Here is a 57,671-nt window from a genome sequence, read left to right as displayed (position 1 = left end):
ACTCCACGGCCGTTATTTAGCACATTTGCAGGTGCGAAGTGGCTATTTTGCTCAAATAAGGGCCTCTGAGTCCGTTACAGCAGAAAAACGTCTGATTTGGTCCAAATAACGTCTCCTCAGTCCGTTAGAAGCGGGCGGTCGCTCAATTGCGCCGAACGGACAAGACACGCCATTCGTCACAGCTCGGGGCGGAAGGCGCGCTTCCGATGGGCTGGATCAACCCTTGTTGGTTTTCTAACGGACCGCAGAGAAGCTTATAGCTACAAAGTTGCAAGGTTTCAAAATTCAAAGAAGGAGCCCTCAAGCTGACGCTTGGGGGCTCCTTCTTTTTGGATATGCATGTTATGCGCCACATGGCGGTTTAATGCTGAATCACGAAGCGGTCTACCGGCGCACCGTCGGCCGTAAAAGCTTCATAGGCCAATTTATCGCCTTGAATCGTAATTGCGGCGAACATCGGTTGGCCATTTTGCAAATGAACGGCGTGGTAAAACTTGTCTTCCTTCTTGTCGTTCAGCTTCACGCCTGAAGCGTTCGTCACGACATATACGGTCCCAGCATGGTTCGTAACGGGAGCATCGGCTTTGCCTGTAATCTGGCCGTCCCGCAGCGGGTAGGAACGTGAATATTCGTGATTATGGCCTTGCAGCACAAGATCGACTTTGTACGTATCGAATATTTCTGTCCATTCTTTCACTTTCTTGTACGTATTGCCGCCATACGGGCCGCGGTGAACGGCAACGATGAGCCACGGTTGGGCGGTTGCTGCTAAGTCTTCGCGAAGCCATTGCGCCTGTTCATCAATTGCGGTTTCCGTGTTTAAGACTGCGATATGAGCGGTGCCAATATCCAGCGAGTAGTTGGTTCCAGCAGGCGCATCGGCCGCTCCATTGTTCGGCAGGTTGAAGCGTGCGGTAATGGGCCAGAAGCTGGGCGCATCTTTACTCTCAATGACGTCATGATTGCCGGTCACCGGCAAAATCGGGACGCGAGTAATCGCTGGGACAGCTTGAGCGAACCATTGCGCCCATGCCTCCGCATCCTCGGGATTTTCGGTCAAATCGCCATTATGGACAATGAAGCGAGCGTTTGGATATTGCTTAAAAGCTTGATTTAACGTCTGTCCCCAAATTTTGAAATCAGCGCTCGTAACCCCTTGTGAATCCGTCACATTAATGAAGGTCATGGCGGTGTCCTCTTGTGGAAGGGGATCCGTTCTAAATGATAAAATGTCGCTCCACTCGCCCTCCAGGCCGCTGCCAACGCGGTAGGCGTATGTGGTATTCGGCGTTAAGCCTGACACTTCGGCCTTATGGACACCCTGCGTCAGGGCTCTCTTGCTTGTTGCTAGAGGCGAAGTCTGTCCTGTAAACGTTAGTTTCGCGGACGGCTCGAAGGAATCGGCTTGGCCAGCAACAGACAGCTCGATAACGGCTGGCGCATCTGGCTTATTATCACTCATCCAGGTGAAGGCTCGCGAGGTGGCTGCATCGCCGGTAAGCGTCATAACGATCGAATAGGGCTTATCGTGCTTCTTGTTATTCCGGGTACATCCAACGGCCAGGATGCCGAGCAGGAGGGCGGCTGCAACAATGATAAGGATCACCGTACTGTATTTGCTAATTACCATTTATGATGGCTCCTTTCTTCGATGCTCCGAATCGGCGCTAAAGTTCCTTATACTATCTCATTATTAAGGATCATGTGGCAAATGAATGGTTAAGATCGTGTAAATTTTTCAGCGTTTATTCAGCTAGCGGTAAGAGTACTTTCAAGATGGCCGCCTATAATGAGTCACATCAAGCGATTGAAACGAGGTGACAGAATGAAAGCAATGGAGCTAACTAATGAATTCCAGTCGGCCATCAATGGCCTTAAACTTGCGGACCCCACATCCCAAGCGGTGGTGCAGCCTATCGCAAGCGGTATCCCGAGCGCCCCTTTGAAATTCCGTCACGAGCTTAAATTTTACGTGAATTACCATCAATATTTTATTATTCGCCAGCGTTTGAAAAGCTTCATGCAGCGGGACAAGCATGCGGGTCCAACAGGAGAGTACCATATTCGCAGCTTATATTTTGACGATATGGAAAATAAAGCGTTGTCTGAGAAGCTCGGCGGGGTGCGTGAACGGAACAAGTACCGAATTCGCATTTATAACGTGGACGATAAAGCCATTCATTTTGAGAAAAAAATCAAACAGGATGAGTATATCGCCAAGGTGAAGGAGCCGCTCACACGCGAGGAGACTGATGCGATAATCGCAGGGAACTATAATTGTCTGCTCGCGCCGGAGCGGCCGTTCCGAATGGAGCTGTACAACGAGATGAAGCATCGGCTGCTGCGCCCGAAGGTAATCGTCGACTATGTACGCGAACCTTACATCAATGTGAATGGCAATGTGCGCATTACGTTCGACAAACAGTTAAAAACAGGGCTGTTCGCAACCGATTTGTTTAATCCGAATTTGAGCACGGTGAGTGCAATTGAAGACCAGATGATGATTATGGAAGTGAAATTCGATGAGTTTATTCCGTACCACATACGGGATGCGCTCCAGCTCGAAGGGCTTCAGCGGCAATCCGCTTCCAAATATGTAATGTGCCGAAAATATATCAAGATGAACGCGTGGGAGGACCAATAGGATGGAAACGAATACGAACCAGGCCGCAACGGCAGATACGAATACTTTTAGCGACATTATTAAAAATTCTGTCGTGAAAAATTTTGTTAATGACATCAGCTTATCAAAAATTGTAATTACGATGGCCATTGCTTTTCTGATCGGATTTTTTATCTACTTATTGTATAAACGCATATTCAGCGGCGTGCTGTATAGCAAAAGTTTTAATGTGTCGCTGATCGGCATGACGCTCATTACTTCGATGGTTATTATCGCAATTAACTCGAATCTTGTTCTCTCGCTCGGCATGGTCGGCGCGCTCAGCATCGTCCGGTTCCGTACGCCGATTAAGGACCCGACTGACCTCATCTTCTTGTTCTGGGCGGCGGCAGCGGGGATCGTAACGGGCGCAGGCTTCTTCTCGCTTGCGATTGCGGGTTCAGTTATCGTTGGTCTTGTTTTGTTCATTTTTATCAAAAAAGCTTCGTTCGAAACGCCATATCTGCTCGTCGTGAACTGTGAAGGCGATGAGAGCGAGCAACTGCTGATCGAGCAAGTGAATGCGAATGTGAAGCGTTATAACGTAAAACAAAAAACGGTGACGCAGGGCAACATCGAGCTGACGCTGGAAGTGCGTGTGAAGGATAAGGAAAGCGGATTCGTGAATGCGATTTCGGAGCTCCGTGGCGTGAAGAATGCCGTCCTAATCAGCTACAGCGGCGACTACGTGTCCTAATTAGGCGGCCAAAAATGAAATCCAAAACCGCCGTCCCCCTTCTCGTTGTAAGCATGATTGTTGCGCTCATCGCGGGCATTGTGCTTGACGGCTGGGCTGGGGGCACCGGGGATTCCGCGGTTTCGGGCGGCACCTCGGCTGCGGCCAATACCGAACAGTTGGACCAGGATGTGTTTGTGAAGGATAAGGTCGTTGATGTGAAAATTACGATCGACCCCGATGATTTTCAATCGATGCTGGATAACGCTTCTGCGGAGGAGTTCAAGTCGGCAACAGTGGAGTATAACGGCATTCAACTTGATAATGTAGGCGTTCGAACGAAGGGCAATCTTTCCTTGCGCTCGGTCGTCAGCATGCCTGATTCAGACCGATACAGCTTTAAGCTGTCATTTGACGAGTATATTTCGAATCAAACCTTGTTAGGGCTTGCCAAAATCAACTTGAACAACAATTACAGTGACGCAACGTATATGCGTGAGTTTCTGACCTATGAGCTTGCAGAGTCAATGGGTTTGCCGACGCCTAAGTATTCGTACGTCAATGTGTATGTCAACGGAGAGCTGAAAGGTTTCTATCTTGCTGTTGAGCAGATTGGCGATTCCTATCTGGAGCGGAATTTTGGCAACACCTATGGTGCTTTGTACAAAGGGATCATGGGTAACGGTAGCGATCTGCTGTATAAAGGTGACAGCGAGTCTGATTATCCGGGACTTTCGCGCAAGTCGGCAAAGTCCAATGATGATGTCCTGATCGACATGATTAAAGAGCTTAACGATGGCACCGACTACGAAAGCGTCCTTAACGTTGAGGATGCGCTCGGCTATATTGCTTTGAATGCAGTTACAACCAATACAGACAGTTATATCGGCAGCAATAAGCAGAATTACTATTTGTATGAGGACGATGGCGTCTTTTCGATTTTGCCTTGGGACTACAACATGGCATTCGGCGGCTTGGGCAGCAGCTCAACACTGATGATCGATGAACCGACGGATGGCGCTTTGTCCGAACGGCCACTCGTCGACAAGCTATTGAAGGTCGATGCGTACAAAACGCGTTATCACGAGATTATCGATAAAATGCTTAGTTCGTACTTGAAGGATGATGTATTCCAAGCACGGGTGAAGCAGCTATCTGAGTTGATCTCAGCGCATGTAAAAGCCGATCCAACAGCGTTCTATACGTATGATCAATATGAGCAAGGCATTCAACAACTGCTGTCGTTCACCTCGGTTCGTGTTGCCAATGTTGCTGAGCAGCTGGACGGCACGATCGCGTCTGCTGGCAACGGTTCCGGCAACGGCGGGGGCATGAGAGGCGGCGGCATGGGAAGAGGAGGCAGAAACAACGTGGCAGCGAATGGGCAAGTTGATGCAGCAGCAGCAGGCCAAGGCAATGCGGAAGCTGGGCAAAATGGGCAGGCGATGCAGCAGGGCGGCGATTTTGGTGGATTCGGCGGTGGCATGGGCGCACCACCTGATGGGTTTGACCGTGGTGGTGGCGGCTTCCCAGGTGGCGGCATGGGAGGCGGTCCAGGCGGATTTGGCGAGGCAACAGCGGCAGTGAATCAAGGAAGCTCGTCTGAAGCGTTAACGACAGGCGGTTTGCTCATTGTACTTATGCTAGCTTGCTTGTTCGTTGTGTATTTCCGCAGAAAACATTGATAGGTGCTGAAGAATAGGGCAAAAAACCCTGCCCTATTGGCGCGCAAACGAGCGAATGTGTGGAATAGGGCAGAAAAATCTGCCCTATTAACAAGCTACCGAACGTATAAATAGAACAAAAAAGCTCCCTTCGTAGGGAGCTGTTCGTTATAAAGGTGGTGCGGTCAAGAGGACTCGAACCTCCACGGTATTGCTACCACTGGCACCTGAAGCCAGCGCGTCTGCCAATTCCGCCATGACCGCATGTCAATGTCGACAAAAAAGATCATACCACTAGAACGTTGTTGATGTCAATGAATTATTTAATTTTATGATGCCGGTGCGGTTAATGCCTCAAGCTGAGCCAAAATACGAAATGCGTCTTCGTTCGTCTGGCCGCAGGTGTATTCCTCCGCAGTGAATCCACCGCATACGGCAGGGCGCTCCGGCTTGCCGAACAAACGGCAACGGTTATCTTGTGCCAGCTGTACGCAACGTACGCCAGCAGGCTTGCCTTCTGGCATGCCAGGAATAGGGGAAGTAATCGTAATGGCGATGCAGCAAGCTGCACAGCCGATTCGGCATTCCATGGTGAGGGCCTCCTTACAGCGTATCATGAGTGTCTTCCGCTAAATAACGAAAAAGATTCCAGCTCATGCGCTGGAATCTCTTATAGATGGTGCGGTCAAGAGGACTCGAACCTCCACGGTATTGCTACCACTGGCACCTGAAGCCAGCGCGTCTGCCAATTCCGCCATGACCGCACAATTACAACTTGCGAAAATTAATATATCATTTTCGTACCATTCAAGTCAATCCGATTTACAATGTTCGAATTTTCTGTAAATAATGCCGGATGGCTTGAATCGAAGGGGTACATAATTTTTGATATGGGCACAAACAATGAAAGTATGGAATGAGGAAGGTGGTGGCCCAAAGTTATGATGCATTCGCAGCAACCGCAACATCGTTCGACCCGTTTAAAATTTGGTCGTTGGCGCAATAAGCTGGCCTGCTTGTTTGTAGCCATGCTCCTCGCAGGCAATACGGTGCCAGCAACTATGGCTTCTGCATCAGCAGGGACGGATGGCCGAGCGGCAGAGACGAAACGGGTAGCGATCGTTATTGATGATTTTGGCAACGGGATGACGGGTACGGCAGAGATGATGAAGCTGCCGTTTCCATTCACAGTAGCAGTAATGCCGTTCATGCCGACGACACGTGCTGATGCGGAGACTGCGCATAAGCTCGGCCATGATGTCATTGTTCACATGCCGATGGAGCCGAATAAAGGCAAGCGGGAGTGGCTCGGTCCCGGCGCGTTAACGACAGACCTTAGTGACAGCGAAATCCGCAAACGGGTCGAAGCGGCTATCGATAATGTGCCGTTCGCTGTCGGAATGAATAACCATATGGGCTCCAAGGTAACGGCGGATGAGCGAGCGATGCGGATTGTGCTTGCCGTGTGCAAGGAGCGGGGGTTATTTTTCCTCGACAGCCGAACGACATTCAAAACGGTGGTGCCCAAAGTCGCCAATGAGCTCGGTGTTCCATTGCTCTCCAATCATGTGTTTCTAGACGATGTGTACTCGGTCCAGCATATTGCCAAGCAAATCGGAGTGCTGCGCAAATACTTAGAGGAGCATGAGAATTGTGTCGCGATTGGCCATGTCGGACCGCCAGGCAAGAAAACGGCAGCAGTTCTGCTCCAATCGACACCCGTACTTCGGGAAAATGCCGTAATCGTCAAGCTTTCTGATTTAGTCCAGCGAACCGACGAGCATCATATATTGCCGTAACCCATTTGCAATGGACGTAGCCAACCTCGTCTGCGATACGCGATTCGTGAGCATCTGCCGATCGCCAGCATGGGATAAGAAGCCCATCTCCACAATAACGGCTGGTTGTTTGACGGTTTTGAGCAAGTAATAAGGTTTGCCGAGCCTCGGCAGCTCACTGGTTTTCTGAAACTGGTTTAAAGCGTCCTGAATGCAAGTTGCAAGCAGGGCGCTTTTTCCATTGTCCTGATGCAACACTAGCGGCCCATGCTTGACGGCATTCTTGGCCCAGTTAACATGCAGGCTGACGAATAACGCGATATCGATCTCATCGGTAAGCTGCCGGCGCTGCGATAGGTCACGCCGATGGCGTGAAGAGGTCTGATGCCATCGATTATCGTCGCTTAACGCATAATCGCCAGTTCGATTCAGCACGGCGTTAATGCCTTGGCTGCGAAGCAACAAGTACAGCTTTTGGGCAACAGCCAGATTGATATGCTTCTCTAGTGTGTCGCCGAACACGGTTCCGCCATCAACGCCTCCGTGACCGGCATCGATTAGAATGGCTGCAGAGGGGAGCGCTCGCTTGTAATGTGGCGGTTCGCTATGGTCGGCAGCAGCGGCAGCGTGATGGCTAACAGAGACCGGGCTCCACAGTAGTGCTGAAATCGCAATTGGAATGATAAGCTTGCGTTTGTTCCAGTTGTTCATGAAGCTTTTGCGCCTAATCGATAATTGGTCTTCTTGTTTCTGGTCTTGGTGATTCATCCGGTTATCCTCCTATAGGCCAAACAGCACTGGTCTGCTCTTAGCGTGGCTTGAAGGATGGCAATTCATGCATGTTTATTGTTTGTGAATGGAGGGAATGCTGTAGAGGCGGAAACGAATAAGATAGCGGCCAATTGGAGTAGGGGAGTGAACAATAATGGCAGATAAAAGAGATGAACTCATTAAATATATGGCAGGGCAATTCGTCCATTACATCGATACGCCTGTCGAGGAGCGCGAGCAGCGCCGCCGCAATAAGCAAGCAGCCAAGTCGGCCAGGGAGCCATGGGTGACTCGCTGGTTCGGCTTGGCGCCAGTCACGCTATTCACTGCGTTATTCACTTGGATGAGGGGCATGCGAGGGACGGCGCCATCAACTGTAAAAGCGGCCGAAGGCCGAGAGCAAGGATAACCCGATATATCGGCTATATTGTGGCCCGTTCCCTTCTGGATCGGGCTCTTCGAGTTGTAAATAGACCGCATGGTTCGACCATTGCTGGAAGCCGGTAATGCCCCATATGAACGTAGCCGACTGGTCAAATAGCTCCGTAACGTAACGAATCGGGCGGTCCGATTCAATCGGCTTGAGCAGCTGCTCTGCTTGTTTTAGTTTTACCGATGGCGAGGTCAGCCATGGCAAATCGGCATAAATGTCGAATGAGCTGCCGCGATATGCGCGATAGACATGAGATTTTACGCCGGCGGATACGGGGAAAGAATCGGATTGCTGCACATGAGCGGCGGCTAGCTTCCATAAGCGGTCATCAGTAGGCAAAATATCGCCAGTAGCTGCATCTGCATACAGCACCTCGCGATCAGCTGTCACGATGCGCCAAGCGGCAACTAGCCCGTTCGCATATAGCCGCTCTGCTTGGAAAGCGGGCTGCCCAGCTTTGGGCGACGTGGATGAAGCAGTACGGCTTGGAATGACGCCTTGCCGCTCTAATGACAAGCGCAGCGTTTGCATATCGAATAACGGCCGCTGCCCAACTCCGTATTCCCCTAATTCAAAACCGCCATTTGCCGTTGCATTCACGATCATATAACCAACGGTTTTTCCGCTTATTGAGATAATCACATACCAAGCATGGGTACCTGGGCCAAGCGGTTCAATGGTGTATTCAGCACCAGTCCAAGAGGCAAAAGAAGGCTGCTTCGCAAGCTCGTCCATCCAAGAACGGACTTGGTTTTCGAGCTTCTGTGCGTCTGGCTTGGGCGACGGATTGATTTGGATGGCCGTGGCCTGCACGGTTGCCGAAGTAGCCGCTGCGCTGGCAGCTGCAATCGGTTGCAGCATGGCTGCTCCAAGTACGGCTAAAAGGATAAGTTTGCCCATATAGGGATGGCGCATCGTGATCTCCGCCTTTCGCGCGGCATGAAGCCGCTTACGTTCCTCTTCATTGTACGGACAAGCTCCCAAGAACGCTGTTGGAAGCTGTCGCGCAGACGCGTACGGCATCGGTTCTAATTTTGTAGCCCACTGTCAATCGATACCCGAAAGATGAAAAATGCCGCAGTTGATGGCAGACGCTGTAACGCGGGGTTCATACTGCCAACGAATTTCGGCTTGCCGTTTCTCATATTGCTCCGAGATGGCACCTTTGTTTTCCTCGATAGCTGTATCGATGAGCGGCTCATAATAATGCTTGATGCGCCCAAGCTCCTCATCCAGCCGTTCGCTTGCGGAAGCAGCCCAGCTATAATCCTGCTGTTTTAGCTTACGTTCGATCATTTGCTCGATTGTCGCCATCGCTTTGTGAAGCGAAATGCCATTTTTCGTAATATGCACATTAGGCGGCAGCTTTGGCGTTAATTTGAGCTCGAGCAGCCGGTCATGGAATCGCTCGACGCATTGGCCGGAAGCAAGGGAGACGCCGATGGAATGAAACTCTTCGCGTTTGCGGTCACAGGCGAATTCAACCTTCAAGTTTACGCCAAGCCACGCGGTGTATGGCGTCGAGTCGTAAGGAAGGGCGTGCTTTCGCTCAGGCTCCTGAAATAGGTAGACATAGCTGCCGCCCGCACTGCTGGCATCGAACAGTTGGTCAAGCTTGCGCGAGCCAAAATGCAAATCCTCCCGCGGCATGCGTACCGTATTCATCGCGCCATGGACAAACCCAAATGACCGGCCGAGCGCCGCTTCGGCTGCAGTGGAAAGGCCGCTTCCTCCTGGTGTAGCAGTGTCTGGCCCTCCCGCAGGTGCATTTGCGCCTTGCGGCTGCAAAGGCACTTCTTGTGCAGCGGCCTCGGCGGCGTCATATTTGGCCTTGTCGGTCACGAACAGCATGGACATCGTCTCAGGATCTGCGCCAGTCCGATCAACGAAGCTCCAATAGTATGGCCGGTTGGTGAGCGAACGGTCTGCGGCAGGCGATAGCTTCACTTTAAAATGGGAAGGCGATTTCTCAAGAATGACACATTCCGTTGCTTCGAGAAACCGCTGGACATATTTGTGCACTTGGCGTTCGTTCATGGGCTTGCCTCCAACGAGATGGTTTGGCCGACAGCATCGAGCATATTCGCCAGCGGATTGTCTTCATCGAGAATTTCAGACTGCACCTCATCGCGAATGCGGCTTATCGAGCTGCCTAGGCCATCGATCCTCTGCCGTAGCTCTGAGCCATCTCCTGATTCGGCTACCATACGGGCGATCTGCTGTTCCATCGATAACTCCTGCTTCTCGAATCGTTCAAGGATATGGTCCAATTCGCCGATGACGAGCTCGAACAGGTTGATTTTCTCATGCAGCAGATTCACGATATGCTCCTCGATTGTGCCAAGCGTACACAGGTTATAGATGCGCACGTCATGCTTCTGCCCCAGGCGGTGCACCCGCCCGATTCGTTGCTCGACGCGCATTGGATTCCAAGGCAGGTCGAAGTTGATCATGTGGTGGCAAAATTGCAGGTTGATGCCCTCGCCGCCAGCTTCTGTCGCGATAAGCACCTGCGCACGGCCGCGGAACAGGTCCATCATCCAATCTTTTTTGCCGCGATTCATGCCGCCCCGATAAGGGACTGCTTGCAGCCCATGCGAGCGGAAATATTGCAGCAAATATTCTTGCGTCGCTCGATATTCGGTGAAAATGATCACCTTATCATCGATTTCGCGGATAAGCTCCATCGCTTTTTCAGCTTTCGTATTCGAGGTGATACTGCGGATGACCTCGACAAGCGCCCATATTTTGGCCCGTAAGGGAGAGTCTTCGGCTGTTTTCTTAAATAGGTTTACAAGCGTTAAGAACACCGCATCGCGGCTGGAGCACACTTCCCGCTGTAGCGTAACGAGCGATAGCATGCTCGCCATATCTGCGACGGTCTCGACAACGCGTTCACGGACGAAGGCGGTTACGCCGTCATAGAGCGCTTTTTCCTCCGGCGATAGCGCAAGTGGGATGTTGCGGACGATCCGTTTCGTGAACTGAATGTCCCCGTCTCCGCGGCGATTTCGGATCATAACCGCAGACAGTGCTTCTTGCAACTGCCCTTCGTTCTTAGGCAGCCGCTTATCGACGACGAAGTTTGCAGCAAATTCGCTCTGCCCCCCGAGTTGGCCAGGCTTAAGCAGGGTAATCAGGTTATAGAGCTCGTCCAGGTCGTTCTGAACGGGCGTTGCTGTTAATAGCAGGCAGTATTTTTTGTTGAGCTGGGTGACGAACTGGTAGTTGGTCGTTTTCTTATTTTTGAGCTTATGGGCCTCGTCGATGATCAGAATGTCATACTCTTGCGCCATCAGCTTCTCGCGGTGAGGGTCGCGTTTGGCTGTGTCCATCGAAGCGACAACGACATCACATGCCCACGTATGCTCTTTCTTCTGTGCGACAGCGGGTATGCCGAACTTCTGGTTTAGCTCACGGACCCATTGCAGCACGAGGGAAGCCGGCACAAGGATTAGGGCACGCTTCACCAGCCCACGCATCATATATTCTTTGAGCACAAGGCCTGCTTCAATCGTTTTGCCAAGCCCGACCTCATCAGCCAAGATGGCGCGGCCGCCCATTTCGTGCAGCACCTTGCTAGCCGTTGATATTTGATGAGCCATTGGCTCAAGTGAAGGCAGGCAGCGAAGGCAGCGCAGCTCGTCAAAGCTCGTCACCTGCTTCGCTTGCTCGGCTTCGACGGCGAGTTGATAGAGCGGCCAGTTGTCCCAAGGGCCATTACGGTTCAGCCGGCTCTGCAGCTCGTCGAACCAAGAGCGTTCAAAACGCCAATCGACGAGCGGATTCAGCTTTCGGTTAGCGCCGGCTGGTTCGGAGCGGGTCGGATTCGTCGGTTGGATGGGTTGCGTCATGGATGAGCTCCTTTCCTGCCATTTTGGCGGACGTGATTTCCATAGTATGGCCTTGTGTGCGGCAAAACATAAGAGATAGAAAGCAAGTGTGACAGAATGAGGCGAAAAACAGAGATTCGACGAGGATGGACAAGCATTATGAAGGATTACAAGCAGTGGATGGGGAATTTCGGCGAAAACAGCGGTCAGAGGCGATGTATATCTATATTTAGTATAGTATAATGAGATTCGCACACAATATATGGTACCAGAATCATACAATATAGATAACTTCATGGGCTGCGGAACCAAGAAAACGGGAGGTTGTCGGCAGATGGTGACGACGCGTAATAATCGATTAGAAGGACTAAGCGAGAAAATATTTTTGGATCGCTACGCATGGAAAAATGCGGATACGAACGAGACGAAGGTAGGCGACGTCGTACTGGTGTTGACGAAGGACGACCCGAAATTCCCGACCAAGGAAGTAGGCGAAGTCATCGCACGCCGCGGCAGCGACGTGACGGTTAAGCTGCGCAGCGGGGGCACGATCGAATCGTCCGTAGAGAAGCTGACGCTTACCGTTGAGAAAACGCCGGAAGAAATGTGGGATCGCCTCGCTGGCGCGATGGCATCTGTTGAGAAAGAAGAGAAGCGGAAGGAATGGGCAGAACGGTTCCGCTATATTCTCGATGATTGGAAGCTCGTGCCGGGCGGACGAATTGCGGCTGGAGCAGGCGCTAGCGAAGAGCTCACGCTGTTCAACTGCTATGTTATTCCTTCGCCAAAAGACAGCCGGGGCGGCATTATGGAGACGCTCACGGAAATGACTGAAATTATGGCGCGTGGCGGCGGCGTTGGCATTAACCTGTCATCCTTGCGCCCTCGCCGGGCGATCGTTGCAGGCGTGAATGGCTCCTCAAGCGGCGCCGTATCATGGGGCGGATTGTTCAGCTACACGACAGGCTTGATTGAGCAAGGCGGCAGCCGCCGTGGCGCGCTTATGCTTATGATTAATGACTGGCATCCGGATCTCCTCGATTTCATTACCGTTAAGCAAACGATGGGGCAAGTGACGAATGCGAACTTGTCGGTTTGTGTGAGCAACGGATTCATGAAGGCAGTCAAAGAGGACCTCGATTGGGAGCTCGTCTTTCCAGATACGAAGGCGCCAGGCTATGATGAGCTATGGGACGGGGATTTGGAAAAATGGCGTTCCAACGGCCATCCGGTTATTCCTTACAAAACGGTCCGTGCCCGCGATGTGTGGCATACAATCATCGAATCGGCTTGGAAATCGGCTGAACCGGGCGTTGTGTTCATGGAATACTACAACCAGATGTCGAACAGCTGGTACTTCAATCCGATCATTTGTACGAATCCATGCGGCGAACAAGGGCTGCCAGCTTGGGGCGTCTGCAACCTATCCGCAATCAATCTGTCCAAGTTCTATGATGAGGGCAAAGATGATGTGGACTGGAACGAGCTCGGCCGCGTAACGCGCTGGTCGGTGCGCTTCCTCGATAATGTTATCGACAAGACGCCGTATCATTTCCCGGAAAATGAAGCGAACCAACAAAACGAACGCCGCGTCGGCCTGGGCACGATGGGCTTGGCAGAGCTGATGATTAAGCTTGGCATCCGTTATGGTTCACCTGAATCGTTATCGTTCCTCGATAAGATTTATGGTTTCATCGCACGAGAATCGTACCTGGCTTCGTCCGAGATTGCAGGCGAGAAAGGCTCGTTCCCAGCGTTCGAGGCAGAACCTTATTTGCAAAGCGGATTTATGCAAAACATGGTCGAGGAGTACCCGGAAGTGGGCGATGCGATCATGAAGAGCGGCGTACGCAACGTTACCGTATTGACGCAAGCGCCAACAGGCAGCACGGGTACGATGGTTGGGACTTCTACAGGCATCGAGCCGTACTTCGCGTTCGAATACTTCCGCCAAAGCCGTCTCGGCTTCGACAAGCAGCTCGTGCCGATCGCGCAAGAGTGGATCGATGCGCATCCTGGCCAAGAGCTGCCGGATTATTATGTAACGTCGATGTCGTTATCGGCGAAGGATCATATCCGTGTTCAAGCGGCGATCCAACGCTGGGTCGATAGCTCGATTTCCAAAACGGCAAATGCGCCGAACGACTTTACCGTCGAAGAAACAAAAGAGCTGTATGAGCTTGCATTCGATCTCGGTTGCAAAGGCGTAACGATCTATCGTGACGGCAGCCGTGACGTTCAAGTGTTGTCGACCGCTTCGAAGGAAGAGAAGAAGGACGAAGTGGCAGCAGCAGTAGCTGAAACGGCGACAGCGGCAGCTGAGGAAACGACAGCAGTCGGCGAGCTGAATGCAACGCTGAATGCGGATGTAACGCCGCAGCAAGAGCAAGTATTTGATAAAGAATACAAGCGCCGTCCGCAAGTGCTGCGTGGCGCTACCTATAAAGTAAACACGCCATTCGGCATGGCGTACATTACGATTAATGATATGAATGGCACACCAAGTGAAATCTTCCTTAATGTTGGCAAAGCTGGCTCCGACGTATTCGCGATGGCGGAAGCGCTCGGCCGCGTGTGCTCGCTGTTCCTTCGTTATGGCGATCACGGCAACAAAGTGAAGCTGCTCGTTAAGCACCTTAAAGGCATTGGCGGATCCGGCGCCATCGGCTTCGGCGCGAATCGCGTGGAATCGATCGCGGATGCAGTAGCGAAGGCGCTTGAGACGCACGCGGAGACGGCGGAAGAAGCGGCTGCGCTGTATGCGGAGCCAACAGCATTGCCAGCTGTTGCGGTTCCGGCTGCGCCTGCTTTGGCGGCAGCGAATAATGGCGCGCATGTGCATGCAGGACAGTCGTCGTCGCGCGACCTGTGTACGTCATGCGGATCGGCGTCGCTGATTAATATTGAGGGATGTAAGACGTGCAGTAATTGTGGGTATAGCCGTTGTAATTAATTAGATCGAAAAAGCTCTCAGGTGAATGGTTGCCGCCTGAGAGCTTTTTCTACGAAATGAGCCAAGGATGCTGTAATCTGTTGTAATCCTTCAGTTGTGTATCACAAACATAGTTCTGGCGCTGTGAACGGCAAACCTGCTTTGCTCCGATCCTCATGATTTAATTACGGAACGAATATTTGTGAAGTAGCGTTTTGGCACCGAACGGGCTGCTCCCGTTTGGCGTTACAGCGCGGCGATACATCTCGTAGGTACTCGGGTTACCCCAACTAAACTCTCCGTCATTATAACCAGCCGTTGACAATTGACAGACTATTAATTTGCGCGCCACGCATGGATGCTGAGAACAGCACCTGTGGCTTAGAGCCGTCTTTCTTTGAGCGGTAAAGGAGAATATCATAAATAATTAGGATCGCTGCAGAAACTCTTTTATAGGGGCAATAAAATCTTCTCTTTGATAGAATCGAAGGACTCCGTCCTTAAATGATGCATCGTGCACAAATTGTTCCTCGCTATCTTTTAGTGAGAAAATTCCCATGATGTACGCCAAGTTTTCTCTTTCAGTAGCACTATTAATTGAAGAGGTAAATGCGGGATTCTTTTCAAACGATTTTCTGAGAATTTCGCAAAGGAGCGATAGGCTGATTTTTTGCTTTTTATTTAGTGAAAGGGCAAACGAAAGGAGAGCAGCTTCGTTTGTATTTTTTAAAAAGGTGAAAAACCAACTCAAACATCCAACCAGGACATCGCAAATTTGAATCCGAAGATCAAGCTTAGAATCCTCAATAAACTTATAGTTTTGGACTGCTTTATTCTCGAGTACAAATTGAGAAGATTCTAAGCGTTTCATGATTTCTGATTCGGTATCAAATAGATGAAACGACTTCGAAAATATTAATAGAGGTGAGGCATAATAAGAGAGAAAATGTTCTAGTATGATGTAGTCTTCACGAGGGGCAGAAAATTGTTTCCGTAAGTTTTTGGACTCTACTAGTTTCTCTCTAATTACTTTATCGAAAAACCACTTTGTGAGACTGGGTGCGTGCTTTACATGCTCATCAAAGAGGAGTATCCACCTTTCCCAAAAATCCTGAATCTGTTCCTCATTGACGTTCGGGTATGTATATTGGTGTAAAAACGCAGCCATTCGTTTGGGTTGCTTTTTTATGATTGGATAAAGCATGTCTCCGAGCAACATCCGCGCACCTTGAACGGATGCAGCTTCATCGTCCACAAGCTCTTGTGCTATTTCATCAGCAATAATGTATAACATGTCAACATTCCAATAATGGACATAAATTTCTGATTCATATACCCATTTTAGCAACGCCATAAGATTACGATCTTGTAAGCAAAGAATCGCAGTTCCCATCAAATACTTTTTCATCATATAAGAAACCGCCAACTACAAAATTAAGGTATTGATCTTTATGGGTTCGAGTGGAATCTAATTGATCGATATTGAAGCGGCCATCCTTAATCCAAAATTTTCTGTCGTTACGGGTTTCATCATAACAAAAGATATATTCATGATCAGTACCCTTTAAATTACGCGATTTAATATGTTCTTGGATAAAATCCGTGCAATCATTTATAGCTTTATCATTCAATGCTAGGTATGTCATATGTATGATTTCAGCGACTTCAACCACTTCTTTTTGTGTCAGTGGTGTACTTTGTAATATCGAAATAATCTTAGATTTCTCTTCTACAGGAAATCTGGCCACCACTGTTTTTGCATCCAACTCCAGCATAGATTCGGTCTTTAGAATAGACCCGATCTCTTCACAACTGCGAAAAATGAATTCATCTATTTGGTTGGTATCCATTACCAATTGTGGTCGTTTCGAAGTTGGCCATTTTTTAGGCGTAAGTAATTTCACGAAAGATTGAAGGACGCTAGGCATTTTGAGATTCATTGCTAAAATAACCACCATTCTTCTGCATTTTTCGATTAACCGATTAATTTATTAATTTATTTCTTTATCCTATTAAATTACCGCTCTTTATTATGTACAATAACATGAAATGGATATAATAAGGAGATTTTCAACATGAGAAACTGGTTGTTAGCTGTAATGAGTTTATTGTTGCTTTCTATGTTTGCTGCGCCCCTACAAACAGATGCTGCGACTGCATCCGCCAACTACTCGTATTCGCTTCCCAAAGACTTTCAATGGAAACAGGCGGATAGTGATCGTTACGGAAATGTTTATGTGCTGGGTGTATATAAACAAAAGGACTACCTCTTGCAAGCGATTGGCCCTGATGGGAAGAAAAAATGGTCGATTACTGGTCCCGCTGCTAACGTCGTTTACTTCAAAATTGGGCTCGATAATAAACTATATTTGCAAGTGGCAAACACACTGTATGCCTATGGATTGGACGGGAAGATGATTTGGAGTAAAACCATAAAAGCGGGAGTTGAGTTTCGCTTCCTGCCCGGAGGAAAGAGCATTCGCTTTCATCGGGAAGATGAACCGAGGGTGATCACCTTTGCCCCTAACGGTAAACCGGATGAGAATGTCATTTTAAAAAATAAAAGTGATGTACCCGTATTCGAGTACGACACAAGCGTATGGCATGTGATAAAAGCAAACGGTTCTATTGATATTTACGATGGCAATACGTACTTATTTAATTTAATGCCTAAGGGATATAGGGACTTGAGTCCACGAGCTATTTCTGATGATGGGCAAACGATTTATGTTTACGAGTTGCGGGATGCGATGGAATGGGATTACAGTAGCATTTATGCCTACGACCGAAAAGGGAAGATTAAGTGGAAGTATCAGATGGAAGGCTATCGCAATGAGGCGGATAACATCGTTGCCCTTCCAAACGGGAATATCATCTTCTATGCCCTGAATGAACGAGGCATTATTATGCTCGGAAAAGACGGGAAAGTAACGTGGAAGAAGAGTAACGTGAGCCATGTTAATTTAACCATTCAATCCATGAAAGATGGATTTATCATTAACAATGAGATTTACGATCTAAAAGGAAAGCTCAAACGTAAAGTTGATGTTCCCCAAAAAGGAAGTTACTTCTTTGCAAAAGATTTGGCGTTCATCACAATTGATCAAACCACGGTTAAACGCCTGCGGTTATAAATGAAACGTATTCGATTGTAAAAACACCAATGGATGCCTGTGCATCCTTTTGGTGTTTTTTGAGCATTGCCGAATAGATTTGGTGGCAATTAGAAGGAACCGTTATGGTAAAATAATGCTATATTTGAATTTTAGAGGCTGGGCATTACAACGATAAGGAGGATAAACGCATGAGTTTAAAGCTTGCTTTCTCCGGAGGAGGATTTCGCGCCACTTTCTTCTGTCTCGGAGCTTATCGGCGCCTGGTAGAGCTAGGGATCGCAGATGAAGTTTCAAGTATCAGCTCTGTATCTGGTGGAAGCATTACGGCGGGCGCAATTATGCTGGGGTTATCGAGCGGCAAGTTCCAAAGCGTAGAGGATTTTGACCAGCGGGTCACGGGACCGCTTCAACGGCTTGGGCAAAGCAACTTGCGACAGAAAATTATGCGCAGGTCGATTATTCCTAGAACAACGGAGCTAGCATCACATTTTAAACCTGAGCTGCCGCGAACGCGATTTAGCCGCCTCTATCCGAAACTGCTGGACGAGTCTTTGTTTCAAGGCAAGAAAATTAAGGATTTGCCCTCGTATCCCGAATGGAGTTGCAACGCGACATGCCTCAATACGCTTAAGCGGTTTAGGTTTAAAGTGACGGATATGTATGCGGGGTTGCTAGGGCAGAGCAAAGAAATCGATGATATCACCGTTGCTTTTGCAGTGGCTGCTTCTGCAGCATTTCCTATGATGTTTGCCCCGCTGAAGCTTTCTGGCAAAGGCCGAACGTTTGTAGACGAATACTGTGCAGCCCATGCTAAAGTATCGCCAGACCTGTTATATCTCACAGATGGCGGGGTGTATGACAATCTCGGTTCTGAAAGCATTTTAAAAGATGACACGCCTTATATTATATTGGATGCTTCTGCAGCTGAGAAATCATGGGGATTAAAGGATCGCCCGTCTTATTTGAAGCTTAACTCCCGCCTGCTAAGTGTTAGCCTTGACCAAATCGTTAATTTGAGAAGAAGGCTCATATTTACGCACAAACAAGGCATTCAAATGATCTTGGGGCGATCGATTAACAAAATCCGTAACGCTGAACAAGAACATCGGCCATCATTAATCGATCTGCCGGAATACCCGTCGCACTACGAGGAGATAGAGGGCTTAATTGGCGGATTGCGCACAGACCTTGATGCTTTCCATGATGTTGAGATCGCTTCACTGATGTGGTCGGGTGCAATTCATACGGATCTAGCCGTGAAAGCAGTTGCTCCTGAGATTGTTCCTGCTCAAAAGTGGAATGACGTTCCTGTGTATCCATTCAGCGATAACATCAGTGAGGCCACGGAAATATTAAAGCGAGGACAAAAGCGAAGCAATTTTTCTCCATTACATACCAAGCTCTCTCTATAAGGTGCGAGTATATTTAATTAGCAAAAAGGCAACTCCACGTGTCGCTGGGAGTTGCCTTTTGTATATCATTCTATTGAGCCTGCCACTCAGTATTCGTTCGCATACTTCCTTACGTTCTCCTGCCCGTTCAATTGAATCTTAAGCCCGAGATTACGGAAATCTTTCATCGGGATAAACATGCGCCCGCGGAACTTAATTAACGTTTTGGAATCTGCCTTAAATGACTTCCCATTCAGGCTAATCGTTGTCGTTTGATTGTTGGTGGCTATTGTTGCACCTACCGCGTCGGAGAAACTCTTCAAGCCTACATACCACAAATCATGATCCGACAGGAACAGGTCAGGTGCGGACAAATTAACTTTGATTTTATCGTTCACTAAAATTTCGCGTCCCGGCTCGGGGCTTAACAGCTCGCTGAAATCGCCGGAATACGAGGCAACGCCTTCGGCCCAATCCTCATATTTGCCAACGAACATGCCGGTCGACAGGTTCAAATAGCCATTTCGTGCATATTCGCTATATTCGACCTCAACCAGTTCATCGCCATAATTCCAATTGTAGCTATGCTGGGAATGCTTGCGATAGTAGGCTGGCAGCACGCGAAGCACTTTGCCTGTAGGCGCGTCTATTATTTGCGTTGTATAACTGTAGGTTGCGGAGAAGATGTTTGGATTAGGGCCCTGTTTAATTTCAGTTATGATCATATACTTATTATTTGGTGAGAAGGAAACTTTGGATATTGTGCCTGCATGGGTGAACACTATAGGCGTGTTGTTTCTGGCTGATTTGGCGCTAATGAGCCACGCTTTAATCTTTTTATCATAGTAGCTGGTATACCTTGTGTTCCCGACCTTATAGGTCCAATCCTCGCCGAAATTCATGACAGAATTTCCGGTAACTTTGATCGGTTTTTTGCTTCCATCTGGCAGCATTTCGTATGTTGTCGGGATGTAGTAGACACCTAAGTAGCTATACCAGTCTTTTGTACCCTTAGGCGGTTCTGTCTTAGAGGTGACATCGAGCTTAACGATAAGTGATTTAGCGGCAGGCTTATGATCATAGATGAGCCCCTTTATACTGTCATCTTTAGAGGAAGGCTCGTAGGCAGAATCTATTCTTCCTAAAAATTTGCCAGTGCTAATCGCGTACAAGTAGCTGTCGTTTATGTCTTCGTAGTACTTATTGAGCGCATAAGCACCGAAGTCTGGGAAAACATCGATCTGATCGGCATATTCCTTTGTGATAAATTCTTTCACTAGCTTCATTGTCGCCGTCTTCGTATTGTAGTCGTACAGCTGGCGAATATACTGCGGTTTGCGATTAATCTCGATCGTCCAATAGATGTGATCGCCTGATGGATAGTAGTGAACGGTAGGCGAGCTATCCCATTGTTCGCCCTCATAGATATAGTTGTAATACGAAATGTCGGGATTACCGCTTGGCAATTTGATCTTCAGGCTCGGGAACTTGTGAAACTCATCTGTGACATCAAAACCGTTCCCGTAGTCCGTCGTGCGCGTATGCGCAACCGGATAGGCATTCCACGTTGCCGTGTCTACCAAAAAATCAATGGTCGTCTCTTTCAGCAGTCGCGGCTTCTCTGCAGCGTGCGAAGCGATAGGCGGCGAGAGGCTTACCAGCAGCGTGGCAGTGGCAAGTATCATCCCGATGCCTCTAAACAGTCGGTTCATTCGATCGTCTCCAATAGCTCTAGTAGTAGAGGAATAATTCCCTCGTACTACCAATCGGCTATTATGTGATATTATTTCAGATATGGAGCCAAAATAATTTATTAATCATATAAATAGATTTTCCATTTATCTTTAGGGCCTTTACCTTTATGGAAAACGAAGAAAGCTGCGTATTCATCCTGGTCGATCCGATGCTCCATTACTAGAACACTAGCCTCGTACAATGATTTTTGTTCTTTGATCATTATGTCTGAACGAAACGCTAATCGTTGCGTTTTGTAGGCTGGCATCTGAAATGAATTTTCGTTGGTGGGATACATATTACTTCGAGAATCCAGTAACGATAAATACTTTTCCTTATCTCCTTCATATCGGGATTTGATGAATGCATTGATGAGATCGACGATCTCCTTGTCATCTCCAGTATATATAGTGAAAAAGATCGATGTATAAGAAAGGTAAGTTTTGATTTTTTCCGAATTAGTGCGGAGGTTGGTTTATGAAATTTTTTACTGATGAATTATTAAATCAATCCATATTTGAAGAGCATGAGGGGCATGAAGAACGATGGAACGAAGCTGTAAGAAACTACCGAGCTAGCCTTGAGTTGCTAAAAGGAAAAGTGAGTAAAGCCGTATGGGAAATGGCTTACAATAATGCGTTGCATGATGCTACATTTCTTGGAATGACTATTGAGCATGGTAAACTCAAGAGTAGGCCGACAACGATTGAAGTTACTTTTGAACGTAAGAAGGCATTTCAAATTCGTTATGGGAAAATATCGCAATTTAAACTTACATATAACGAGTCAGTAACTGGAATCAATCATTTAGGTATTAATGACTGTATCTATTCAGAATTGTTAGAAGTGGATGAGAAATTAATTTCGCATGAATTGATTTTTGCATCAGGTGCGAAGTTTTTTATTCAATTTGAGAAGATTATTATCAAGAAATGAGTTTGCGTTAGATTGATTAACTCGTATATGAGATGTAAGATGGCCAAGTTGATTGATGCATCAGATAAAATTTATATGAGTTTAACCTTTAAATAAGCAAAATAATCGTTTGCATCTGCAATTTTATAACGAGTTAATTTCAATAAAAAGCAAAATGGACACATGCATTGCTCCTAGTAAAGGAGGAGGTGTTACTGTTTAAAGAAGTGATCCCGATGGGACAGCAGTACTTTCAACTGATGCTGCGAGACAGAGCAATCATTCTAGAGTTGCTATTCCACAATGAGTGCGGAGTGGCACGCAATAAACCTACTCCTTGATTAAGGAAGCAGGATTGGAAATGGGCATGGATGCAATGAATTGGGAGAATGTTAGAGCCTATATTAGGGCTGTGCTCTATAATCAAAACAACTAGCTTTAACAGGCAGAGTTCCCGAACGTACCCAATCGATCGCTTGTAACACGAGTGGTGATGAATGGCCAGTAGTAAGTTCAGTAAGTGGCACCCAAACAGCCTCGCAAGAGTCTTGGCCTTCGAACGATATGATTGAATTGGCTGGCTTGCCGGTATCAACAACTGTTTTATATAAAATAGCAATATGATGCACAAGCTCATCTTCATGATTGCTAAGCGTCCACTTCACGAGGAAATCACAGGTGCCAATGGGAGAAAGGGCTTGAATGTTGTAGCCGGTTTCCTCTAGAAACTCACGCCTAATCGCTGTTTCTAACGATTCCCGCGGTTCCATTCTCCCACCAGGCAGATCATATTTTCCTGTGTATGGACCAATTGTTTTTCGAATAACGAGCAGTTGGCCGTTGGATACACAAATTCCATATACGCCCATATGACGATGAAAATTGACGGTTGTTCCTTCCATTTCAAAACTCCTTTTGGCAATTGAGATTTGCTTCTTCCATCATTCTAGTTACTATGATTAAATCCCTTCTTTTTACAAGTGGTTTTGACGCTATGGATCGCTTTTTTATTTGTTTCAGCTATGTAGATGCATCGTATGATGCGGTCCTTCCAGTGGGACGGGGTTCTTCCTTTTGTCCGATTACTGTGCCGTTGCAGTTTGTACAATGGGAAAGGGCGAGGTAGCCTGCTTCGGAGTTTCACATTGTAGTTCATGCAATGAGATACAGTCCAGAAGAGCCGCGATGTGTCCAAAAGCTACAAATCCGACTTTCCAGTTGCACAAAATGCAATGATGCCTCCTTGCTTGAGCACTCGCGTCGATGCTCATTGCATAACTGCAATGAGCAAGCCGTAGGACGCACCGAGGCTGCTTAATATATGCCGTGCTTTCCACTGCAGCAGGCTATATTCAAACCCGACGCCAATCGCTTTAGCGCAAAAAAAGGGTGTCCCCAGCCATCGTGGCTTTTGGGACACCCATTCTATTTACTCGTGGACAACGCCACTAGTCTCTTTCAGCCGATTGAACATCATGTTGTAAATCACGGCAGCGATCACGGCAAGCAGCGCGAGCAAAGCGAAGGTCCACTTGAAGCCGAGCCAGCCGGTGAGCGGGATGGACAGCGGTGCAATCGTGCGGCCTAGCGTGAAGCGCAGGCTTGCCGCGGCAAAATATTGGCCGCGCATCTCCTGCGGGGCGAGCCGGGCGACGAATGCCTGCTGCGGCCCGGCGGACATAAGCTCAGCCAATGTGAAGACGATGATGGCGGCGGAGAAGCCCCAGAACGTAGACATGCTGCTGAACATGATCATGCCCAAAGCATAGATGAGGGCGCCGCCGATGAATACGTAACGGTCACGGTACATGGCCATCTACTTGGTAACGATTACCATGAACAAGGCAACGAATAAGCCATTTTCCGAGACGATAAGGCCGAACAGTTGTTGGCCTGTCATTGTAAGATCCCAGTTTCCGAAGGAGAAAATCGTCGTCTGCGACACGGTTTCCTCTAAGAAAACCGGGCTCGCCGCGAACACCATCATTCGTTTACGGCCGAAGCGATCCGCGCAATAGCCGCCTACTAAGTTTGCGAAAACGGATAGCAGTTGTGACAGCACGAGCAGTATGCCTGTCCAGCCTTTGCTGTTGAAGTTATCTCGCGAGTTTTCTCTGATAAGCTTCATCTAATAGATTTTTATATCCAAACATGTACACCTCTGGAATTTTTTCATGCAACGTTGCTTTTATACAGAAAAGGATTGATATCTTCTTCCATGCTCAAATCGGTCTGCGAAGTTGCCATCCGTTAATTCAGAAATAACTTTTATCCAAAACTTCTGGGCGGGCACATTCTTTTCGAGCTGGTATAGCTCCCACTTGCCTTGAATAGCTTTGCGGCTCCGTCCAATATAGCCCAAAATCCGGCATGATGGGGTAAAGGCCATTAGAATCAATATCGGCTTCTGTAAATTCAGTGAAATCGTACGTATAGAGCTGAAGCATGTGTTGTAGCGTTACCTGATCTTCCAATGTAGCTTTTCGAAGCATCTCTTGGTCACTTCCCCTTTCATCTCTATCAAAATCATACCTTATTTCCGTCAATAATGTGGTAAAATATTCAAAATTAAAGACATAATTGGGGGGGGTACTATGCAGTACAGTGATTTCATGGCCTTTATTCGGAACACTTTCGGGCATCTCGTCGAAACATTCAAAGAAAACGAAGAGTACGGTTCCCTTAACTTCGGTTCACAAGAGATTCGTAGAGTCGGTTACACGACGAATCTAACGCCAGAGGTTGTTCAGCTCGCGAAGAATGCGAATGTGCAGCTTATTATAACCCATCATGATGCTTGGGGATTTATGTATGGGATGAAGGCAGAGTGCAAGCGCATGTTGGAGGAGAACGGCATCGCCCATTTTTATATTCATTATCCGTTAGATTTTGTGGAATTCGGGACATGCAATTCGCTGTTGTACGAAATAGGGGCAGACGAGATCATTCAACAAACCGAATACAAGAATGGAACGGAATTCATCGGCATCGGACAAATGGCTGAGCCTGTTGCCTTCGAACAACTAATTGCTACGGCCAGTCGTCAATTAGGCGAAGAGGTGAAGGCGTGGAAAAACGATACGAATCCACTCATCCGCAAGATCGGCGTCATTACAGGGGCCGGCCATTCGACGGACTTAATGAAGCAGGCAAAGGATGCAGGCTGCGATGTATACATTACCGGCGAGAAGACGGTCTATTCGGTGCAATACGCCAAGTTTATTGGCTTGAACCATATCGTAGGCAGCCATACGTTTACCGAGATTTTTGGCGTACGGTCGTTGGCACACAAGCTGAAGGAAGCGTTCGATTATCTCGACGCCATTTATTTGGAAGAGGATCATTTGGAGCAATAACAGCAAGGGGGGACTGCCGTGCAGCGACAGGTTATGCCGGCTAGGGCACGTAACAAGGAGGGCGAAAATCGGCGGCACAGTGTAGCGCTACTCATTATTTATTCGTTCGTGCTCATTTATTGGATGTTTTTCGCGTTCGGCCGTGCGAACCATGTTTCGGCTTCTTTCCGTTACAATCTGGTGCCGCTGCATACGATTCGATTTTATTTTGAACCGGAACGGTTATTCCATCTGAGCTGGTTCATTAATATGATCGGGAACATTGCGGTATTTGTCCCATTTGGTTTGCTAATGCCTTACGCATGTCGATTGCGGCTTGCTGGAGCTAGCGCTGTTTTTCTAATCGGAATGGCAATGTTGGAACTCATGCAGCTCATTACGAAGCGGGGAACGTTCGACGTGGATGACTTGCTTATGAACGTGGCTGGTTTTTGGATCGGATGGTTAATTGTAGGAAGGCGAGCGCATAAAGGATAATCTAAGAAATGTAGCTATCCAGCTCAATAATGCCATCTGTTTCTTACATTTAAGATTAGATATGGTAGTGGTGCAAGTCTTGGAATATGAACGGAGGGCTTGCACACCGCTGCCAGGCGGGCAATAGATAGGAATGGACGGGAGGTGGATTAAACAAACATTTTTGTAACCGCTTACAATAATGAATCAGGCAGAAGCATTTGCACACAGAAAGGGGCATTTCCTAATGAATGAATAGCACTACTTCGATACGATCCAGCATGGGCCATTCGTTGTAGGATATGCGCGAAATTAGACCGATGAATCATCAATCTCAATTATGGGAGGTTTACGGATTCATATGAACAAGCTGCGTAAAAAAATAGCAACGGTATCGGTTTTAGCCTTGATTACGAGCTTATGCTCGATTTTTCCTGCTGTATCAAGTGCGGCCATTCCTCCATCGCCAGCTAACGCGACGATCTTCGGGCCTAATGTTTATGTCTTCGATCCTTCGATGGCTGCTGGCGACATTCAAGGCGTAGCTAACGGCATCTATGGGCAGCAGGAGACGAACGAGTTCGGCAGCCAGCGGTACGCCATGCTGTTTAAGCCGGGCGCCTATAACGTGAACTTCAATGTCGGCTACTATACGTCCGTCGCAGGGATTGGGCAAAATCCTGGCGATGTTACGATTAACGGCGGCGTGAACGTGAATGCAGATTGGGATAATGGCAATGCGACGCGCAATTTCTGGCGTTCTATTGAAAATTTGACGATCACGCCAACTGGCGGCAAGACGCAGTTTGCAGTATCGCAGGCTGCGCCGATGAGGCGGGTGCATATTAAAGGCGGGCTCGATTTATTCGACTTTGACAGCAATTGGAACGCGGGCTGGGCAAGCGGCGGCTATATCGCGGATACAATCGTGGATGGGGCAGTTGTGCCAGCGTCGCAGCAGCAGTTTTTTGCACGGAACAGCCAATGGGGCAGTTGGGCGAACGGCGTGTGGAATATGGTGTTCGTGGGAGATAACAATGCGCCTGCTGGCCAGTTCCCGAACCCGCCTTATACGGTCGTCGACAAAACGCCGATTATGCGGGAGAAGCCTTATCTCTACATTAACAACGCTGGGCAATACCAAGTATTTGTGCCGTCGCTCCAAACGAATACGCAAGGCGTCACATGGGCGAACGGTTCGACACCGGGCCAATCGCTATCGATCGACCAATTTTATATTGCGCAACCAGCAACCGCTACGGCTGCAACGATTAATGCGGCTTTGAGCCAAGGCAAAAACCTGCTGTTTACGCCAGGCGTGTATCATTTGAACGATACGATTCGGGTGCAAAATGCGAATACCGTCGTGCTTGGCATCGGAATGCCAACTCTGGTGCCGGACAACGGCCAAGTGGCGATGTCCGTGGCGGATGTGGATGGCGTTAAGCTCGCTGGCCTCGTGTTCGATGCAGGCCCGCAAAACTCGGCTTCGCTTCTTGAAGTTGGCCCGACTGGCAGCGCGGTTAACCATGCAGCGAACCCGACTTCCCTGCATGACTTGTATTTCCGTACGGGCGGCGCTCTGGCAGGCAAGAATGATACGGCTTTGAAAATTAACAGCAACCAAGTCATCGGCGAACACTTCTGGATCTGGCGCGCAGACCATGGCGCAGGCGCTAGCTGGGCGACGAACGTATCGAAAAACGGGCTTGTCGTCAATGGCGCTGACGTGACGGTCTACGGGTTGTTCAATGAGCATCATAATGAATACCAGACGTTGTGGAACGGCAATGGCGGGCGCGTCTATTTCTACCAATCGGAGATCCCTTACGATGTCCCGAACCAATCGTCGTGGATGAGCAAGAACGGGACGGTCAATGGTTATGCTTCGTATAAAGTCGCGGATAGCGTAACGAGCCATGAAGCTTGGGGCGTCGGCGTCTACTCGTATTTCCGTGACGCGGCGGTTAAGCTTAACAGCGCGATCGAGGTGCCGAATGTTCAGGGTGTCAAGATTCACCATATGACGTCAATCTGGCTGTCGGGCGTGGCGGGCAGTGAAATTACACATGTCATTAATAACATTGGCGGCACTGTGTATGCGAACAATCCAACGGCAGCGATGAGGCAGACGGTGGATGAATTTGTAGGAACGGGTGCGGGCGACACGCAAGCGCCGAGCACGCCTTCGAATTTGGCCGCTACAGCCGTCTCCAGCAGCCAAATTAATTTGAACTGGAACGCTTCGACGGACAACGTAGGCGTCACTGGCTACGATATTTACCGGAACGGGGCAATCGTAGGCTCATCTGCAACGGCTTCGTATAGCGATACGGGCTTGGCTGCATCGACGGCTTATAACTACACGGTTAGAGCGAAGGATGGAGCAGGCAATGCTTCAGCAGCCAGCAATACGGCAACTGCAACGACGCAAGCAGGCGGCGGCGGTGGCGGCACAGGAACGGCGCTTGACCGAACGGGCTGGACGGCTACGTCTACGCCATCAAGCGGTGATCCAGCATCCAATTTGTTCGATGGCAGTTTGGCGACCCGTTGGAGCGCTGGCGCGCCGATGGCGCCGGGCCAGAGCTTGGTGATCGACATGAAAGCAGCGAAAAGCTTCAGCAAAATCGTGATGGACTCCACAGGAAGCGCGAATGATTATGCGCGCGGCTACGAGGTGTATGTATCTAGCGACGGCACAGCTTGGGGTAGCGCAATTGCGACAGGCACCGGTACTGGCGCTGTCATTACGGTTAATTTTGCCGCACAAAACGCTCGATATATTAAAATCGTCCAGACCGGAACCGCAACAAGCTGGTGGTCAATCCACGAATTAAATGTGTTCGGCACGGGCGGCGGTGGCGGCGGCTCAGGCACGGTGTATGACCGCACGGGATGGACGGCATCCTCCACGCCTTCGAGCGGGGATGTGGCATCTAATTTGCTCGACGGCAGCATGGCGACACGCTGGAGCACCGGCACGGCAATGGCTCCGGGCCAATCGCTCACCGTTGATATGAAAGCAGCGAAGAGCATCAGCAAGCTAGTAATGGACTCGACCGGCAGCGATAACGATTATGCTCGGGGCTATCAAGTTTTCGTATCGAATGACGGCACCAATTGGGGAAGCGCGATTGCAAGCGGAGCAGGCACAGGGCCGATTGTTACGGTAACATTTGCTGCCCAAAATGCAAGATATGTGAAAGTGGTGCAGACTGGAACGGCGACGAGCTGGTGGTCGATCCGCGAATTGAATTTGTATAGCTAACGTATGGGCTATTCCAATGGCATGAAGCAGGATTTCGTCCTGTGATGCCGTGGGATGGCCTTTTTTTGATGCGTTCATTCATCGTGTTAGGGGAATCGCAACATCTAAAAATCGATGCTATTGATCTGAAATCTGATGCCTGTCTATTGTTTCTGCCATTTAATATCATTTTAACTGTAAGCAACGGGTTTCCTGTCACATTATGCAGCATTTTGAGGTAACTAGCTTTACAAACAGTCTTCATGCTAGTTGTTGCATAAAAGATGAGGGGGGTGGCAGTACGCCTGTTGCATCACGAACTCGTTAGGTCACCTGATTTATTCTAGTTCCAGTAAGGCCATCCTGATCATTCACTGGAGGTACAGAGAAGCATTATGAACAAATTGAAAAAAGTGATCTCATCCTTTTCGGTGCTGGCACTTGTCATGAGCTTATGTTCGGCCTTTCCGGCTGTAACGAGCGCTGCAACGCCTGCGAACAACACGATTTTTGGACCGAATGTTTATGTGTTTGACCCGTCGATGCCGACGAGTGACATTGAGAGCGCGGCGACGACCGTGTTCAACGCATCTGAAACGAGCCAGTTCGGCAATCAGCGGTACGCGCTGATGTTCAAGCCTGGCACATACAACGTTAACATCAAAGCAGGCTTCTACACACAAGTAGCGGGCCTTGGCCAAAACCCTGACGATGTGACGATTACGGGCGGCGCGAATGTTGATGCCAAATGGTGGGGAGGCAACGCAACGCTGAACTTCTGGCGATCCTTCGAAAACTTCGCGATTAATCCTTCAAACGGTACGACGCAATTCGCAGTTGCCCAGGCAGCCCCGATGCGCCGCATGCATATTAAAGGCAATCTGAACTTGTTCGACTTCGACCAGTGGTGGAATGCAGGCTGGGCGAGCGGCGGTTACTTGGCGGATTCCATCGTCGATAAGACGATCGTTCCGGCATCGCAGCAACAATTCTTCTCGCGGAATAACCAATACGCAACTTGGACTAACGGCTTATGGAACATGGTGTTCGTCGGTGACTCGGCACCACCGCAAGGCACATTCCCGGAACAACCGTATACGGTTGTTGACCAAACGCCGGTTATGCGCGAAAAGCCTTACCTGTACATCGATAACGCTGGCCAGTATAGAGTGTTTGTGCCAAGCGTCTCGTCGAATACGAAAGGCGCAAGCTGGGCGAATGGCTCGACGCCAGGGCAATCGATCTCGATTGACCAATTCTACATCGCACAGCCGAACACGGCGACAGCAGCAAGCATTAATGCGGCGCTGAGCCAAGGCAAAAACGTGATCTTCACACCGGGCATCTACCGCCTGAATGATACGATTCGCGTTAACAATGCGAACACGGTTATCCTCGGTCTCGGCATGGCGACGATCTTGCCAGAAAACGGACAAGTTGGCATGACGATTGCAGACGTAGACGGCGTAAAAGTAGCGGGACTGCTCTTCGATGCTGGCCCTAAGAAATCATCTTCCTTATTGGAAGTCGGCCCATCGGGCAGTGCACTGAATCACGCAGCTAACCCTACATCGCTGCATGACTTATTCTTCCGTATCGGCGGAGACATCCTTGGCCTGACGGAAACAGCCGTTAAGGTTAACAGCAACAACGTCATCGGCGACCATTTCTGGGTATGGCGTGCAGACCATGGCGCATCCGTCAGCTGGGAAACGGCTTCGACGAATGGATTGATCGTTAACGGCAACGACGTGACGATGTACGGCTTGTTCAATGAACACCATAGCGGTTACCAAACGCTGTGGAACGGCAATGGCGGACGCACTTACTTCTACCAGTCCGAAATTCCTTACGATCCGCCTAGCCAAGCAGCTTGGATGAGCAACAACGGCACGGTAAACGGCTATGCTTCCTACAAAGTAGCAGACAACGTAACGAGCCATGAAGCTTGGGGACTCGGTGTATATTCCTACTTCCGTGACGCTGCGGTGAAGCTGAACAGCGCAATCGAAGTGCCGGACGTACAAGGAATCAAAATTCACCATGCAACGTCGATCTGGCTGGCAGGCATGGCAGGCAGCGAAATTACGCATATCGTTAACAATGAAGGCGGCAAAGTAACGGCGAATGATCCAGCTGAAGCGATGAGACAAACGCTAACGGAATTTATCGGATCGGGCGCCGCGGATACGCAAGCACCGACGGCTCCAACAGGATTGACGGCTACGGCAGCATCGAGCAGCCAGATCAACCTGAGCTGGAATGCTTCGACAGATAACAAAGGCGTTACAGGCTACGATGTTTATCGCAACGGTACGCTTGTAGGTTCTTCCGCAACGACATCTTACAGCGACACAGGCTTGACGGCATCGACAGCGTACAGCTACACGGTTAAAGCGAAAGACGGAGCAGGCAATGCTTCGGCAGCAAGCAACACGGCAAGCGCAACGACGCAAGCTGGCGCAGTTTCCGGCACAGTGCTTGACCGCACGGGTTGGACGGCATCTTCCACGCCAGTAAGCGGCGATTCGCCAGCAAATATGCTGGACGGCAGCTTGGCAACGCGTTGGAGTGCTGGCACGGCAATGGCACCAGGCCAAAGCGTGACGCTCGATATGAAAGCAGCGAAAAACGTAACGAAAATCGTGATGGACTCGACAGGCAGCGACAATGATTACGCTCGCGGCTACGAGGTCTATGTCTCGGCAGATGGCTCCAACTGGGGTAGCGCTGTAGCAAGCGGCACAGGCGCTGGTGCAGTTATTACGGCTAACGTATCGGCTCAAAACGTTCGTTACATCAAAGTCGTGCAAACAGGTACGGTTTCCAACTGGTGGTCGATCAGCGAGCTGAACGTTTACGGCTCCAATGGCACTGGCGGCGGCGACACGCAAGCGCCGAGCGTGCCAACGAATGTAACGGCAACGGCTGTATCAAGCAGCCAAATCAACCTGGCTTGGGCAGCTTCGGCTGACAATGCCGGCGTAAGCGGATACGACGTTTATCGCAATGGCGCGATTGTTGGTTCTGCAACAGCAACTTCTTACAGCGACACTGGCTTGACGGCAGCAACAGCGTACAGCTACACGGTTAAAGCGAAGGATGCAGCAGGCAACACTTCTGCAGCTAGTGCAGCTGTTAGTGCAACGACGCAAGCTAGCGGCGGCAACAATGGCGGCAACAACGGTGCTGCGCTGGATCGTACGGGCTGGACGGCAACCTCGATGCCGACTAGTGGTGATGGCGCAGCCAACATGATCGATGGCAGCATGGCAACGCGTTGGAGTGCTGGCATAGCTATGACTCCTGGCCAAGCTTTCGTCCTCGACATGAAAGCAGTAAAAGGCTTCAACAAAATTGTGATGGACTCGACGGGCAGCGACAACGATTATGCGCGCGGTTACGAAGTGTATGTGTCCAATGACGGCTTGAATTGGGGATCCCCAGTCGCGAGCGGCACCGGCACTGGCGCTATCGTGACGGCTAGCTTTGCAACGCAAAATGCACAATACGTCAAAGTGGTGCAAACCGGCACAGCTTCAAGCTGGTGGTCCATCCGTGAAGTGAACGTGTATGGCGCAAGCAGCGGCACAAGCGATCCAGGCACTGGCAACGGCGGCAATGGCGGCGGCAGCACGGGTACGGCGTATGACCGCACAGGCTGGACGGCAACATCTAACCCAGTTAGCGGCGACCCAGCTTCTAACCTGCTGGATGGCAACATGGCAACGCGTTGGAGCGCTGGCACAGCTATGGTTGCAGGGCAGGCGATCGTTGTAGATATGAAAGCAACGAAAAGCATCAGCATAGTAGTCATGGATTCGACAGGCAGCGACAATGATTACGCTCGCGGCTACGAGATTTACGTCTCGGCAGACGGCTCGAATTGGGGCAGTGCAATTACGAGCGGAACCGGCAACGGTCCAATCGTAACAGCAAGCTTCGCGACACAAAACGCGCGTTATATCAAAATCGTCCAAACTGGCTCGGCATCGAGCTGGTGGTCGGTGCGGGAGTTGAATGTTTTCAACTAACTAGCGAACCGGAAACAGCCATCATGAGAGGGAGATGCATAAGCTCCCTCTTTCTTTTTACCCAAAAAGGAGGATTATGAGGATGAAACGAGTTTCACTACCGAAATGGTACAAGAAAAAGGCGGTCATGATGATGGCGTCGCTTAGCCTGTTGGCTACCGCGCTGCCTGTGACGACAGCGCCTGTGTCAGCAGCGGCGGGCGATTATTTGCTCTCGCAAAACCGTCCAACGTACGCTTCTTCCGTACTGGGAGGCGGCGGCGCGAATCTGGCAGTCGACGGCGATATGAGCTCTCGCTGGGAAAGCAAATTTGGCGCTGACGGGCAGTGGATTTATGTGGATCTGGGCGCTTCTGCAAACATTTCGCGGATCCTAGTGAAATGGGAAGCGGCTTATGCAAAGTCGTTCCGAATCGAGGTTTCGAATGACGAGTATACGTGGACGCCAATTCATACAGACACGAACGGCACTGGAGGAACAACGGATGTAAACGTGACTGGAACAGGCCGTTATGTGCGTTTGTACTGTACAGAGCGTGTACTCCCGGGTTATGGCATTTCCGTACATGAGTTCCAGGTGTTCGGCAATGGTGGCATAAACCAACCGCCGAAGGCGCCAATGCCTAACGTGGCGCTTAACAAGCCGGCATTCTCTTCTACGATTCAAGACGACGCATGGTATTTGCAGCCTAAGGACTATGAAACGAAAAACGTGAATGATGGCGACCGTTCCACGCGCTGGTCGTCACTCCAGACCGATCCGCAATGGGTCTATGTTGACCTTGGCCAGAGCACGCAGATCGGCCAAGTGACGTTGCGATGGGAAGGGGCATACGGCCGAGCTTACGACATTCAAGTATCGAATGACGCCCAGAACTGGACGACCGTCTACCGTGAGCTGCATGGCAAAGGCGGCGTAAACGAAATTCCGTTATACGCCAATGGCCGTTATGTCCGGATGTATGGCATTGCACGCGGAACGAACAATGGCTACTCGCTCTATGAGATGGAAGTGTTCCCTTATCGTGCTGGCGATGCGCAGCCGACGCATGCGATCCCGGCGATCCCGCAAGCTTCCACAGTGAACGTAGGCAGCGGCAGTTACGAGATCAACGACATTACACAGCTCGAGGCGCTTTATCCGAGAAACAAAACATCCAACGTACAAGGCCCGATTCCATCCAATGACTGGTGGCAAAATTTGCTCGTTGAGCATCTCGGCAACAGCACAGGCATCGTGACGCTTCCATTGAAGAATAAGTACACGATCAACGGCCTTGGCATTATGAATCCGGGCGCTGGCTACATTAACGGCGACGGCGGTGCAGTCAATGCCGATGGCGAGTCTGACCTGTTCCTGATGGCGAACAATATGCAGAATATCCCATCCATCGAGACGAAGGTAGACGGATACGGCGATTATTCCGTTAACGTGATCTTGAGCGACGACAATACGGCGAAGATGAAGTCGACGTTCGTCAAAGGCTCGCCTTATGTATACAACACGTTTGCTGACCCGAATTCGCCAGAAATTTACTCCCTCGGCATGACGAAGCTGTTCGATGACAACGGCAATCCGGTCTTGACGACGAACGGCTCGACGTATACAGCGGACCATATCGGCATCGAAGTTACGAATCAGGACTACGCCGCGACACCGCATACGTTCGTCCGCAATTATGGCATATTCGTGCCGCCGGGAACGGTGTTCACGAAAGCTGGCAATAAAATTAAGATCAAGCTTGGCGGCGGCCAAAACTACATGTCAGTTGCGTCCCTTCCGGCGAGTACGGATCTGAACTACTACTACCAGCATGGCTATGCTTTTGTTACCGACACGAAGGTTGATTACAACTACGATATGGCGAACGCCAAAATTACGACGACGTTCAACTCGGTTACAACGTCGAAGCGCAGTGGCTTCTCTAACGACACGTTGCTGACGATGCTGCCGCATCAATGGAAAATTTCAAACGCGACGACAACTTCACGCAGCTACCCTTCAGTACGCGGCCAGTTGAAGGTGCATGAAGGCAACACGTTCACGACGTCGGATAAGTTCAACGGCATTCTCCCGCAATTCGCAGAGCCGAACGACTCCAGTTACTCGCGCGAGACGCTATTATCGTATATGGAAGTGCTCGATACTGAGCTGGCGAATACGGGCGGCTTGATGAACCAAGACCCGTACTGGCAGGGCAAGGTGCTTCATCCTGCAGCACTCGGTGCCATCATTAGCGACTCGATCGGTGATTATGCGCGCCGCGACCGTTATCTGGCGACGCTTCGCAAGGTATTAGTCGATTGGTACACGTATACGCCAGAAGATGTGAAGCATACGTACTATATGCACTATTCACCAGAGTGGGGCTCGATCTTCCCATGGGCAGCAGGCTGGGGCATTAATACAGGCTTGACCGACCATCATTATACGTATGGCTACTTCGTCTATGCATCGGCCGTGCTTGCAGCGTACGACACAGACTTTAAGAACCAATACGGCGGCATGGTTGAGAATCTGATTCGCGACTATGCGAACCCGTCCCGCACAGACTCCATGTACCCTTGGCTGCGCGCCTTCGATCCGTACGAGGGCCATTCATGGGCAGGCGCATATGCAGATAACAACAGCGGCAATAACCAAGAAGCAGCAGGCGAATCGCTTAACGGCTACGCTGGCGTTTATCTGTGGGGCGTCGTTACGGGCAATGACACCTATCGTGACGTAGGCGCATGGATTTTCACCACAGAGCTGAAGTCGATTGAACAATACTGGTTCAACTATGACCAAGATAACTGGATCCCTGAGTACAAGCATGGCGTTGCAGGGCAAGTATGGGGCAGCGCGAACGTATATGGCACGTACTTCTCCGGAGCGCCTGTCAACATCTACGGCATTCACTGGCTGCCAACGGGTGAATGGATGAGCTATTACGGCAAAGATCCGCAAAAAGCAGGCGACCTGTACGCGGCATTCCTGAAGGATAACGGCGGCCCTGAGGTTGGCTGGGAGCATATCGTATGGCCGTTCCAATCGCTTAGCGATCCACAAGGCGTTATTAACAAATGGAACCCAAGCTTATTGCAGCAAAACGAAGTGTTTAATGCCTACTGGTTCATTCACAATATGAACAGCTATGGCCATCGCACGACCGATATTTGGGCGGATAACTGGTCCTCGGTAGGCATGTACAAGAAGGGCAACCAATATACGGCTCAAGTTTGGAACCCGACATCCGCACCGATCACGGTACAGTTCCGCAATGCATCGGGCGTGACGGGTTCGGTAACGGTAGGCCCTCACTCCTTAGTTAAAGCCGATCCGACGAAAAATATCGGCGGCGACACGCAAGCGCCATCAGCGCCTGCGAACGTGACCGCTGTAACGGCGGGCACAGCGCAAATTAATCTGTCGTGGAACGCAGCGACGGATAACAATGGCGTTTCCGGCTATGATATTTTCCGTAATGGCGTGAAGATCGGCTCGTCCCAAACCTTGTCGTTCGTTGACAAAGGGCTGACGCCGCTCACAACCTACACGTACACAGTTAAAGCGAAGGACGCGGCAGGTAACTTATCGGCGGCAAGCGCAGCAGCTACTGCGAAGACTAAAGGCCTGCAAGTAGCATTGAACCGTGCGAGCTGGACCGCGACGGCTTCCACGAATAGTGGTGACGCTCCGGCAAACATGCTCGACGGCAGCTTGACGACTCGCTGGAACACCGGAGCAGCAATGGAGCCGGGCCAAAATGTCATCATCGACATGAAGAGCGTGCAGACGTTTAACCAAATCATCATTGATGCCAATGGCAGCGGAGATTATGCTCGCGGCTACGAGCTGTATATTTCGAACGACGGCACGAATTGGGGCAGCGCGATTGCAAGCAGCACGGATACGAGCCCATTGATTACAGCTAATTTTGCGGCCAAAAATGCCCGTTATCTGAAAATCGTACAAACGGGAACGAATCCGAGCTGGTGGTCGATTCATGAGCTGACCGTTCTCGTTGAGGATGGCACGACGGGCGGCGGAACAGGGCCAGATCCAGGCACTGATCCGGGAACGAATCCGGGCACGGGAACACCTGAATTGCTGGACCGTGCAGGCTGGACAGCAACATCAGACCCTTCGAGCGGCGATGCAGCAGCTAATCTCCTCGATGGCAACTTGGCAACTCGCTGGAGCGCGGGCACAGCGATGGCGCCAGGCCAATCGTTGACGGTTGATATGAAAGCAGCGAAGAGCGTGAGCAAGCTGGTCATGGACTCCTCGGGCAATGCGAACGATTATGCCCGCGGCTATGAAGTGTACTTGTCCACAGACGGCACAACCTGGGGCAATGCAGTTGCAAGCGGCACCGGCACAGGTGCAGTCATTACGGCAACCTTCACGGCACAAACTGCACGCTATATTAAGGTTGTGCAGACAGGCACTGTGTCCAACTGGTGGTCGATTCAAGAGTTGAACGTGTATGGCGCTGGCAGCGGTACGGGCGGCAACGGAGGCACAGGCGGAGTAACGCCAGGCGTTGCCCAAGATCGCACAGGCTGGACAGCTAGCTCGAATCCATCAAGCGGGGATGCAGCAGCGAACTTGCTTGATGGCAGCTTGGCTACCCGCTGGAGCGCAGGCACGGCAATGGCGCCTGGCCAATATTTGACGGTCGATATGAAGGCGTCGAAGAGCATTAGCAAGCTTGTGATGGATTCGACGGGCAGCGACAACGATTATGCTCGCGGCTATGAAGTGTATGTATCGGCGGATGGCACGAACTGGGGAAGCGCCGTTGCAAGCGGTACGGGTAGCGGTCCAGTCATTACAGTCAACTTTACGCAGCAAAATGCACGGTACATCAAGGTCGTCCAAACCGGCACGAATCCGAGCTGGTGGTCGATTCAAGAGCTGAATGTGTTCAGCTAATAAGGGAACGGAAGATGATTGAACACTAGCATTCGCAATCATGTTTAACCGTTAATAACAAGTAGGGCGGAGCATCGCTATAAAGCGGCTTCGCCCTATTTTTCATGAAGCGCACGATGTTCTTAGCATCACAAAAAAACCGTGCCTTCGTTAATGGGCGATATGTCGCAGCATTATCGGAAGGAACGGTTTTTTAGTGCATGGATTAAAGCTGCTCACTCTAACGGACCGAGCAGCCGTTATTTAGCCCCAATTAGCCTTATTTGTGTTCTAACGGACTGAGCAGCCGTTATTTGATCCGTTTAGCCCCTTTGAGGCACCAGAATGGCGAAATAACGGCTGTGGTGTCCGTTACATTTTCAACTTGCCCGTTTGAAGAGAAATAACGGCTCTCCGGTCCGTTAGCCTATTCTTTCTTAATTCGCACCACCATTTTTTTTGAACTGCGTTGGCGTAAGCCCTGTCCATTTTTTGAACGTCATGCTAAAGTAGCGTTCCTCCTGATAGCCAACCATTTTGGCTACCGCATACATTTTATAGTTTTTGCGCAATAGCGACTTGGCATGCTCGATTCGGTACTGATGCAAGTAATCGAGGAAGTTGATGCCAAGCTCTTGCTTGAACAGCGAGCTGAGATAGGTGTTCGATACGAATACTTCCTTCGACACGGAGTCGAGCGTCAGGTTCGTGTGGTATTTGGCATGAATGATATCGAGTGCGCCTTGCACGGTACGGTGAGTAGGGACCTGTGAGGTTAAGCCTGCTACAAGAGAGCGAATGAGCTTCTTCACGAGGGTAGACAAGTCCTCCAGCGTTTCCATATTAGGCACCTGCTTAATCAAGTCGACCATCCGGCCGTTTGATTCTAATGGGTTCACATGCTGCTCCTGTGCGAGCTTCTGCAATTCAAGCAAGAAGGCGGTTGTCCGTAAGCTTACTTCGGTTTGGTCAACCAATGGGCCGCGGCGAAGCTGCTGCAGCCACAGCTCGGTTTGGTCCAGCGCATCTTCGAATTTCATCGTACGAAGGTGGTGGAGGATGCTTTGCTCCAGCTCTAGCATTGATTTGTCTTCGAAAATAGTGGCGTCGGAAGCCTCGTTAGCGTTTTGAGTTAACTCGCTGTAGAGGACTATCGTTCCTTTGCCAGAGTAGAAGCGGGTTTCGATTGCCTTCCAGGCCTGCTCATAGGATATATGCAGATCATCAATGCACCCTACCAAATTGCCGGAGCCGATGCTGACCGACATACGCAAGTATTGCTCCAGATTGATCTTTAGACGTCCGAGCTCCAGCTTCGTTTCTTGGATCGAGAGCTGCTTCCTAGGCGGGTTGGCGATCCATATGTAATCGTTTCCATCACGAACAACGATTACATTTTGTTCATAGACGGGATTTAACGTTTCTTGAATGATGTTGAAGGCGGCATAGCGGATCAGCTCTTGGTCGGGTTTATTGAACATGCGGTTGCCAGAAGATGCATCGATACGAATAATGCCAACGAGAAGATCAGCAGGGTGGATAGGGCTATTCCATTCCTCCAATTGTCCTGCCCGGTTTTCTAGCTTCTGCCGAGGGCTGCGGACCCAGCGCAGCAGCGATTGTTCAATGACAGTAGGCAAACTGCGTTCCCATTTGTTCTGAATGGAATGCATCGAAGTTTGCGTTTCGCGTATCGCATTAATTTTCATCTTCGTGTTCACCATGAGCTGTACGAGCTCTTCGGTTCGGCATGGCTTTAGCACATAGCCGTTAACCCCGAGCTGGATGGCTTTTTTGGCGTATTGAAAATCGTCATAGCCAGAGAGCACGATGACTTCGACGTTAGGCAATGCAGCGCGGGCAGCTTGAATAAAATCAAGCCCATTCATCTTTGGCATATGAATATCAGTAATAATGAGATCAGGAACAGGCCCATTTGCTATGCGCTCGAGCGCTTCTAGCCCGTCACCTGCTTCTCCACATAGTTGAAGCCCATTTTCTAGCCAAGGTATGGTGTCTCTAATTCCTTCGCGAATCGTAATCTCGTCCTCAACCAAGAGCACATTCATCATGATCGCAGGTCTCCTCCCATGGAATAGCGATGGATGCAGTCGTCCCTCTTCCTTCTTGGCTGTCGATTCGTAGTTGTACTTCTGGGCCAAATGCAAGCATAAGCCGTTCCTGTAAGTTTCTAATGGCAAAGCTTTGAGATGGATTCGTAGTCGTTCCGGCGTCGCCTCGTTTCGTGATTTGCACGAACATTCGGTTCAGCTCAGCCAGGCGGTCATAAGGTATGCCAGCGCCATTATCCGTGACGCTTATCAGCAGCCGATCGTTGTCGATTCGGCATTTGACTTGAATGAAGCCATCCCCATTCATAGGCTCGATCCCATGAATGACAGCGTTCTCAACTAATGGCTGAATGAGCAGTTTCGGCACCTGTGCATGGCGCGCTTTGGGGTCGATATCCAGGTCGAAGGCAATGCGGTTTTTGAACCGCAGCCGTTGCAGATGAAGGTAATGCTGTACGAGCTCCATCTCTTGCTCCAAGGAAATGATCGATCGTCCGCCGCTTAACCGAAGCCGGAACATGCGGGATAACGAATAAACCATCTCAGCGATGGCTGTCTCGCCATTTTTTTGCGCGGATAAATAAATCATATCCAAGGTGTTATATAGAAAATGAGGGTTAATTTGTTCTTGAAGCGTTTTCAATTCAGCTTCCCGTTGTTTGAGCTTCGTATTGTAAACATCGTCAATGAGTTCTTTGATCCGTTCGACCATGACATTGTAGCCGCGGCCTAATTGCCCGATCTCATCGGTTGCTGAGAAATGAACCCGTTGGCTAAAGTCGCCAGTCTGCAGCATACGCATCGACTTTAGGAGCTTCCGCATCGATGTTGTAATAAACGATGTGGCAATCCATGAGAACAGAAGGGCGGTGAGCAAGCTGACGCTCATGAAAATGATCGTAATCATGCTAATCCGGTCCAGCTCTTGCAGCAAAACGTCCTTGGGCTGAATAATAACCGCATGCCAACCGGTGAGGGTGGAGGACGCTGAAGAAATAAGCCAATCTGATGTCTGGATGCTTGTGGGCATATCGCTTAAGGAAAGCTGTTTGATTTCTTGGTTCGGTATATTGCGATAAGAATGGCCAATCCAAGTGGATTCTGTCCCTGTAAGTATCGTCCCGGCATCATCCAATACGAGCGCTTGCGCGTCGATGGAATTAATGAGCTGCTTGCGAAGCTTGCTCTCTTGGACGCCGACGATGATCATGCCCTTCGTTCGAAGATCAGCGCTTTTGATCAGCTTAGCCAGTACGATCTTGTTGTCGCTATCGCCGACGAACAGCTTTTCAGAGGGAGGGATGAACCCCCATGTTTCTTTGCCATTCAACTCAAGTGCGGTTTGAAATAGCTTGCTTTTCGAAAACAAGGGATAGGGCATAGCACTGGTAAGCCCGGTCTGGTCAATGGCAAAAGGCTGGCCAATCGATTCCATGCTGTTCGACTCAAGCGGATAGATAATGAGGGATTGAATGGAGTTGCGGGTAACCATTAAGGATGAAAGCGTCGTAAACGCTCTTCTGTGTGCGTCGGGATCATCAGGCTTGGACAATAGCTCTTGAACCGTATCGGATAATAACAGATAGTTCGAGAAATCGATTGCATCCTGCGCGATATTATTAAAATGGTCGATCGTTTGGCGTGTGAGATTCGACTGGTTTTGCCCTGCTTTGCTTAATGCCAGCTGTGATGCAACGTAATAGGAGAAGTACCCGGTAAGGTCAATGGTTGCAATAAATAGTGGCGCTATCCAGCTAAGCAGCTTCAATCGAATCGGCCAATTCCAATAGATGCGCTTCCAATTGTTGAACAGGTGCCTGCCTCCTCTATGAAGTCATCTACACTAATTTGAGTATACCGGATGAATTGGAAATACGGGACAGGATTAGAAAAGTTCTTGAAAATGTATACCTAACTTCTAAAGTTCGCACTACAACATCATAAAAATAACACATGTTAAGAATAGGCGACAAGCGATATGATAGAGTAGTATTGCCATCGACAGGATAGGGTGGTCATCCATGAAGAAGCCAACAGTTTTTCTAGCAGCGTTACTTATTCTCCTATCGATAATAGCGTGCAGCAATAGCCGTACGAGCGGAATAACAGGGGGGAGCGGCATCCAGTCAAATAGCAGCCAGAATGAGGGGGAGAACGGGGAACCACAGATGACGACATTAAGGCTGTTTACTGCGCTTTCCGACCGCATGAACGGTGCGGGGAAAGTGGAACAAGCCATTATTGACCGATATATGCTGGAACATCCTTCGATTAAGATCGAGGTTGAGGCGCTGCAGGACGAGCCTTACAAGTCGAAAATGAAGATCTACTCGTCGACGAACTCCTTGCCTGATATTATTCAAACATGGGGACAGCCTTCCTTCATCAAGCCTCTAATTGACCATCATATGCTCCTTGAGCTGCCTGCTAACAAGTTTGCGGATAGCGGATTTATAAAAGGCGCGACCGAAGGGTTTTCGCAAGACGGCAAGCTATACGGCCTGCCTCGTTCAACCGATTATTTGGTTTTTTATTATAACAAAAAAATATTTGCCGATAACGGGCTATCGGTTCCGACGAGCTTTGAACAATTGAAAGCGGTTGTAAAAGCGCTTCGCGCGGAAGGGATTAACCCGATCGCAGTGAATGGGATGGACCGATGGGTATTTCCGATCTGGTTCGAATATACACAGCAGCGCCAATCTGGCAGCTTTGACCGGATGGACGACGCCTTGGCGCGCAAAGTGAAGTTTACGGAGCCGGGCTTTGTCGCCGCAGCGCGGCAGATGCAGGAGCTGGCTCAGGCAGGCGGGTTCGCCGATGGTTATTTGACAACGGATTACGGTGCAGCGCGCAACCTGTTCGGGCAAGGCAATGCCGCGATGTACTTGGTAGGGAACTGGGAGCTTGGCATCGCGACAGATGCGAATTTCACGCCGCAGTTCCGGCAATACGTCGGCGCGTTTCCGTATCCGGCATCAGCCAAAGGAGCGGCGACCGATGTAGCGGCATGGTTCGGCGGCGGCTATTCGGTGTCTAGCGCCTCGAAGCATACGGCAGAAGCACTGCAGTTCCTGGAATACTTCTTCAAGCCGGAGCATTGGGCGAATACGCTATGGGAGAGTGGCGTGGGAACGCCAGCTTCCCGCTTCGTGATGAGTGGCAAGGAGACAGCGCTGCAGCAAGAGCTGTTTGAGATTTTCAGCAGCATGAAATCGTCCAGCGGTACGCCGGTGCTTGATACTTCTACGGCGGATTGGAAAGAAGCGATGATGGATTTGAATGCAAAGCTGCTGCTTGGGCAGCTAACGCCAGAACAATTTACAGAGGAATTGGATAAGGCGGCTGATATAGCTGCTAGTGCGCGACACTAGGCCGATTAAGGAAGGCCTTATGCAAAAGGAGAAGCTCACAAAAGCCTATTGCTTGTGAGCTTCTCTTTTTTGTTGCCGTGTAATGGATTAAAGGCGCTTCCCGTACTTGCGCAAATAATCTTCCACATCGTTATAGCTGCCGCTTTGGTTTGCATAACGCACGAAGTTTTTGGCGGTGCGCAGCCACTCTAGCGTAGATGGCGTGACCGTCTGCAGCGCAAGCTCCAAATCCCGCATCTGAATGGGGCGCTCAACGTTCGTTGCCATAATCTCCTCTAGCACGAATTCCACAGCCCGTTCGCATACATGCTCAATATCAGCGCCGGAGAAGTACTCTGTTCGCTTGGCGAGAGAGCCGAAGTCAATTTGTCCAGCCATGCGCCCGTCCAGCTTGAGCCTGAAAATGTTCTGGCGGGCATCCTCGTCAGGCGGTGCGACGAAAATTAATCGGTCGAATCGTCCCGGCCGCTTCAACGCGTTATCGACATCCCAGGGCATGTTGGTTGCGCCTATAACGAGCACTTGATCGGTCGAGCTGTCGATGCCCTCCATCTCGGTGAGGAAGGTATCGACAAGGCCGCGGAAGTTTGCTGACGATTTGGACCGGTCATGGCCGATGGCATCAATTTCATCAATGAATAGAATGCTCGGCTTCTGCGCACGGGCTTTACTGAACAGCTCATGCAGGTTCCTTTCGCTCCCGCCGATGTAGCGATCGAGAATGTCGGTGATATGGATCGGGTAAAAGTTTGCACGGCATTCGCCGGCGGTCGCTTTGGCGATGAACGTCTTGCCGCAGCCAGGAGGGCCGTAGAGCAGTACGCCGCCACCAGCTTTTTTGCGAAACTTGGAGAATAGCCCTTGATTATAGAAGGGGCTAATAATTTTCATGTGGATCGTTTTTTTTAGGTCAGTTAAACCTGCAACATCTTTGAACGAGATGGGCGCTGCTTCCGCAGTTGGCGCAGCAGCCGAATGGCCGCCGTTAATGACTTGAAATGGGAACCCTGTCCGTTCAGCACGTTCGACGGGCTGTTCATTTGGTGCAGAGGAAACGGCTGGAGCGGTTGATTGAATAATTGCGGCCGGCGGCACCGGTGGTGTTGCTTCTGTGGCGGAACGAGGAGCGTCAGCTGCTTGTTCTTTCTTGGCGGGCAGAGTGGCAGCAAGTGCTAGCTTCTCAAGATATAGCGGTTTCTCTTCCTCTGTAGCGACCTTCAAACCTTCCGTAAAGGCAAGCACAGCTTCCATCGATTGATGGTTGTCCATACATTCCATGCCTACCCAATACCAAGCTTCAGCTTGCTCGGGATGCCATTGCGTCATTTGCTGCAACCAGCGTAAACGTTTCATAAGTGACTCCTTTACTTGGATGTTTTTTTGGAAAAATATCGGGCTCCGAAAAAGCCTGCTATCGCAAAAAGCGGATTTAACATAAAGAGGCTTAAAAATATCCCGGCTAGCAGGACAGCCAATACAAGCAATGATGTGAGAGAAAATAGCTGTTTGAAAAAGCTTGTATTGGTATCTTTGGCATTATAGTAAATGCGAACGGCATAATTGGCAGTGAACAGGTAGGCGATCAAACCGCCTACAGCATAAAGCGGCCAGCGAATGGCAGTGCTTGCGAAGGGATACGCGGTTAGAAGGATGGCCGTAATCCAGAACCATAGGAAGGGCAGCCCTCCGATCCGTTCGGATAGATGATGGGGAAGCAAGAAGATGTTCGTTTTACGCTCAACGATCTGTACATTTTTTAGCAGCTGAGAATTGGTTGGATTACTGATATACGCTTCGCGAAAATGTTTTTTGGCCAGCTTATAGTTGCCGCTATAGTACTCCTTAATGCCAAGTTCGACTGAGAGTGCGCTTTTATTGTTTTCATGTTTGACTAGCTGCTCCAAATTTATCATTTGCTTCTGCTCCAAGTTGCGGGCTACTTCATAATAGAGGCTGTGTTTGATCACTTGGATGTTTCCCGGATCAATCCGGCGTGCTTCAGCCAGCATCTCAAGCCCTTGCTCCCGATGCCCTAACCGGATGAGAAGCGATGCATAGGAAGCAAGCACGCTGGCTGCGTGGGGATGCGTGTGCAGAGCGGCCAAGTAATGGTCTTCTGCGAGGCTCCATTGCTCTTCGTCTGCATACATCATCCCTTCCAGATGATGAACTTGGACCGGTGGGAATCCAGATTGATAAGCTTGCTGCAGATGTTTCCTGGCCTTCGGATATTGGTCCAAATGATAACAGGCGACGGCCGCCTGGTAATGCAATCGATCATTCAGCGGATCATCAGCAAGCGCTTGGCGGATGAGCTCAGCTGCTTTGTCATGCCTGCTGATATTCATATAATGGTCAATCAGGGGGTGTAACGTTTGCTCTGCATTGCGCAATCCCGTTCTTCCTCTCAACGCGTAATGGCTGACATAATAATAGCAAAGTCAATAGCGGCACTGACTGCGCCAACAATTGGGGCAGCCCCGCGATGGAATAGAAAATGATAAGTGCCGTTATAGATCATATGTAAGCGGTAAGGGGTTTTGAGCGAATGGTGAAAGAAGAGGAAGAATAGCAAATCGGGCAGTTTAATGATTGGCGCTATAAGGCGATAATCCCTCTCGAAAGCTATTGGCAAGAGCAGCGCATCATAGGTGATTTTGGCCGTTACAAAAATAATGGAAACAACCCAGAGCATGGCAAGCTTCTTCCCTTTTATCCTTAGCATATGGGCATTCATCAGCCCTATTACCGCTAACGCGACCGCCCCGCCAAACAGCGCTACATAAAATAAACTCGCAATACGAAAGCTACTCGTTAGGCGAGGGGAATAATTAAGAATCGGTTTATATGGTTCCATGCGTGCTCCTTCTGTATAGTTATGCCAAACCTTATGCATGATCATATCAAATCACAAAAAAATCCTCAATTGGAATGTGTGAAATGATGGATTGAGAGTCTCGGGATTGCATTGGCACTAGCTGGCTTAGGGAAAGGGGAATAGAACCCAAAGGCGATTTTGGCAAAGCGCCTAAAGAACCTCTTGTACTTGCTTGGATGCCTGCGGCAAGCATTTACTTTGATGACCCAGATGGCAATAGCCTAGAACTGATCGCACGATTGGAGGATGAGCTGCAACAAATCGACGAGGTGCCTTATTTAAGTGAGTGGATGAATAGGAACAAAAGCCGCCAACGGCATATTGATGCCGAAAGCAGCCCGCTAAGTTCACATCGTGACTTGCTTCAATCGCCAACTTGCTGAAGGTGAATTACGTTGGAACGTAAATGCGTATGTCGTGCGGTGCTCAGATTCATTGCGTTTCAATAGAGTGACGGACAATTGGATTTGTGCTGTAAGCGCTTGGGTGTTTTGTTCGGATTCAATGCCCTGGGCAGTAGATGGTTGCGGCTTGCGGCTTTTGTTTTTATTCACACGAATCGATTGGATCGCATTCATCTCTGCCAGCTTCGGGGCTTGTTCGTTTTCTGTCAGGCCGACCATAAGCTCTTGCAGCACATCCTGGTCATGATGGTTCAGCGCTTCGACGAAGCTCTCAGCCAATTGGAGGGGCGGAGCGGCATCAAGCATGGAGCGCAACTGGCCGCCTGCTTTATGGACCATAAGCTGATGCGCGAGATCGGGAATTTCGGATTTATGCGTCGTACTGCCGAGAAAATGAAGGCAAAAATGGCCGGAGAAATCATTGTCGGGAATGCCGTCCCCGCCATGTGGCATGCCGTTCATCGACGCTGCTAGCCAGTGCTGGCCTGAATGGACAAGCACCGCCCGGCGATTCCAGCTCCAATGGCCGTTGTAAATTTGCTTCATAATTCGCGAATCTTCTTTGGCAATTGGCTGTACATCAGCGTGGTCGCTGCCTGCCCGCCGCTGCACGCGGAAGGATAAACCGGTACCCATGTCTGTAATCGTAAAAATGCGTTTTAACGGCACGAGCTGCTTGGCCTCTGTCCAACTGATCATCGCTCCGTAATGGTTCGCCCGCAGTTGGCTCGCGAGCGATAACAGCTTGCTAGCTGTTTCGGCAGTGGGCGATAGCCGTTGTTGCGCAGCTGCATCCCATAGCTGGCCAGAAGGCTCCAGCCGGAGAACGGTTGGCTTGTGGCTCATCATAACTATAACTTCAACGTCGTCCATCTTATTGGTTTGGGCTTCTGGTGCAGGTACCCGTTTGGCTTGGCTTAGTGCACGTCCTAGTGATGGGCTATCGATGCTCATCATGCTTGCTAATTCATCATGCCCGTATCGTACGGTAAGGATGATTTTGGCGTTTTCTTTATTAGAAGAAGCATGGACGGGGGATGCGGCAGCGGTAAAGGCCGTTGCCATCAATAGCAGAACGGATACGATGGCCATCAGCAGAACGAATCGTTGTCGAACAAGCTTCACCTTCATTATCCTCCTCATCTGTGCAAGAATAGCCGGATATATTGTTCGCTTTCGGCTAGCCTAATATGTAACCAAGAAGGATGAGGCTGCTGCCACTTGTTGCATTTAAGCATAATTCGCTCCGAATCAGCGCACATTAGCGAATGAACTTTACGGGAGGTATGCTTGTATGGGGCTGAAATGGATGCTCGCCGCTTTGCTGTTCGCACAGCCTGCATTGCCTGATCAGTTGGCGGACCAACTGCCAGAGCGCCTGACAGTGACGTATCATGGCCAGCATATTGCGGATATTAATCGCGCGCAGTATATGGTGCCGATACCCGGCATTCCTGTCGCAGATGAAGCACGTTTTCGAAAACTGATGGCTGAGCTCGAACGGCGTACGGATCGCCCGGCTGTTAATGCAGGGCTGAATGGATATGGAGGAATTGTTCAGGAGAAAATTGGCTCAAAGCTGGATCGGAACCGGTTCACGGAGCAGTTTTACCGTTTTATTGTTGAAGGCGGCGAGAGCAAGGTTGAGCTGCCGCAAAAGTTTATTTATCCGAAGGTAGACAGCGAACTCATCGCGCTTATTCGGGAGAAACAAATTGGGCATTACACGACCTACTATAATTCACGCAATGCGAATCGGTCGCATAATATCGCTTTAGCAGCCAAGGCGATTAACAATGCGGTTGTTTTTCCAGGCGAGTCGTTCTCGTTTAATAACGTGGTGGGCATGCGCACGGTCGATAAAGGCTATAAAAGCGCGCCTGTCATTGTGCGGGGGGAAGTGTCAGAAGGAATCGGAGGCGGGATATGCCAAATTTCTTCGACCTTGTTCAACGCGGTCGATCGCGCAGGAATCCGGATCATTCAACGGTATTCCCACAGCCGCGACGTTCCGTATGTTCCGCCAGGTCGCGATGCGACAGTGAGCTGGCATGGCCCTGATTTTGTGTTTCATAACCAATACAATCAGCCGATTCTTATACGGTCTTATGCGCATGTAGGGACCGTACATATTGCGATTTACTCCTCTGAGCTTGTCCATTACAAGCCGAAGGAAGTGCCACAAGCTTCGGAACGCCTCCCTGATGAAGTGAGGGCAGAGCGTGGTGTCCATCGCAACACTGAGGATTGAGCGAAGGACCACCATGGGCGCTCACTTGGCTTATGCATTGAGGAAGTTGGCTGGCTGGAATCGTGTACATTAGAAGCATCCGACCGGACAACCGGAGGCTGGCCTTATGGGGCGAGCCTCTTTTTTGTAGGCATAATACGCAGAGGAAAGGATGAGCAATGATGGATCTAGGGCTACAGGGCAAAGTGGCTCTTATTACAGGAGGCAGCCAAGGCATTGGCTTCGCTTCAGCAATAGCTTTGGCGAAAGAAGGGGCGCAAGTTGCGATCGTGGCACGCAGTGAGGATCGGCTTCGAGCTGCTGCAGCGGAAATTGTAGAGCATGTAGGGGTTGCGCCGATTATCATTGCGGCGGATGTCTCTTCGCCAGATGATTGCACGCGCGCAGTGGAGGAGACGTTCGCGCATTATGGGCGGATCGATATATTGGTGAACAATGCAGGCACATCAGCGGCAGGCAGTTTCGAAACGGTAACGGCGGATGCGTGGGCGCAGGATCTTGACCTGAAGCTGTTCGGCGCTATTCATTGCTCGCGGGCAGCGGTTGCTTATATGCGCAAGGCTGGCACCGGCAGCATCGTGAATGTAACGGCTGTCGGCGGGAAAACACCGTCTGCTGGGTCGCTGCCGACGAGCGTTAGCCGTGCTGCAGGGCTTGCTTTGACGAAGGCGATGAGCAAGGATCTTGCGCCTGCTGGCATCCGCGTAAATGCGGTATGCATCGGGCTGATTCGCAGCGAGCAAATCGAGCGGATGTGGCAAAAAACAGCGCCGGAGCAGACTTGGGAGCAATTCGCGCTGGATGGGCGGTTCAACATTCCGCTCGGGCGAATTGGCGATGCGCGGGAAGCGGCGAATGTGATTGCATTCTTATCGTCTTCGGCCGCATCCTATGTTACGGGGACCGCGGTAAATATCGACGGAGGCACTTCGGCTGTTTTATAAATGAACTTACTGTTGACAGTCTATAATGTAACTGATACAGTTACATTATAGACGTGAGACATTGAGACACTAAAGAGCAACACGGAGAACGAACTTCAAATGGAGGAGGTGGAACGGGGTGATTAGCAGCCGGTTTTCAGTAGCGATCCATATTTTATCGTTAATTGAAATGAGCGATGGTTCCATAACGTCGGCTTATATCGCGGGCAGCGTCAATACGAATGCAGTCGTCATTCGGCGAATTATGAGTTTATTAAGCAAAGCTGGCTTGATCGAGTCGCGTCCAGGCGTTACTGGGATGAAGCTTATGCGGCCGCTCGAAGCAATTACGTTTCTAGATGTTTACCGTGCAGTCGAAGTGCCAGAGAATGATGTGCTGTTCGCCATTCACCAAAATTCGAATCCGCAATGCGATGTTGGACGCAATATTCAAGCGGCGTTAGAGCAACCGCTGCTGGCCGCCCAACGGCAAATGGAGCAGTCACTCGCAAACACTACCGTTGCGCAGGTCGTGCATCAAATCCAATTGCAGCCATAATTTTTTTGCAACAATTAGTAACAATTTAGGTTACTAAATAAAAATGATAGAGATGAATACACTAAAATTAACCAAAATGGAGGATGAAAAATATGAAAATCGCAGTTATCGGGGCAAGCGGCAAAGCTGGACAATGGATTGCAAAAGAAGCAGCAGAACGTGGCCATGAAGTAACAGCAATCGTCCGTAACGCAGCCAAATTCCAAGGAACAGCAGCTAACGTTGTCGAGAAAGAAATCTTTGATTTGAAAGGCGCTGACTTATCGTCTTATGACGCGGTCGTTAATGCGTTCGGCGCGCCGTTTGGCCAAGAGCACCTACATGTAGAAGCGGGCCGTGCGCTAATTGCTGGACTGAAAGATGCACCGAACACCCGCCTTCTCGTCGTGGGAGGCGCGGGCAGCCTGTTCGTTGACGATTCGCATACGACGCGCGTCTTCGAGACACCGGAGTTCCCGGATTTCGTCCTCGCTACTGCGAAGAACCAAGGCCAGAACCTGCAAGAGCTCCAGCAATCCGAGGGCATTAAGTGGACGTTCCTCAGCCCATCAGCGTTCTTTGATCCAGAAGGCAAACGCACTGGCGCATACACGGCTGGGCAGGATCAATTGCTTGTAAACGCACAAGGACAAAGCTATATTAGCTATGCGGATTACGCCATTGCGGTAGTTGACGAGCTCGAGCACCCGCAGCATATTAACCGCCGGTTCACGGTTGTAGGTGAAGCTGAATAAGGTGCGTTGTTTACACGGCACGAACTTTTGGCCGGTTAGCGCGCCAGAGTGCGAATAGGGCAGAAAAAAGTATCTCCACAATCTGAAACGGCACCCTAGCAGGGGTGCCGTTTCAGATTGTCGTTTGAATGCTGCCGTTATGCATGACACTCATTTTCGAGAATGCTATAAAGCAAAGAATCCCGCCAGCCATCCCTGATTAACATGCTTTCCCGAATTCGCCCTTCTAAAATCATTCCTGATTTCTCCAGAACTCTTGCGGACCCTGTATTTCTTGGGTCGCAGGTGGCATAGATCCGATGAAGGTTTAGCGTTGTAAATCCGAAGCTAATCAGGTGTTTAGCAACGGAGGTTGCGACTCCTTTTCCCCAATGGCCAGGATGGACGATATATGCGATTTCTCCATTTTTGTTGTAAAAATCGCGGATGTTAAACTCTCCAATGCCGATCAACTTTCCAACGTCCTTCGTTACAATGGCGAACACATATCTTGTTCTTGGCGATTGCGCTGCATCGTTTATGGCTTGATCAACAAAATTTTTCGTATCTTCTTCTGTATTCGGCCCCCAAGGCTGGTACTGGCAAACGATCTCTTGGGAAGCATATTTATGAACATCAATCCAATCATCGTGAGTTAATTCTCTTAAGATTAGACCATCGGTAAATGACGTATATGTCATAGGTTCGCGTTCAATCCTTTCTGCTGCGTCGGATAAGAGTAGTATATAGCAACCACCTTTTAATAGAATAGTAATTTATTTGCTGTGTAGTGGCAATGATCGAGTAAGTGGGATGCCGGTTTTGCAGGAGGGTGGCTGCTTGTGTCGAACATCTAGTTGAGCAAGAATTGTAAGCTGGGAGGCTGTGGGATGACCTATACGATAGCACGAACAACACCGATTCTTCGCATATTTGATGAAACCAAAGCGAAGGAATTTTACATAGGCTTTCTTGGCTTTCAGCTGGATTGGGAGCATCGCTACGAGCCGGATTTGCCTCTCTATATGCAGGTGTCGAGCGGAGAGTGCCAACTGCATCTTTCCGAGCATTTTGGAGATGGAACGCCGGGAACCGCTATTCGGGTTGGTGTTCTGAACATCGAGGAATTGCATCATAAGTTAATCGGCCAAATGTACAAGCATGCAAGGCCGGGGTTTGACCCTAAAGAGCGAGCGATTACGTTAAATGATCCATTTGGGAATATCATTCGGTTTTATGAGTTGGAGTGAAGGAGCCGTGCTGAAAGGCATTATTTTTGATATGGACAATACATTGCTCCGATCACATATCGATTTCCCTGCAATGAAGCAGGAGGTGCATGGTTGGCTGGCAAGCCGTTCGTTGGTGCCGGAGGCAATCGATCTGAGCCGCTATACGACATCGATACTAATCGAGGAAGCGAAGCAAGCTGGCTTGTCCCAAGCGGGATATGAGGAAGTCATGCGGTTAACGGTGGAGCATGAGGTGCGGGGCATGGCTGATGCAGGCCTTGAGCCAGGAGCGGAAGAGCTGTTGCGTGCACTGGATGAGCGGTACATCCTCGCGATCGTGACGAATAATGCGGAACAAGCTGCGGCGCGGGCGCTCACGGATACCGGAATTATCGATCGATTCAGGTATATCGTTGGCCGGGAGAGTATGCAGGCGATGAAGCCTTCGTCAAGCGGATATGAGACGGTGGTGCAGCGCAGTGGGATTCCAGCATCGAATTGGCTCTCCGTTGGGGATTCTTGGATCGATGGGAAAGGTTCAGTCGATGCAGGAATATCTTTTGTCAGCTACGGCACGAGCCTTGAGGCGATGCGCTCGCGCGGCGTCGAGCCAATTGGAAGGATTGAACAGCTGTTGGAGTTAAATGAGTGGCTGAGGCTGTAAAAGCAATGAAAAAGGCTGTGCCTACGAGAATGTAGGCGCAGCCTTTTGACTGTTCCGTTGAAGCGCCAACTTTAAGTCGGTGTTGCACCTGAATGGTGCGCGATCATCCCAACAATATCGGAATGTTATAACGTATGCTTGGGCCTGTTATATAATGATGAGCGTATGCTTGTTGGCCGAAACACATAGTACCCGCCAATGCCCGGACATGTTGGTTTTCTAGCGGACTCCAGAGCCGTTATATGCCTCAAAAAGCGCCGATTGAAACTGTAACGGACTCCACAGCCGTTATTTAGCACAATTGCGGGTGCGAGGGGGTGATTTTGCTCAAATAGCGGCATCTGAGTCCGTTACAGCAGAAAAGTGGCTGATTTCGGGCGAATAAGGGCTCCTGAGTCCGTTAGAATGAGCACGCGCTCATCAGCGCCGGATAGCGAACTAGAACGAGCGGTCGCTCATCATCGCCGGATAGCCAACTAGAATGAGCGACAGCTTCAGCACGGAACGCAATCTGCCCTAGAGCCAGGACCGGCGTGCCGCTGAGTGAATAGGGCACCGGAAATGCAGGGCTACTGTTTGGATATGAATTCCTATACAAATATTGAGAAGAAAGGCAGGAGCATAAATGAATGCAAAAAGAGTTGCGGCCGAGAAAGCAGTAGAGTACATCGGCAACGGAATGATTGTCGGCTTAGGAACGGGTTCGACTGCTTATTTTGCCATCCATCGCATTGCGAAGCTTGTGCAGGAAGGCCTTAGCATTCAAGCGGTCGCCAGCTCGAAGCAATCGGAGGCGCTAGCGCGCGAGCTGCACATCCCGATCATTCCGTTCTCCGAGATCGATGTTATTGATATTAGCATCGACGGGGCAGATGAGGTGGATACCCACGGCAATCTGATTAAAGGCGGTGGAGGCGCCCTGCTCCGGGAGAAGATATTAGCGGCTAACAGCAAAAAATTTATCGTAATCGTTGATGAATCGAAGGCTGTTGCCCAGTTAGGCAAGTTTCCGTTGCCGGTGGAAATTGTACCTTTCGCGTTCGAGCTTACGATGAAAAAGCTGGAGCAGCTGGGCAGCAACGGGATACTGCGCCTACAGGAAGGCCGTACCCCTTATGTCACAGACAACGGCAATTATATAGTTGACTGCCATTTTGAACAGATTGGGAATGCCGCTAAACTAGGCCAGCAGCTTCATGCGATACCAGGTGTCGTCGAGCATGGCTTGTTTATTCAAATGTCGGATACGATTATCGTCGGTTCCGATGAAGGTGTAGATGTACGCGATCGGAATAGTGAGGGCGAAGGGGCTCAAAGCTTGGATTTGCCTGCTGGATTAGCGAAACCTGCACTGCGCGCTCTTGCAGGCGCGGGCATTGCGAATTTAGGGCAGCTTGCGCAAATTAGTGAACTGGAGCTGAACCAATTGCACGGCATTGGACCAAATGCGGTGCGATTGCTTCGCCAAGCAATGAAGCATAACGGGCTCACTTTTCGCTGATAATGAATGGGGAGACATATGATAACAACAGCTTTCTATGCTTCGTTAGCCTAACATTTATTGAAATATAGTATTGCTGTTAGGATTGTCGTATAATGATAGAAAGCGCTTCCTATACGGCTGGGCTTATGTGCGCGTAAGGGGGAACGGTATATGCAAAAAACCGTCTGGATGATGGTGCTCGTGCTCGCCGTTTCTTGGGCGCTGACGGGCTGCTCGGGTGCGGAAGTGGAGAATGGCAACGCAACGGGCGGCAAATTGGCTGCTGGCGAGAATCGAACCGAGACGCTAACCGTGCTAACAAATCGGGTTGATCTTATCGAAAATGGCACGATGCGCCATTATGCGGAACGATTCGAACGCGAGCATCCTGGCGCTAAAGTTGAGTTTCAAGGGCTGAGCAATTACACCTCTGATATTATGGTTCGCCTTTCTACCCGCAATATGGGAGATGTGCTGCTGCTCCCTGCCAATTTGATGGCACAGGATTTGCCGCAATATTTTGAACCGTTGCCAGATGGAATGTTTGATTCGATTCGTTTCAAAGACTATAAGTCTTACGAAGGCGCTAGGTACGGCATGGCGACGGGCGCGGCGACGATTGGGGTTGTTTATAATAAGAGGGCGTTCGAGAAGGCAGGCATCCGTGAGCTGCCAACAACACTGACCGCTTTCTACGCTGCGTGCGAGAAGCTGAAGAAGGCGGGAATTACGCCTGTTTATATTAACTATGGCGCACAATGGCCGATGAAGCTATGGGGAGAAGAACTGGTCGGATTTATGACGGGTGACAACACCTACTTGAATGCAATGGCTGATTCTGACGATCCATGGCAGGTCGATAATGCGTGGGGGCAATCGATGAACATCGTAAAGACGTTAATCGATAAAGGATATACGGAGTCAGGGCTCATCGCTAACCAATGGGAAATTTCAAAGAAAAAAATCGCATCGGGCGACGCAGCGATCTACTTCAATGGCAATTGGGTTATCCAACAGGTTTTAAACGCAGGGGCACGCTCAGAAGATATAGGATTTTTTCCATTTCCGTATGATGACGCGGCGGCAGGGCGGTTCGCTCCGCTCGTGCCGGACTGGTTCATCGGCGTAAGCAAGTTTAGCAGCAAGAAAGAGCTAGCGAAGGAATGGGTCCAGTTTTTCGTCAAACAGTCAGGCTATGTGGGGGATGAGGGATATTTGTCGGTCAACGAAAATGAGAAGATGTCCACGCTGCCGCAAATGAGCCAGTTTCTTTCATTCTCACCTACATTCGTAGAGAGCAAGCCGCCTAGCGACCGTTTCCTTCAGATCGCGGAGAAGGCGAATATCTCCCTCTGGTCGGGTGAGTATATTCAAGAGTGGATCGCTTCGACCGATTTACAGCAAACTTTCGAGCAGTACAATGCAAGATGGCGGGAAGCGCGGCTGCTTGTGAAATAATATACGCCAGTCTTTAAACGGACCTCAGTGACGTTATAGCCTTCCAAAATCGCCAATTGCAAAAGTAACGGACTCCACAGCCGTTATTTGGCACAATTGCACCTTTGAGTGGGCGATTTTGCTCAAATAGCGGCATCTGAGTCCGTTAGAATATACAAAGTGAAGAAGGGTGTCCCCAGGTTTCCGCTTGTGGGACACCCTTTTGTGCTTCAATCAGGCAAGTAATTAACGGCTGAGCCGCTCCAGCATTTCGAAGCAAGCACGGCCATTGTGGTAAGGGCATTTCCAAGCGCCAACCTTCGGGTGGCCTTCCGTTGGAACGCCTTCGCGGGTCACGCTCCAGTACCACTCGCCGTTAGCCCGATCGATGAGGAACGATTCGATAAACTGCCATGACGAACGCGCTGCGCTTAAGTATCGCTCGTCTCCGCTCATTTGGTAGGCATTATAGAACCCGACGACGGCTTCTGCTTGCGGCCACCAATCTTTGTCCGTATCGATGAGACCGGAGCCGTCCGCTTCGTTCGGAATGCCACCGTCAGGATCAACGCCTTCCCGAAGCGTAGCTTCCGCCATAGATAGCGCGACTGCTTTCACAGATTTCGTGAGCGCCTCGTCTCCAAGCACTTCAGCCGCCTCGACTAACAGCCAGCTGCCCTCGATGTCGTGCCCGTACGAAATATGATCGGACTTATTGTTCCAGCATTCATCAAAAAATAGCTTAAAGTGGCCGGTGCCAGTATCGATGATATGATCCAGTGTGACTTGAATGAGTGCTGCAAGCGATTCGCGAAGCTCATCAGATGGCCAAACCCGGTACAGGTTCGTGTAGCCTTCGAGCACATGAAGATGCGTGTTCATCGACTTCTTCTCATTCAAGTCTTTATTGCTAAGGCTAAGTTCGCCGGTTGCTGTCCAATCCGCTGCTAGCGCTTCAAAATAGCCGCCGTGCATGCTGTCGCGCCCGTGGCGTTCGATGAGCTTGAATAAGGCGATGGCCGCATCCAACGCTTCGCGATTGCCCGTCGCGCGATAATGCTCCGACCAAGCATAGATGGCGAAAGCTTGGCCGTAAACCTGCTTTTTATCGGAGGCCGGCTCACCCTCCGCATTGAGCATCCAGAACAGCCCGCCGTGGCGCGAATCGATAAAACGCTCTTTTAAATAAGCAAAGGCGCGGTCCGCGATGGTTGCATATTCCGGTTTGCGGTACAGCCGATAGGCGGATGCGAACGTCCAAAGTATGCGCGTGTTCAATACGAGGCTTTTCTCTGCATCGGCTACTCTCGCCATATTCTGTGCAATCTCTCCGATGAAGCCGCCATTGTCGTCAGGCGCATGCTTCATCCAGAACGCGAGAATATTAGTTTCTAGCTCTTGCTGTATCGCTTGGGCCCATTCTTGTTTCCACGGGGTCGTATTCGTCATGTGTTTGATTTCTCCCGTTCTGCTGTTTTCAGTGTGTAGTAGCTACGGACAACCGCTTCCGCTTCTTTGCCAAACATGCAATAGTCATCATTGCCCGAAGCGGCATGTTCGGCATACAGAAGTGCGGGCCAATCCCATAACATGAACCCGCCAACCCAGTCTCGCGCGTTGCAACGATCGAACATCGTTTCAAAGTAGCGGCGTTGGACCGACTCGTCTGGATCTCCCGGCAGGCCCCAATCATTCGGCAAATGGTCAGACCCTTCGCGGCTGGGGCATCCTGCCTCCATAAAGAAGAACGGCTTGCCATGTTTCTTCACAACCGCCTCAA

The 57,671-nt window shown here is 49.9% G+C and carries 45 protein-coding genes and 2 tRNA genes (1 of these 47 only partly in view); 23 read left to right on the top strand and 24 right to left on the bottom strand.

Translation table 11 applies throughout. From position 1 onward, the window contains the following. Positions 1–361: 361 nt before the first annotated feature. Positions 362–1,630 carry a purple acid phosphatase family protein gene (locus GON22_RS14555; RefSeq protein WP_160396822.1) on the bottom strand — a complete coding sequence of 423 codons (1,269 nt, stop codon included), beginning with the start codon at positions 1,628–1,630 and terminating at the stop codon, positions 362–364. A gap of 195 nt (positions 1,631–1,825) precedes the next feature. Here GON22_RS14555 and GON22_RS14550 point away from each other — a divergent pair, with 195 nt between their 5' ends. Genes GON22_RS14550 through GON22_RS14540 form a run of 3 tightly spaced genes read left to right on the top strand, consistent with a single transcriptional unit; the run spans position 1,826 to position 5,023 of the window. Next, positions 1,826–2,644: a polyphosphate polymerase domain-containing protein gene (locus tag GON22_RS14550; protein WP_160396821.1), complete on the top strand. Its 819-nt coding sequence runs from the start codon at positions 1,826–1,828 to the stop codon at positions 2,642–2,644. 1 nt (position 2,645) lies between these two features. Continuing rightward, the gene (locus tag GON22_RS14545; protein WP_160396820.1) at positions 2,646–3,359 is read left to right on the top strand and encodes a DUF4956 domain-containing protein; all 714 of its coding nucleotides are present in this window, start codon (positions 2,646–2,648) and stop codon (positions 3,357–3,359) included. Positions 3,360–3,373: 14 nt separating this feature from the next. Beyond that, positions 3,374–5,023 (top strand): CotH kinase family protein, encoded by a 1,650-nt coding sequence (locus GON22_RS14540; protein ID WP_160396819.1) that lies wholly within the window; start codon positions 3,374–3,376, stop codon positions 5,021–5,023. A gap of 156 nt (positions 5,024–5,179) precedes the next feature. Here GON22_RS14540 and GON22_RS14535 read toward each other — a convergent pair. From GON22_RS14535 to GON22_RS14525, 3 genes are all read right to left on the bottom strand, one after another. Further along, positions 5,180–5,266, bottom strand: a tRNA-Leu gene (locus GON22_RS14535). Between the two features lie 65 nt (positions 5,267–5,331). Beyond that, positions 5,332–5,592, bottom strand: coding sequence for a YkgJ family cysteine cluster protein (locus GON22_RS14530; RefSeq protein ID WP_160396818.1), 261 nt, complete (start codon positions 5,590–5,592; stop codon positions 5,332–5,334). A gap of 87 nt (positions 5,593–5,679) precedes the next feature. Further along, a tRNA-Leu gene (locus tag GON22_RS14525) sits at positions 5,680–5,766 on the bottom strand. Positions 5,767–5,946: 180 nt separating this feature from the next. Between GON22_RS14525 and GON22_RS14520 the strand changes: the two genes are divergently transcribed. Then, a complete protein-coding gene (locus tag GON22_RS14520; protein ID WP_160396850.1) occupies positions 5,947–6,801 on the top strand; it encodes a divergent polysaccharide deacetylase family protein in 855 nt (284 codons plus the stop codon). Here the strand turns inward: GON22_RS14520 and GON22_RS14515 are convergent. Beyond that, a complete protein-coding gene (locus GON22_RS14515) occupies positions 6,763–7,548 on the bottom strand; it encodes an N-acetylmuramoyl-L-alanine amidase (RefSeq protein WP_160396817.1) in 786 nt (261 codons plus the stop codon). The genes GON22_RS14520 and GON22_RS14515 overlap by 39 nt on opposite strands. 157 nt (positions 7,549–7,705) lie before the next feature. Between GON22_RS14515 and GON22_RS14510 the strand changes: the two genes are divergently transcribed. After that, positions 7,706–7,960, top strand: a complete 255-nt coding sequence (locus GON22_RS14510; protein WP_160396816.1) for a YqzE family protein — start codon at positions 7,706–7,708, stop codon at positions 7,958–7,960. On the opposite strand, the gene GON22_RS14505 is transcribed toward GON22_RS14510, so the two are convergent. From GON22_RS14505 to GON22_RS14495, 3 genes are all read right to left on the bottom strand, one after another. Continuing rightward, positions 7,922–8,899 carry a hypothetical protein gene (locus GON22_RS14505; RefSeq protein ID WP_160396815.1) on the bottom strand — a complete coding sequence of 326 codons (978 nt, stop codon included), beginning with the start codon at positions 8,897–8,899 and terminating at the stop codon, positions 7,922–7,924. The two genes, GON22_RS14510 and GON22_RS14505, sit on opposite strands and share 39 nt — an antisense overlap. Before the next feature lie 132 nt (positions 8,900–9,031). Further along, positions 9,032–10,021: a YqhG family protein gene (locus GON22_RS14500; RefSeq protein WP_160396814.1), complete on the bottom strand. Its 990-nt coding sequence runs from the start codon at positions 10,019–10,021 to the stop codon at positions 9,032–9,034. Beyond that, positions 10,018–11,838, bottom strand: coding sequence for a DEAD/DEAH box helicase (locus GON22_RS14495; RefSeq protein WP_202113239.1), 1,821 nt, complete (start codon positions 11,836–11,838; stop codon positions 10,018–10,020). Before GON22_RS14495 ends, GON22_RS14500 begins: the two co-directional genes overlap by 4 nt. 313 nt (positions 11,839–12,151) lie before the next feature. On the opposite strand from GON22_RS14495, the gene GON22_RS14490 reads away from it, so the two are divergent. Next, positions 12,152–14,770: an adenosylcobalamin-dependent ribonucleoside-diphosphate reductase gene (locus GON22_RS14490; protein ID WP_160396813.1), complete on the top strand. Its 2,619-nt coding sequence runs from the start codon at positions 12,152–12,154 to the stop codon at positions 14,768–14,770. Between the two features lie 406 nt (positions 14,771–15,176). Here GON22_RS14490 and GON22_RS14485 read toward each other — a convergent pair whose 3' ends face one another. Together GON22_RS14485 and GON22_RS14480 are read right to left on the bottom strand one after the other, a co-directional pair. Next, positions 15,177–16,160, bottom strand: coding sequence for a hypothetical protein (locus tag GON22_RS14485; RefSeq protein ID WP_160396812.1), 984 nt, complete (start codon positions 16,158–16,160; stop codon positions 15,177–15,179). Then, entirely contained in the window at positions 16,108–16,689 is a 582-nt protein-coding gene (locus tag GON22_RS14480; RefSeq protein WP_160396811.1) for a hypothetical protein, read from the bottom strand. The genes GON22_RS14485 and GON22_RS14480 overlap by 53 nt, the downstream gene beginning before the upstream one ends. 135 nt (positions 16,690–16,824) lie before the next feature. On the opposite strand from GON22_RS14480, the gene GON22_RS14475 reads away from it, so the two are divergent. Together GON22_RS14475 and GON22_RS14470 are read left to right on the top strand one after the other, a co-directional pair. Beyond that, positions 16,825–17,883, top strand: a complete 1,059-nt coding sequence (locus GON22_RS14475; protein ID WP_160396810.1) for a hypothetical protein — start codon at positions 16,825–16,827, stop codon at positions 17,881–17,883. 170 nt (positions 17,884–18,053) lie between these two features. After that, positions 18,054–19,277, top strand: coding sequence for a patatin-like phospholipase family protein (locus tag GON22_RS14470; RefSeq protein ID WP_160396809.1), 1,224 nt, complete (start codon positions 18,054–18,056; stop codon positions 19,275–19,277). 86 nt (positions 19,278–19,363) lie between these two features. Here the strand turns inward: GON22_RS14470 and GON22_RS14465 are convergent, their stop codons facing one another. After that, positions 19,364–20,968 carry a hypothetical protein gene (locus GON22_RS14465; RefSeq protein ID WP_160396808.1) on the bottom strand — a complete coding sequence of 535 codons (1,605 nt, stop codon included), beginning with the start codon at positions 20,966–20,968 and terminating at the stop codon, positions 19,364–19,366. Between the two features lie 499 nt (positions 20,969–21,467). Between GON22_RS14465 and GON22_RS14460 the strand changes: the two genes are divergently transcribed. Further along, positions 21,468–21,926 carry a hypothetical protein gene (locus GON22_RS14460; protein ID WP_160396807.1) on the top strand — a complete coding sequence of 153 codons (459 nt, stop codon included), beginning with the start codon at positions 21,468–21,470 and terminating at the stop codon, positions 21,924–21,926. A gap of 383 nt (positions 21,927–22,309) precedes the next feature. Here the strand turns inward: GON22_RS14460 and GON22_RS14455 are convergent, their stop codons facing one another. The 4 genes from GON22_RS14455 to GON22_RS14445 all read right to left on the bottom strand — a co-directional run bounded on the left by GON22_RS14455 (position 22,310) and on the right by GON22_RS14445 (position 24,397). Then, entirely contained in the window at positions 22,310–22,807 is a 498-nt protein-coding gene (locus GON22_RS14455; RefSeq protein WP_272898795.1) for an NUDIX hydrolase, read from the bottom strand. Positions 22,808–23,334: 527 nt separating this feature from the next. Beyond that, positions 23,335–23,715, bottom strand: coding sequence for an MFS transporter (locus tag GON22_RS26100; RefSeq protein WP_237179163.1), 381 nt, complete (start codon positions 23,713–23,715; stop codon positions 23,335–23,337). Between the two features lie 6 nt (positions 23,716–23,721). Continuing rightward, a complete protein-coding gene (locus GON22_RS26095) occupies positions 23,722–24,033 on the bottom strand; it encodes a hypothetical protein (protein ID WP_237179162.1) in 312 nt (103 codons plus the stop codon). Positions 24,034–24,160: 127 nt separating this feature from the next. Then, positions 24,161–24,397, bottom strand: coding sequence for a hypothetical protein (locus tag GON22_RS14445; RefSeq protein ID WP_160396806.1), 237 nt, complete (start codon positions 24,395–24,397; stop codon positions 24,161–24,163). A 102-nt stretch (positions 24,398–24,499) separates the two neighbouring features. On the opposite strand from GON22_RS14445, the gene GON22_RS14440 reads away from it, so the two are divergent. From GON22_RS14440 to GON22_RS14420, 5 genes are all read left to right on the top strand, one after another. Further along, positions 24,500–25,261 (top strand): Nif3-like dinuclear metal center hexameric protein, encoded by a 762-nt coding sequence (locus GON22_RS14440; RefSeq protein WP_160396805.1) that lies wholly within the window; start codon positions 24,500–24,502, stop codon positions 25,259–25,261. 18 nt (positions 25,262–25,279) lie between these two features. Further along, positions 25,280–25,738: a VanZ family protein gene (locus GON22_RS14435; protein WP_160396804.1), complete on the top strand. Its 459-nt coding sequence runs from the start codon at positions 25,280–25,282 to the stop codon at positions 25,736–25,738. A 340-nt stretch (positions 25,739–26,078) separates the two neighbouring features. After that, complete coding sequence (locus GON22_RS14430; protein WP_160396803.1) at positions 26,079–28,988, top strand: discoidin domain-containing protein; 2,910 nt, start codon at positions 26,079–26,081, stop codon at positions 28,986–28,988. Positions 28,989–29,362: 374 nt separating this feature from the next. After that, entirely contained in the window at positions 29,363–33,001 is a 3,639-nt protein-coding gene (locus GON22_RS14425) for a discoidin domain-containing protein (protein ID WP_160396802.1), read from the top strand. A gap of 82 nt (positions 33,002–33,083) precedes the next feature. Beyond that, positions 33,084–37,922 (top strand): discoidin domain-containing protein, encoded by a 4,839-nt coding sequence (locus tag GON22_RS14420; RefSeq protein ID WP_160396801.1) that lies wholly within the window; start codon positions 33,084–33,086, stop codon positions 37,920–37,922. 416 nt (positions 37,923–38,338) lie between these two features. Here the strand turns inward: GON22_RS14420 and GON22_RS14415 are convergent, their stop codons facing one another. Both GON22_RS14415 and GON22_RS14410 read right to left on the bottom strand, forming a co-directional pair. Beyond that, positions 38,339–39,973 (bottom strand): response regulator transcription factor, encoded by a 1,635-nt coding sequence (locus tag GON22_RS14415; protein WP_160396800.1) that lies wholly within the window; start codon positions 39,971–39,973, stop codon positions 38,339–38,341. Further along, the gene (locus GON22_RS14410; RefSeq protein ID WP_160396799.1) at positions 39,951–41,741 is read right to left on the bottom strand and encodes a cache domain-containing sensor histidine kinase; all 1,791 of its coding nucleotides are present in this window, start codon (positions 41,739–41,741) and stop codon (positions 39,951–39,953) included. The genes GON22_RS14415 and GON22_RS14410 overlap by 23 nt, the downstream gene beginning before the upstream one ends. A 253-nt stretch (positions 41,742–41,994) precedes the next feature. Here GON22_RS14410 and GON22_RS14405 point away from each other — a divergent pair, with 253 nt between their 5' ends. Beyond that, positions 41,995–43,347: an ABC transporter substrate-binding protein gene (locus GON22_RS14405; RefSeq protein ID WP_160396798.1), complete on the top strand. Its 1,353-nt coding sequence runs from the start codon at positions 41,995–41,997 to the stop codon at positions 43,345–43,347. 87 nt (positions 43,348–43,434) lie between these two features. Here GON22_RS14405 and GON22_RS14400 read toward each other — a convergent pair whose 3' ends face one another. The 4 genes from GON22_RS14400 to GON22_RS14385 form a co-directional block, all read right to left on the bottom strand. Then, positions 43,435–44,700: an ATP-binding protein gene (locus GON22_RS14400; RefSeq protein WP_160396797.1), complete on the bottom strand. Its 1,266-nt coding sequence runs from the start codon at positions 44,698–44,700 to the stop codon at positions 43,435–43,437. An 11-nt stretch (positions 44,701–44,711) separates the two neighbouring features. Next, complete coding sequence (locus GON22_RS14395) at positions 44,712–45,740, bottom strand: tetratricopeptide repeat protein (protein ID WP_160396796.1); 1,029 nt, start codon at positions 45,738–45,740, stop codon at positions 44,712–44,714. A gap of 14 nt (positions 45,741–45,754) precedes the next feature. Beyond that, entirely contained in the window at positions 45,755–46,204 is a 450-nt protein-coding gene (locus tag GON22_RS14390) for a hypothetical protein (protein ID WP_160396795.1), read from the bottom strand. A gap of 368 nt (positions 46,205–46,572) precedes the next feature. Beyond that, positions 46,573–47,754 (bottom strand): hypothetical protein, encoded by a 1,182-nt coding sequence (locus GON22_RS14385; protein ID WP_160396794.1) that lies wholly within the window; start codon positions 47,752–47,754, stop codon positions 46,573–46,575. Positions 47,755–47,923: 169 nt separating this feature from the next. Here GON22_RS14385 and GON22_RS14380 point away from each other — a divergent pair, with 169 nt between their 5' ends. The 4 genes from GON22_RS14380 to GON22_RS14365 all read left to right on the top strand — a co-directional run bounded on the left by GON22_RS14380 (position 47,924) and on the right by GON22_RS14365 (position 51,096). Further along, positions 47,924–48,880, top strand: a complete 957-nt coding sequence (locus tag GON22_RS14380; RefSeq protein ID WP_160396793.1) for a VanW family protein — start codon at positions 47,924–47,926, stop codon at positions 48,878–48,880. Between the two features lie 161 nt (positions 48,881–49,041). Further along, positions 49,042–49,824 (top strand): SDR family NAD(P)-dependent oxidoreductase, encoded by a 783-nt coding sequence (locus GON22_RS14375; RefSeq protein WP_160396792.1) that lies wholly within the window; start codon positions 49,042–49,044, stop codon positions 49,822–49,824. Between the two features lie 118 nt (positions 49,825–49,942). Further along, on the top strand, positions 49,943–50,362 hold the full coding sequence (locus tag GON22_RS14370) for an Rrf2 family transcriptional regulator (RefSeq protein WP_160396791.1): 420 nt from the start codon (positions 49,943–49,945) through the stop codon (positions 50,360–50,362). Positions 50,363–50,454: 92 nt separating this feature from the next. After that, positions 50,455–51,096 (top strand): NAD(P)-dependent oxidoreductase, encoded by a 642-nt coding sequence (locus GON22_RS14365; RefSeq protein WP_160396790.1) that lies wholly within the window; start codon positions 50,455–50,457, stop codon positions 51,094–51,096. A gap of 137 nt (positions 51,097–51,233) precedes the next feature. Here GON22_RS14365 and GON22_RS14360 read toward each other — a convergent pair whose 3' ends face one another. Continuing rightward, positions 51,234–51,776, bottom strand: a complete 543-nt coding sequence (locus tag GON22_RS14360; RefSeq protein ID WP_160396789.1) for a GNAT family N-acetyltransferase — start codon at positions 51,774–51,776, stop codon at positions 51,234–51,236. A 189-nt stretch (positions 51,777–51,965) separates the two neighbouring features. Between GON22_RS14360 and GON22_RS14355 the strand changes: the two genes are divergently transcribed. The 4 genes from GON22_RS14355 (at position 51,966) to GON22_RS14340 (ending at position 55,912) form a co-directional block, all read left to right on the top strand. Further along, positions 51,966–52,325, top strand: coding sequence for a glyoxalase superfamily protein (locus GON22_RS14355; RefSeq protein ID WP_160396788.1), 360 nt, complete (start codon positions 51,966–51,968; stop codon positions 52,323–52,325). A gap of 7 nt (positions 52,326–52,332) precedes the next feature. Then, the gene (locus GON22_RS14350) at positions 52,333–52,971 is read left to right on the top strand and encodes an HAD family hydrolase (RefSeq protein WP_336604313.1); all 639 of its coding nucleotides are present in this window, start codon (positions 52,333–52,335) and stop codon (positions 52,969–52,971) included. A 625-nt stretch (positions 52,972–53,596) separates the two neighbouring features. After that, a complete protein-coding gene (rpiA, locus tag GON22_RS14345) occupies positions 53,597–54,472 on the top strand; it encodes a ribose-5-phosphate isomerase RpiA (protein ID WP_160396786.1) in 876 nt (291 codons plus the stop codon). A 153-nt stretch (positions 54,473–54,625) separates the two neighbouring features. Beyond that, on the top strand, positions 54,626–55,912 hold the full coding sequence (locus GON22_RS14340) for an ABC transporter substrate-binding protein (RefSeq protein ID WP_160396785.1): 1,287 nt from the start codon (positions 54,626–54,628) through the stop codon (positions 55,910–55,912). Positions 55,913–56,137: 225 nt separating this feature from the next. Here GON22_RS14340 and GON22_RS14335 read toward each other — a convergent pair whose 3' ends face one another. Continuing rightward, positions 56,138–57,340, bottom strand: a complete 1,203-nt coding sequence (locus tag GON22_RS14335; RefSeq protein WP_160396784.1) for an AGE family epimerase/isomerase — start codon at positions 57,338–57,340, stop codon at positions 56,138–56,140. Continuing rightward, positions 57,337–57,671, bottom strand: the 3' end of a protein-coding gene (locus tag GON22_RS14330; protein WP_202113245.1) for a glycoside hydrolase family 113. It continues 634 nt past the right edge of the window; 335 of the gene's 969 nt are visible here — the last part of the coding sequence; the start codon falls outside the window, past its right edge — the gene reads right to left on this strand; its stop codon occupies positions 57,337–57,339. The genes GON22_RS14335 and GON22_RS14330 overlap by 4 nt, the downstream gene beginning before the upstream one ends.

It is taken from the genome of Paenibacillus sp. MMS18-CY102 (assembly GCF_009789195.1).
In the GTDB taxonomy this organism is placed as follows: Bacteria; Bacillota; Bacilli; order Paenibacillales; family Paenibacillaceae; genus Paenibacillus_T.
The sequence above is the reverse complement of the archived record's forward strand: the minus strand, read 5'-3'. Positions and strand labels throughout refer to the sequence as shown.

Excerpts from the sequence above, each read along its gene's own strand:
- GON22_RS14555 (WP_160396822.1), bottom strand. The coding sequence starts at position 1,630 with ATGGTAATTAGCAAATACAGTACGGTGATCCTTATCATTGTTGCAGCC.
- GON22_RS14550 (WP_160396821.1), top strand. The coding sequence starts at position 1,826 with ATGAAAGCAATGGAGCTAACTAATGAATTCCAGTCGGCCATCAATGGC.
- GON22_RS14545 (WP_160396820.1), top strand. The coding sequence starts at position 2,646 with ATGGAAACGAATACGAACCAGGCCGCAACGGCAGATACGAATACTTTT.
- GON22_RS14540 (WP_160396819.1), top strand. The coding sequence starts at position 3,374 with ATGAAATCCAAAACCGCCGTCCCCCTTCTCGTTGTAAGCATGATTGTT.
- GON22_RS14530 (WP_160396818.1), bottom strand. The coding sequence starts at position 5,592 with ATGGAATGCCGAATCGGCTGTGCAGCTTGCTGCATCGCCATTACGATT.
- GON22_RS14520 (WP_160396850.1), top strand. The coding sequence starts at position 5,947 with ATGCATTCGCAGCAACCGCAACATCGTTCGACCCGTTTAAAATTTGGT.
- GON22_RS14515 (WP_160396817.1), bottom strand. The coding sequence starts at position 7,548 with ATGAATCACCAAGACCAGAAACAAGAAGACCAATTATCGATTAGGCGC.
- GON22_RS14510 (WP_160396816.1), top strand. The coding sequence starts at position 7,706 with ATGGCAGATAAAAGAGATGAACTCATTAAATATATGGCAGGGCAATTC.
- GON22_RS14505 (WP_160396815.1), bottom strand. The coding sequence starts at position 8,899 with ATGCGCCATCCCTATATGGGCAAACTTATCCTTTTAGCCGTACTTGGA.
- GON22_RS14500 (WP_160396814.1), bottom strand. The coding sequence starts at position 10,021 with ATGAACGAACGCCAAGTGCACAAATATGTCCAGCGGTTTCTCGAAGCA.
- GON22_RS14495 (WP_202113239.1), bottom strand. The coding sequence starts at position 11,838 with ATGACGCAACCCATCCAACCGACGAATCCGACCCGCTCCGAACCAGCC.
- GON22_RS14490 (WP_160396813.1), top strand. The coding sequence starts at position 12,152 with ATGGTGACGACGCGTAATAATCGATTAGAAGGACTAAGCGAGAAAATA.
- GON22_RS14485 (WP_160396812.1), bottom strand. The coding sequence starts at position 16,160 with ATGATGAAAAAGTATTTGATGGGAACTGCGATTCTTTGCTTACAAGAT.
- GON22_RS14480 (WP_160396811.1), bottom strand. The coding sequence starts at position 16,689 with ATGAATCTCAAAATGCCTAGCGTCCTTCAATCTTTCGTGAAATTACTT.
- GON22_RS14475 (WP_160396810.1), top strand. The coding sequence starts at position 16,825 with ATGAGAAACTGGTTGTTAGCTGTAATGAGTTTATTGTTGCTTTCTATG.
- GON22_RS14470 (WP_160396809.1), top strand. The coding sequence starts at position 18,054 with ATGAGTTTAAAGCTTGCTTTCTCCGGAGGAGGATTTCGCGCCACTTTC.
- GON22_RS14465 (WP_160396808.1), bottom strand. The coding sequence starts at position 20,968 with ATGAACCGACTGTTTAGAGGCATCGGGATGATACTTGCCACTGCCACG.
- GON22_RS14460 (WP_160396807.1), top strand. The coding sequence starts at position 21,468 with ATGAAATTTTTTACTGATGAATTATTAAATCAATCCATATTTGAAGAG.
- GON22_RS14455 (WP_272898795.1), bottom strand. The coding sequence starts at position 22,807 with ATGGAAGGAACAACCGTCAATTTTCATCGTCATATGGGCGTATATGGA.
- GON22_RS26100 (WP_237179163.1), bottom strand. The coding sequence starts at position 23,715 with ATGTACCGTGACCGTTACGTATTCATCGGCGGCGCCCTCATCTATGCT.
- GON22_RS26095 (WP_237179162.1), bottom strand. The coding sequence starts at position 24,033 with ATGAAGCTTATCAGAGAAAACTCGCGAGATAACTTCAACAGCAAAGGC.
- GON22_RS14445 (WP_160396806.1), bottom strand. The coding sequence starts at position 24,397 with ATGCTTCGAAAAGCTACATTGGAAGATCAGGTAACGCTACAACACATG.
- GON22_RS14440 (WP_160396805.1), top strand. The coding sequence starts at position 24,500 with ATGCAGTACAGTGATTTCATGGCCTTTATTCGGAACACTTTCGGGCAT.
- GON22_RS14430 (WP_160396803.1), top strand. The coding sequence starts at position 26,079 with ATGAACAAGCTGCGTAAAAAAATAGCAACGGTATCGGTTTTAGCCTTG.
- GON22_RS14425 (WP_160396802.1), top strand. The coding sequence starts at position 29,363 with ATGAACAAATTGAAAAAAGTGATCTCATCCTTTTCGGTGCTGGCACTT.
- GON22_RS14420 (WP_160396801.1), top strand. The coding sequence starts at position 33,084 with ATGAAACGAGTTTCACTACCGAAATGGTACAAGAAAAAGGCGGTCATG.
- GON22_RS14415 (WP_160396800.1), bottom strand. The coding sequence starts at position 39,973 with ATGATGAATGTGCTCTTGGTTGAGGACGAGATTACGATTCGCGAAGGA.
- GON22_RS14405 (WP_160396798.1), top strand. The coding sequence starts at position 41,995 with ATGAAGAAGCCAACAGTTTTTCTAGCAGCGTTACTTATTCTCCTATCG.
- GON22_RS14400 (WP_160396797.1), bottom strand. The coding sequence starts at position 44,700 with ATGAAACGTTTACGCTGGTTGCAGCAAATGACGCAATGGCATCCCGAG.
- GON22_RS14390 (WP_160396795.1), bottom strand. The coding sequence starts at position 46,204 with ATGGAACCATATAAACCGATTCTTAATTATTCCCCTCGCCTAACGAGT.
- GON22_RS14380 (WP_160396793.1), top strand. The coding sequence starts at position 47,924 with ATGGGGCTGAAATGGATGCTCGCCGCTTTGCTGTTCGCACAGCCTGCA.
- GON22_RS14375 (WP_160396792.1), top strand. The coding sequence starts at position 49,042 with ATGGATCTAGGGCTACAGGGCAAAGTGGCTCTTATTACAGGAGGCAGC.
- GON22_RS14365 (WP_160396790.1), top strand. The coding sequence starts at position 50,455 with ATGAAAATCGCAGTTATCGGGGCAAGCGGCAAAGCTGGACAATGGATT.
- GON22_RS14360 (WP_160396789.1), bottom strand. The coding sequence starts at position 51,776 with ATGACATATACGTCATTTACCGATGGTCTAATCTTAAGAGAATTAACT.
- GON22_RS14355 (WP_160396788.1), top strand. The coding sequence starts at position 51,966 with ATGACCTATACGATAGCACGAACAACACCGATTCTTCGCATATTTGAT.
- rpiA (WP_160396786.1), top strand. The coding sequence starts at position 53,597 with ATGAATGCAAAAAGAGTTGCGGCCGAGAAAGCAGTAGAGTACATCGGC.
- GON22_RS14340 (WP_160396785.1), top strand. The coding sequence starts at position 54,626 with ATGCAAAAAACCGTCTGGATGATGGTGCTCGTGCTCGCCGTTTCTTGG.
- GON22_RS14335 (WP_160396784.1), bottom strand. The coding sequence starts at position 57,340 with ATGACGAATACGACCCCGTGGAAACAAGAATGGGCCCAAGCGATACAG.